Annotated in this window: 56 protein-coding genes, 1 tRNA gene and 1 pseudogene (1 of these 58 only partly in view); 17 read left to right on the top strand and 41 right to left on the bottom strand. The window is 57.7% G+C overall.

The features are described from left to right. Both ABI171_RS18060 and cobA read left to right on the top strand, forming a co-directional pair. Positions 1–882 carry the 3' portion of a GTP-binding protein gene (locus ABI171_RS18060; RefSeq protein ID WP_348093921.1) on the top strand. Its footprint begins 447 nt before the window's first position, so 882 of the gene's 1,329 nt are visible here — the last part of the coding sequence; its start codon lies off the left edge, out of view; it ends in the stop codon at positions 880–882. A gap of 31 nt (positions 883–913) precedes the next feature. Then, on the top strand, positions 914–1,714 hold the full coding sequence (cobA, locus tag ABI171_RS18055) for a uroporphyrinogen-III C-methyltransferase (protein WP_348093920.1): 801 nt from the start codon (positions 914–916) through the stop codon (positions 1,712–1,714). A gap of 27 nt (positions 1,715–1,741) precedes the next feature. On the opposite strand, the gene ABI171_RS18050 is transcribed toward cobA, so the two are convergent. From ABI171_RS18050 to ABI171_RS18035, 4 genes are all read right to left on the bottom strand, one after another. Then, positions 1,742–1,918, bottom strand: coding sequence for a hypothetical protein (locus ABI171_RS18050; RefSeq protein ID WP_348093919.1), 177 nt, complete (start codon positions 1,916–1,918; stop codon positions 1,742–1,744). Positions 1,919–2,089: 171 nt separating this feature from the next. Beyond that, the gene (locus ABI171_RS18045) at positions 2,090–2,308 is read right to left on the bottom strand and encodes a hypothetical protein (protein ID WP_348093918.1); all 219 of its coding nucleotides are present in this window, start codon (positions 2,306–2,308) and stop codon (positions 2,090–2,092) included. Positions 2,309–2,634: 326 nt separating this feature from the next. After that, entirely contained in the window at positions 2,635–3,039 is a 405-nt protein-coding gene (locus tag ABI171_RS18040) for a hypothetical protein (protein WP_348093917.1), read from the bottom strand. Between the two features lie 632 nt (positions 3,040–3,671). After that, entirely contained in the window at positions 3,672–3,893 is a 222-nt protein-coding gene (locus ABI171_RS18035) for a DUF3563 family protein (RefSeq protein ID WP_348093916.1), read from the bottom strand. A 131-nt stretch (positions 3,894–4,024) separates the two neighbouring features. On the opposite strand from ABI171_RS18035, the gene ABI171_RS18030 reads away from it, so the two are divergent. Further along, a complete protein-coding gene (locus tag ABI171_RS18030; protein ID WP_348093915.1) occupies positions 4,025–4,936 on the top strand; it encodes a LysR substrate-binding domain-containing protein in 912 nt (303 codons plus the stop codon). Here ABI171_RS18030 and ABI171_RS18025 read toward each other — a convergent pair. Genes ABI171_RS18025 through lptF form a run of 3 tightly spaced genes read right to left on the bottom strand, consistent with a single transcriptional unit; the run spans position 4,917 to position 7,622 of the window. Beyond that, positions 4,917–5,312, bottom strand: a complete 396-nt coding sequence (locus ABI171_RS18025) for a CbiX/SirB N-terminal domain-containing protein (RefSeq protein ID WP_348093914.1) — start codon at positions 5,310–5,312, stop codon at positions 4,917–4,919. The two genes, ABI171_RS18030 and ABI171_RS18025, sit on opposite strands and share 20 nt — an antisense overlap. 40 nt (positions 5,313–5,352) lie before the next feature. Then, positions 5,353–6,486: an LPS export ABC transporter permease LptG gene (gene lptG / locus ABI171_RS18020; RefSeq protein ID WP_348093913.1), complete on the bottom strand. Its 1,134-nt coding sequence runs from the start codon at positions 6,484–6,486 to the stop codon at positions 5,353–5,355. Beyond that, on the bottom strand, positions 6,483–7,622 hold the full coding sequence (gene lptF, locus ABI171_RS18015) for an LPS export ABC transporter permease LptF (RefSeq protein WP_348093912.1): 1,140 nt from the start codon (positions 7,620–7,622) through the stop codon (positions 6,483–6,485). Before lptF ends, lptG begins: the two co-directional genes overlap by 4 nt. 37 nt (positions 7,623–7,659) lie before the next feature. On the opposite strand from lptF, the gene ABI171_RS18010 reads away from it, so the two are divergent. Continuing rightward, on the top strand, positions 7,660–9,180 hold the full coding sequence (locus ABI171_RS18010) for a leucyl aminopeptidase (RefSeq protein WP_348093911.1): 1,521 nt from the start codon (positions 7,660–7,662) through the stop codon (positions 9,178–9,180). A gap of 82 nt (positions 9,181–9,262) precedes the next feature. On the opposite strand, the gene xth is transcribed toward ABI171_RS18010, so the two are convergent. Then, positions 9,263–10,027: an exodeoxyribonuclease III gene (gene xth / locus ABI171_RS18005; RefSeq protein ID WP_348093910.1), complete on the bottom strand. Its 765-nt coding sequence runs from the start codon at positions 10,025–10,027 to the stop codon at positions 9,263–9,265. A gap of 181 nt (positions 10,028–10,208) precedes the next feature. Between xth and ABI171_RS18000 the strand changes: the two genes are divergently transcribed. Then, entirely contained in the window at positions 10,209–10,658 is a 450-nt protein-coding gene (locus ABI171_RS18000) for a MarR family winged helix-turn-helix transcriptional regulator (RefSeq protein WP_348093909.1), read from the top strand. Beyond that, entirely contained in the window at positions 10,655–11,962 is a 1,308-nt protein-coding gene (locus ABI171_RS17995; RefSeq protein ID WP_348093908.1) for an MFS transporter, read from the top strand. The genes ABI171_RS18000 and ABI171_RS17995 overlap by 4 nt, the downstream gene beginning before the upstream one ends. Positions 11,963–11,968: 6 nt before the next feature. Here the strand turns inward: ABI171_RS17995 and ABI171_RS17990 are convergent, their stop codons facing one another. The 8 genes and pseudogenes from ABI171_RS17990 to ABI171_RS17955 form a co-directional block, all read right to left on the bottom strand. After that, on the bottom strand, positions 11,969–12,604 hold the full coding sequence (locus ABI171_RS17990) for an alpha/beta hydrolase (protein ID WP_348093907.1): 636 nt from the start codon (positions 12,602–12,604) through the stop codon (positions 11,969–11,971). Between the two features lie 8 nt (positions 12,605–12,612). Next, positions 12,613–12,870, bottom strand: a complete 258-nt coding sequence (locus ABI171_RS17985; RefSeq protein WP_348093906.1) for a hypothetical protein — start codon at positions 12,868–12,870, stop codon at positions 12,613–12,615. A 51-nt stretch (positions 12,871–12,921) separates the two neighbouring features. After that, entirely contained in the window at positions 12,922–13,818 is an 897-nt protein-coding gene (locus ABI171_RS17980; protein ID WP_348093976.1) for an RluA family pseudouridine synthase, read from the bottom strand. Then, the gene (locus ABI171_RS17975; protein WP_348093905.1) at positions 13,818–14,309 is read right to left on the bottom strand and encodes an arsinothricin resistance N-acetyltransferase ArsN1 family B; all 492 of its coding nucleotides are present in this window, start codon (positions 14,307–14,309) and stop codon (positions 13,818–13,820) included. Before ABI171_RS17975 ends, ABI171_RS17980 begins: the two co-directional genes overlap by 1 nt. Positions 14,310–14,423: 114 nt before the next feature. Next, on the bottom strand, positions 14,424–16,316 hold the full coding sequence (locus ABI171_RS17970; protein ID WP_348093904.1) for a propionate--CoA ligase: 1,893 nt from the start codon (positions 16,314–16,316) through the stop codon (positions 14,424–14,426). Positions 16,317–16,468: 152 nt separating this feature from the next. Further along, a complete protein-coding gene (locus ABI171_RS17965; RefSeq protein WP_348093903.1) occupies positions 16,469–17,920 on the bottom strand; it encodes a bifunctional 2-methylcitrate dehydratase/aconitate hydratase in 1,452 nt (483 codons plus the stop codon). Between the two features lie 104 nt (positions 17,921–18,024). Then, positions 18,025–18,438 carry a hypothetical protein gene (locus tag ABI171_RS17960; protein ID WP_348093902.1) on the bottom strand — a complete coding sequence of 138 codons (414 nt, stop codon included), beginning with the start codon at positions 18,436–18,438 and terminating at the stop codon, positions 18,025–18,027. A gap of 113 nt (positions 18,439–18,551) precedes the next feature. Beyond that, positions 18,552–18,768 (bottom strand): annotated as a pseudogene (locus tag ABI171_RS17955) (citrate/2-methylcitrate synthase); the annotation flags it as partial. 269 nt (positions 18,769–19,037) lie between these two features. On the opposite strand from ABI171_RS17955, the gene ABI171_RS17950 reads away from it, so the two are divergent. Beyond that, the gene (locus tag ABI171_RS17950; protein WP_348093901.1) at positions 19,038–19,391 is read left to right on the top strand and encodes a type II toxin-antitoxin system RelE/ParE family toxin; all 354 of its coding nucleotides are present in this window, start codon (positions 19,038–19,040) and stop codon (positions 19,389–19,391) included. Next, the gene (locus ABI171_RS17945) at positions 19,388–19,705 is read left to right on the top strand and encodes a helix-turn-helix domain-containing protein (RefSeq protein ID WP_348093900.1); all 318 of its coding nucleotides are present in this window, start codon (positions 19,388–19,390) and stop codon (positions 19,703–19,705) included. Before ABI171_RS17950 ends, ABI171_RS17945 begins: the two co-directional genes overlap by 4 nt. Positions 19,706–19,738: 33 nt before the next feature. Here the strand turns inward: ABI171_RS17945 and ntrC are convergent, their stop codons facing one another. The 4 genes from ntrC to glnA all read right to left on the bottom strand — a co-directional run bounded on the left by ntrC (position 19,739) and on the right by glnA (position 25,053). Beyond that, on the bottom strand, positions 19,739–21,268 hold the full coding sequence (ntrC, locus tag ABI171_RS17940; RefSeq protein WP_348093899.1) for a nitrogen regulation protein NR(I): 1,530 nt from the start codon (positions 21,266–21,268) through the stop codon (positions 19,739–19,741). Positions 21,269–21,384: 116 nt separating this feature from the next. Further along, a complete protein-coding gene (glnL, locus tag ABI171_RS17935; protein ID WP_348093898.1) occupies positions 21,385–22,467 on the bottom strand; it encodes a nitrogen regulation protein NR(II) in 1,083 nt (360 codons plus the stop codon). Positions 22,468–22,914: 447 nt separating this feature from the next. Next, entirely contained in the window at positions 22,915–23,427 is a 513-nt protein-coding gene (locus ABI171_RS17930) for a DUF4124 domain-containing protein (RefSeq protein WP_348093897.1), read from the bottom strand. 210 nt (positions 23,428–23,637) lie between these two features. After that, entirely contained in the window at positions 23,638–25,053 is a 1,416-nt protein-coding gene (glnA, locus tag ABI171_RS17925; protein ID WP_348093896.1) for a type I glutamate--ammonia ligase, read from the bottom strand. A gap of 431 nt (positions 25,054–25,484) precedes the next feature. On the opposite strand from glnA, the gene ABI171_RS17920 reads away from it, so the two are divergent. Then, positions 25,485–25,949 (top strand): rhodanese-like domain-containing protein, encoded by a 465-nt coding sequence (locus ABI171_RS17920; protein ID WP_348093895.1) that lies wholly within the window; start codon positions 25,485–25,487, stop codon positions 25,947–25,949. A gap of 33 nt (positions 25,950–25,982) precedes the next feature. Here the strand turns inward: ABI171_RS17920 and ABI171_RS17915 are convergent, their stop codons facing one another. From ABI171_RS17915 to ABI171_RS17875, 9 genes are all read right to left on the bottom strand, one after another. Then, the gene (locus ABI171_RS17915; RefSeq protein WP_348093894.1) at positions 25,983–26,447 is read right to left on the bottom strand and encodes an N-acetyltransferase; all 465 of its coding nucleotides are present in this window, start codon (positions 26,445–26,447) and stop codon (positions 25,983–25,985) included. A 54-nt stretch (positions 26,448–26,501) separates the two neighbouring features. After that, positions 26,502–27,425 carry a delta(1)-pyrroline-2-carboxylate reductase family protein gene (locus tag ABI171_RS17910; protein ID WP_348093893.1) on the bottom strand — a complete coding sequence of 308 codons (924 nt, stop codon included), beginning with the start codon at positions 27,423–27,425 and terminating at the stop codon, positions 26,502–26,504. A gap of 27 nt (positions 27,426–27,452) precedes the next feature. Continuing rightward, a complete protein-coding gene (gene lhpH / locus ABI171_RS17905) occupies positions 27,453–28,463 on the bottom strand; it encodes a trans-3-hydroxy-L-proline dehydratase (RefSeq protein WP_348093892.1) in 1,011 nt (336 codons plus the stop codon). Positions 28,464–28,574: 111 nt separating this feature from the next. Next, entirely contained in the window at positions 28,575–29,702 is a 1,128-nt protein-coding gene (locus ABI171_RS17900) for a branched-chain amino acid ABC transporter substrate-binding protein (RefSeq protein WP_348093891.1), read from the bottom strand. A gap of 412 nt (positions 29,703–30,114) precedes the next feature. Continuing rightward, a complete protein-coding gene (locus ABI171_RS17895; protein ID WP_348093890.1) occupies positions 30,115–30,939 on the bottom strand; it encodes a transporter substrate-binding domain-containing protein in 825 nt (274 codons plus the stop codon). Between the two features lie 35 nt (positions 30,940–30,974). Continuing rightward, positions 30,975–31,748: an ABC transporter permease subunit gene (locus tag ABI171_RS17890; RefSeq protein ID WP_348093889.1), complete on the bottom strand. Its 774-nt coding sequence runs from the start codon at positions 31,746–31,748 to the stop codon at positions 30,975–30,977. Positions 31,749–31,812: 64 nt separating this feature from the next. Beyond that, positions 31,813–32,838 carry an ABC transporter substrate-binding protein gene (locus tag ABI171_RS17885; protein ID WP_348093888.1) on the bottom strand — a complete coding sequence of 342 codons (1,026 nt, stop codon included), beginning with the start codon at positions 32,836–32,838 and terminating at the stop codon, positions 31,813–31,815. Continuing rightward, entirely contained in the window at positions 32,835–33,608 is a 774-nt protein-coding gene (locus tag ABI171_RS17880; protein ID WP_348093887.1) for an ABC transporter ATP-binding protein, read from the bottom strand. Before ABI171_RS17880 ends, ABI171_RS17885 begins: the two co-directional genes overlap by 4 nt. A 176-nt stretch (positions 33,609–33,784) precedes the next feature. Beyond that, positions 33,785–34,699, bottom strand: a complete 915-nt coding sequence (locus ABI171_RS17875; protein ID WP_348093886.1) for a sugar nucleotide-binding protein — start codon at positions 34,697–34,699, stop codon at positions 33,785–33,787. An 11-nt stretch (positions 34,700–34,710) separates the two neighbouring features. On the opposite strand from ABI171_RS17875, the gene ABI171_RS17870 reads away from it, so the two are divergent. From ABI171_RS17870 to ABI171_RS17860, 3 genes are all read left to right on the top strand, one after another. Continuing rightward, positions 34,711–35,736 (top strand): CDP-6-deoxy-delta-3,4-glucoseen reductase, encoded by a 1,026-nt coding sequence (locus ABI171_RS17870; RefSeq protein ID WP_348093885.1) that lies wholly within the window; start codon positions 34,711–34,713, stop codon positions 35,734–35,736. A 226-nt stretch (positions 35,737–35,962) separates the two neighbouring features. Beyond that, positions 35,963–37,165 carry an acetylornithine transaminase gene (locus ABI171_RS17865; protein WP_348093884.1) on the top strand — a complete coding sequence of 401 codons (1,203 nt, stop codon included), beginning with the start codon at positions 35,963–35,965 and terminating at the stop codon, positions 37,163–37,165. Between the two features lie 23 nt (positions 37,166–37,188). Next, positions 37,189–37,671: a C40 family peptidase gene (locus ABI171_RS17860; RefSeq protein WP_348093883.1), complete on the top strand. Its 483-nt coding sequence runs from the start codon at positions 37,189–37,191 to the stop codon at positions 37,669–37,671. Positions 37,672–37,863: 192 nt separating this feature from the next. On the opposite strand, the gene lpdA is transcribed toward ABI171_RS17860, so the two are convergent. The 11 genes from lpdA to queG form a co-directional block, all read right to left on the bottom strand. Then, positions 37,864–39,960 carry a dihydrolipoyl dehydrogenase gene (lpdA, locus tag ABI171_RS17855; protein ID WP_348093882.1) on the bottom strand — a complete coding sequence of 699 codons (2,097 nt, stop codon included), beginning with the start codon at positions 39,958–39,960 and terminating at the stop codon, positions 37,864–37,866. Positions 39,961–40,022: 62 nt separating this feature from the next. Then, positions 40,023–40,604, bottom strand: coding sequence for an MFS transporter (locus tag ABI171_RS17850; RefSeq protein WP_348093881.1), 582 nt, complete (start codon positions 40,602–40,604; stop codon positions 40,023–40,025). Between the two features lie 82 nt (positions 40,605–40,686). Then, positions 40,687–42,030 (bottom strand): dihydrolipoyllysine-residue acetyltransferase, encoded by a 1,344-nt coding sequence (gene aceF, locus ABI171_RS17845; protein ID WP_348093880.1) that lies wholly within the window; start codon positions 42,028–42,030, stop codon positions 40,687–40,689. Between the two features lie 244 nt (positions 42,031–42,274). Beyond that, positions 42,275–44,971, bottom strand: coding sequence for a pyruvate dehydrogenase (acetyl-transferring), homodimeric type (aceE, locus tag ABI171_RS17840; RefSeq protein WP_348093879.1), 2,697 nt, complete (start codon positions 44,969–44,971; stop codon positions 42,275–42,277). A 485-nt stretch (positions 44,972–45,456) separates the two neighbouring features. Next, positions 45,457–45,903: an excinuclease ATPase subunit gene (locus ABI171_RS17835; RefSeq protein WP_348093878.1), complete on the bottom strand. Its 447-nt coding sequence runs from the start codon at positions 45,901–45,903 to the stop codon at positions 45,457–45,459. A 51-nt stretch (positions 45,904–45,954) separates the two neighbouring features. Then, a complete protein-coding gene (gene plsY, locus ABI171_RS17830; protein WP_348093877.1) occupies positions 45,955–46,575 on the bottom strand; it encodes a glycerol-3-phosphate 1-O-acyltransferase PlsY in 621 nt (206 codons plus the stop codon). A gap of 42 nt (positions 46,576–46,617) precedes the next feature. Further along, the gene (gene ybaK / locus ABI171_RS17825; RefSeq protein WP_348093876.1) at positions 46,618–47,103 is read right to left on the bottom strand and encodes a Cys-tRNA(Pro) deacylase; all 486 of its coding nucleotides are present in this window, start codon (positions 47,101–47,103) and stop codon (positions 46,618–46,620) included. Between the two features lie 144 nt (positions 47,104–47,247). Continuing rightward, entirely contained in the window at positions 47,248–47,433 is a 186-nt protein-coding gene (locus ABI171_RS17820; protein WP_348093875.1) for a hypothetical protein, read from the bottom strand. 138 nt (positions 47,434–47,571) lie between these two features. Further along, positions 47,572–48,510, bottom strand: coding sequence for a site-specific tyrosine recombinase XerD (xerD, locus tag ABI171_RS17815; protein ID WP_348093874.1), 939 nt, complete (start codon positions 48,508–48,510; stop codon positions 47,572–47,574). After that, the gene (locus tag ABI171_RS17810; RefSeq protein WP_348093873.1) at positions 48,507–49,040 is read right to left on the bottom strand and encodes a methylated-DNA--[protein]-cysteine S-methyltransferase; all 534 of its coding nucleotides are present in this window, start codon (positions 49,038–49,040) and stop codon (positions 48,507–48,509) included. The genes xerD and ABI171_RS17810 overlap by 4 nt, the downstream gene beginning before the upstream one ends. A 549-nt stretch (positions 49,041–49,589) precedes the next feature. Continuing rightward, on the bottom strand, positions 49,590–50,735 hold the full coding sequence (queG, locus tag ABI171_RS17805) for a tRNA epoxyqueuosine(34) reductase QueG (protein WP_348093872.1): 1,146 nt from the start codon (positions 50,733–50,735) through the stop codon (positions 49,590–49,592). An 82-nt stretch (positions 50,736–50,817) separates the two neighbouring features. Between queG and tsaE the strand changes: the two genes are divergently transcribed. Further along, positions 50,818–51,312, top strand: coding sequence for a tRNA (adenosine(37)-N6)-threonylcarbamoyltransferase complex ATPase subunit type 1 TsaE (gene tsaE / locus ABI171_RS17800; RefSeq protein ID WP_348093871.1), 495 nt, complete (start codon positions 50,818–50,820; stop codon positions 51,310–51,312). Further along, positions 51,276–52,625, top strand: a complete 1,350-nt coding sequence (locus ABI171_RS17795; protein ID WP_348093870.1) for an N-acetylmuramoyl-L-alanine amidase — start codon at positions 51,276–51,278, stop codon at positions 52,623–52,625. Before tsaE ends, ABI171_RS17795 begins: the two co-directional genes overlap by 37 nt. Before the next feature lie 108 nt (positions 52,626–52,733). On the opposite strand, the gene ABI171_RS17790 is transcribed toward ABI171_RS17795, so the two are convergent. Beyond that, positions 52,734–53,378, bottom strand: coding sequence for a VTT domain-containing protein (locus tag ABI171_RS17790; protein WP_348093869.1), 645 nt, complete (start codon positions 53,376–53,378; stop codon positions 52,734–52,736). Between the two features lie 303 nt (positions 53,379–53,681). On the opposite strand from ABI171_RS17790, the gene mutL reads away from it, so the two are divergent. The 3 genes from mutL (at position 53,682) to ABI171_RS17775 (ending at position 56,733) form a co-directional block, all read left to right on the top strand. Beyond that, on the top strand, positions 53,682–55,559 hold the full coding sequence (gene mutL, locus ABI171_RS17785; protein ID WP_348093868.1) for a DNA mismatch repair endonuclease MutL: 1,878 nt from the start codon (positions 53,682–53,684) through the stop codon (positions 55,557–55,559). Between the two features lie 39 nt (positions 55,560–55,598). Then, entirely contained in the window at positions 55,599–56,570 is a 972-nt protein-coding gene (miaA, locus tag ABI171_RS17780; RefSeq protein WP_348093867.1) for a tRNA (adenosine(37)-N6)-dimethylallyltransferase MiaA, read from the top strand. Positions 56,571–56,656: 86 nt separating this feature from the next. Further along, positions 56,657–56,733: transfer RNA gene (locus ABI171_RS17775), tRNA-Met, on the top strand.

The following is a 56,733-nucleotide window of genomic DNA, read 5'->3' as shown; positions in this document are numbered from 1 at the left end:
ACCAAGCGCCATTCGACCATCGCCCACCTGCTGCAAATCGAGCACGTGGTGGTAGCAATCAACAAGATGGATCTGGTCAATTACGACCAGACCGTGTATGACCGTATTGTCGCTGCCTATCAGGAGTTTGCGCAACAGCTCGGCCTGCGCGATGTACGGCCGATTCCGCTGTCGGCGTTAGCTGGCGACAACGTCGTGGTAGCCGGCGACAAGATGCCATGGAACAAGGGCCCGACATTGATCGAGCTGCTGGAATCGCTGAGCGTCTACGACGAATCGCATGACGAGCCGTTCCGCTTCCCGGTGCAACTGGTCGCGCGCCACAACGGCCATGAAGCCAACGATTTCCGCGGCTACATGGGCCGCATCGAAGCCGGCAAGGTCAGCAAGGGCGACAAGCTGGTGGTACAACCTAGCGGCCAGACCGCAACCGTCAAGGACATCCTGGTGCTCGAAGGGTCGCTGCCATCAGCCGCGGTAGGCCAGTCAGTGACCTTGCTGCTGGACGAGCATCTGGACATTTCGCGCGGCGACATGCTGACTTCGGTCGATCGTGCCCCTGCCCTGCTGAAAACCGTCAGCGCCGATCTGTGCTGGCTGTCGGAAGATGCGCTCGACCTGCGCCGCAAATACTGGCTGAAGCACAGCACCAAGCAAACTGCCGCACGGATTACCAAGATCGACACGCTGCTGGATATCAACACCCAGGAACGGCGTCCGGCAGAATCGCTCAAGCTGAACGATATCGCCCGCGTTTCATTGAATCTGCAGCAGGCGATCGCGGCCGATTCCTACGATGAGATCCGCGCCACCGGCGCCTTCATCCTGATCGATGAAGTCACGCACCAGACCGTCGCCGCAGGCATGATTCGCCTCGACTGACCTGTAACCATTACCGACCGGACCAGTAGCCATGCAAGCCACTCATTCAGCCAGCGATCAAGCACACCCTTCTTACGGCAAGGTCTACCTGATAGGCGCCGGTCCTGGCGCGGCCGACCTGATTACGGTGCGCGGCGCACGCTTGCTGGCGCAGGCCGATGTCGTGCTGCACGACGCCCTGGTGACTGAGGACATGCTGGCGCTCTGCCCGCAAGCCTTGAAAATCGCAGTCGGCAAGCGTTGCGGCAAGCTCTCCACCGCGCAGCAGTTCATCAACAAGCAACTGGTCGACAATGCCCGCAAATATGCATTGGTGGTGCGTTTGAAGGGTGGCGACCCGATGTTGTTCGGCCGCGCCGATGAAGAATTGCGGGCGCTGGAAAAGCATGGCGTTGCAGTGGAAGTCGTGCCTGGCATCAGCGCCGCGCTAGCTGCCGCAGCGACTTCGCAACAACCCCTGACCAAACGCGGCGTAGCGCGCAGCGTCGCCTTCTTTACCTCCAGCACCGCGCCCGGCGAATCGGACCAGGTCAATATTCCAAACTGCGACACGCTGGTGCAATACATGGGCGGACGCGAAGCTGCCGCCACAGCGCAACGGCTGCTGACGCAAGGCCGCTCCGCGGCAACGCCGGTGGTAGTGGTGGAAAACTGCAGCCGCGACAACCAGCGCATCCTGCGCCTGCGGCTCGATCATCTGGAACAAGGTTTGCAGCAATGCGAAGGGCCGGTATTGGTGATGATAGGCGAGGCTTTGGCCAGCCGCGCAGAGCAGCCGTTGGAAATCGCTCAGACAGAACGAAGCGAAGGCAAGGCCAGGAACGTGGCCTGAGCAGCGCCGGCCTTGCTTGAAAGCTGATTAGCGGACGGTCGGCTTGACGTGCGATTCCGACGCCAGTGCTTTTTGCAAGACCTGACCTGGTTGCTCCAGCCGGTCTTCAGGTGACAAGACATTGATCCAGCTGACCAGACCGACGGCTATTCCGGTCAATACCAGGAATACTGCAATTCTTTTATTCAAAAATTCCCATTTCATTTCTTACTCCTTATTTGCGGTCTTTCCTGCAACTCCCGCTATCGCTTGGATCCGCTGGAATTTCCAGCGGATCCAAGCGATAGCGGGAAACTGCCGCATTCAAATAACAGCTGTCTCGCCGCCAAATGACATGACGGCAAAGACCAGCCCTACATCTTTGTTGATTACCTCTTAGCGGCCGTTGATGCTACGGGTCGCCAGGACACCGTACATGCCAACCGCACGATCACTCCGGTTGGCGCCACGCTTCAGATTGTTTGGCTTAGCGTTCGTGGAAAGCGCCAAGGCCTGGCTCGGCGACCAACCGAAAGTCCAGTTGCCGCCGCTACCGCTGTTTACCTTGCTGCGATTGCCGGACGCCATGCCCAGTAGTGTTTTGATGGTCATCATTTCACCTCTTCATGTTTGCTTCGCCGGCGTCAACTATGTGACGGCCAAAGCTGATTCATCATGGAAAGCAATTGCGCAACGCGCCGTTCGGGCACGTACGACAGTGACGGTGAAAGAGAGATTCCGCCAGTCGATTGCAAGCTGGACAGCCTGGCTATCGACACGGGAAAAGTGAGGATGGCTAGGCTGGCTCAGAACAATGCAAGCAGACAATTGCTTTACGTTTCCTACGTATTTTTAATGCTGAATTTTCGGTCCGATAGCGCGGACAACTGGAACAGTCCATTTCAAAAGCTCCTGATTCAAAAATGCCTGATCAAGACAGATCAAGCCGGTTGCGCCGTTGGAGTACTGCCGCGCCCGGAAGGTTCATAAGCAATCTGCGCGACCCTTGCCGAACGCTTGGGGATGCTTTCCCAACGCACGCTGCGCACACTGATTTCCTGCGCCAGACGCGTGACCAGTTGTACCAGCCCGGCACGCTCACGCACCGAACACATCACTTCCACCGTGATGGCGGTCAGGTGCGACTGCACTGCCGGTTCGCTGGCCTGATAGGTAACGTCATAGGTCTCCAGCAAGCGACGCATCAAGCCTTCAAGATGCGCGACTTCCGAACCGCGGCAGGTGGTCACGATGCGATAAGGCAGAGCCGAATCGTGATCCGCCGGCGCGGCGGCGAACGAAGGACGATATTTTTTAAAAAATGCATGCAGTTTATTGAATGGCATGGCGATTTCCTTCCCGCTTCCGTTGTTCGCGGATGCCGGACGACGCCATACGGCCGGGCTCTATGCGACGGCATGCCTGGACGCAGACACACCAAAGCCGAACCCGCGCAATTCCTGCCTGTGCCGTCATCGGACGTGCGCTTCACCTGCTGGATGCACAGGCCAAAAACGACAACGCTGAAAACGATTCAGAACCGGAAATACACAGCCGTACGCGATCCGCCGAATGGCAGTACGAACAATCGGTATGACAAAATTAGGATGGGAGTATCGCTGCGGCGCTTATCTGCTGAAATTCTATGTAGACTCTAACTAGACCCTATGTAGACTCTACTTAATTTCTGCCGAGATATTTACCGGGATATTGGCAATACTACAGCTCGCATAAACGCAAGCTGTAGCTGACGGAGGTCTGCTAAAGGCTATGCGTAAAGTGCCGGGCTGAGGACCCATCCACCGCTACTACTAGAACAACTGTCCAAAATATGGACCTCCATGTGATGCAATACCAAAGATTATATTTCCAACTGGCTATTCTGTCAAGTAAATGACTTTACATATTATAAAAATTGTGCATTAACAACACACGTCAAATCCCGCTACACGCTGCCTTTGCGCGCATCCGGTACGATTTAGTAAGAACTGACTTTCAACACACGCAAGGTGTGCAAAACCGAACCATGCCGACAGTCCAGCACTCGCATACGCCGCTCCAGATCCGAGTGATCCGCCGCGGCGGCGAGAAAGGCCTGCTCTGCATCCAGCATCAAGTTGCCAGGCGCTGAAGCACTCTTTTGCCAACGACCCAACGGCCAGTCCGAAAATAAATTAATATTAGAAAATTTATTGAGCATCGACGACTCCGGATATCAACGTGAGAAACCTGTTCAACCAGGTAAATATTCAACTGCCATGGCTATAGAATAGTCTTGCCAACACCGGGCCGAAAGCCGTATTTTCTATCTTTTATATAAGTTTTTCTAACATGAAAACTCGCCTACCTCCGCTCAAACCCCTGCGTGTCTTCGAAGCGGTAGTACGCACCGGCAGTCTGACGCTGGCCGCCGCCGAACTGCACATCACGCACAGTGCGGTAAGCCAGCAAATCAAGCTGCTGGAAACGCATTTCGGATTGACTTTATTCAAGCGCGGACAGCGCGGAGTGGAACCGAACGAGGCCGCGCGCATGTTTTTTACCGATGTCAAAGCCGGGCTGGACCGTATCACGCTGGGTGCGGAGCAACTGCAGAATACCGGCAAGGCCCACATCATCCGCGTCAGTTGCACGCCGTCGATGGCGATGCGCTGGCTGATTCCGCGGCTGTCTTCATTCCAGATAGAAAATCCGCGCGTGGAAATCCGCGTCACTACCTCGACCGTCGCGGCGGAACAGCTCAAGGAACCGTTCGACGTCTTGATACGCCGCAGTCCGATGCGCCGCGCCGATCATGAATGTATGCGTTTTCTCGACGACATACTGACGCCGGTGGCTTCGCCGCGCTACCTGCAGCAGCATCCGCTCAAGACACCGGGCGACTTGCTGCATGCATCGCTGTTGCACCTGTCCAGCCGCGCGGACACCTGGGCGCGCTGGTTTGGCGTAGCCGGCGTGCAGCTCACGGGCCAGTTGCCTGGTCAGGTCTATGAGCATTTCTTTTTGAGTTTGCAGGCGGCGTTGACCGATCTCGGCGTGGCGATGGGCTCGCTAGCCATGATCGAAGACGATCTTGCCCATGGCAGTTTGCTGCAGCCCTTTCCGGAGGTATGCTTGCAAGACAGGGGATTTCATTTGCTGTTCCGCGCCAGCGCCAATGATCCGGCATTGGCCAGCTTCATCGCCTGGCTGCAGAGCCAGGGTGGACAGACGTCGGGAAGTATCAGGGACCGGATAAAGTAGAAGCGCAGTACCGGGCGATGGCATCCAGCACCAGCGGCTGCTCGCCCACGGCCTGCGCCACCTTGATCGACATCTGCGGATGTTGCTGCTGAACCTGAGCGATCAACCCCGGCAGGTCGCGCCGTACGTGGCCGCCCTGCCCCAGAAACACCGGCACCACGCTAACCTCGCGGATACCCTCGGCAACCAGTTGCTGAAGCAGGTCCGGTAAATTCGGCTGCATCAATTCGAGGAAAGCCAATTCAACGCGTGTCTCCGGCCGCTGCGGCTGAATCAGCTGCTGCAAGGCCTCAAACGGCGCCGCCCACAACGGATCCCGCGCGCCGTGAGCGAACAGGATAAGTGCTTGATGCGGCCGTGCGGCTGGTTGTGACATTTGGATTCACCCGATCTCTAGACGGTGCGCGAGAGCGTCGCTATTGTCGCTCGATTTTCCACAAGGCGCCGATGGCAATCAGCAGGAACAATGTGCTCGGCAAGGCTGCGGTAAAAAACGGCGGCCATGTGTTGAGCAAACCCAGATGCGAAAACAGCGTGTTGACCAGCTGGAAGCTGACGCCGATCATGATGCCGGTAAAGATCTTCAGGCTGACGCCACCGGTACGGAAATGCAGGTAGGCGAACGGCAAGGCCATCGCCATCATCACGAACACTGATAGCGGATACACCAGTTTCTTCCAGAACGCGATGTCGTAACGCTCGCTGTGCTGGTTATTTTCTTCCAGATGCTTGGAGTAAGCCCACAGGTTGTAGGCCGACATATGATCCGGATCGGCAAACAGGACCGACAAGATCTCCGGCGTGATTTCTGACACCAGATCCTTGTTCGGAAATTTTTTGGTGGCGATTGCAGTGGTGATGTCTTCGGTCGAGTTGCCGTTGACGAAATCGGTCTGCACTACATCATCCAGCCGCCAGACATGGCTACCTTTATAATCGGCATGGCTGGCCTGAATCAGCCCGGTCATGTGCAGGTTGCGGTCGAATTCATAAAGTTTGACGCCAACCAGCTGGCCATCCGGACGGATCTCGTTGATATTGATGAAACGCGACCCGACGATGTCGCCGCTGGCGCCGTCGGCACGGATCACATCCTTGCTCCACAGGCCGGTCTTGAATCTCTGTGAAATCGAAGAGCCCTTGGACTGGAGCTTGATCTTCTCGGCAAATTCGGCGCTTTTCGGCGCAACGAATTCGCCGATCAAGACCGTCGCCACCACGAACAGCAAGCCGATCTTGATCAGGATCCTGGCCGTCATCATGGTAGACATGCTGGAGACCCGCATGATGGTGAATTCCGAGCGCGCGGCCATTTGCGACAAGGTATAAATCGTGCCGATCAGCGCCGCAATCGGCATCAGTTCATAAGCGTAGCTGGGCAGACCGAGCAGCACGAACAGGAACGCATGCTGCAATTTGTAGCCGCCGTGCCCAACCGATTTCAATTCGGTGGTCAGGTCGAAGAACGCAAACAGCGCCAGAAACGCCGCCAAGGTAAACAGGACTGAGCGGACAATCTCGGAAGTGAAATAACGTTGCAATACCTTCATGTCGCCGCCGGCTTTCTAGTTTTTATCAGACGCGCATGCTTGACCGCAGACCACATCACCAAGGGGTGATAGCGGCTATTCACGTTGAGCCGCCACAGGAACAGCAAACCGATAATGATCAACACGATCAGATGCATAGGCCACCAGGCGAGTCCGAAAGACAGGCGTTTCTGGACCACTGCGGCCTGGAAAATACTGGTGACATTGCTGTAGGAAACGTACAGCAGCAGCGCGATCAGCAAGCTGGCCGAACGGCCCACCCGCGGATTGACAAAACTGAGCGGTACCGCCAGCAGCATCAGGCACAGCGCCATCAACGGCAGCGACAAGCGCCACAGCAACTCGCCCATGTTGAAGCCGTTGCGCTCCTTCAGCAAATCCAAGGTCGGCAAGGCCTGGGCCGAACGGTCGCCATTTTCGGCTTGCGAACTGCTGGCCACCAGCACGCCGTAACGCTCGAATTCCATGAGGCGGAATTCGTTCTGGGCTGCCAGGACATCATAGCGCCGGCCTTTCGACAACACCAGGAATTTATCGCCATTCTTGTCGATCTCGATATTACCTTCCTTGGCCACCACGATGCTGTTCCTGCCTTCCAGCTGGGTATTCACAAAGACATTCTTGACCTTGGTGCTGTCGCCGTTAATGCCCTCGACGAAGAAGATCCGGTTGGCTGCGGCCGATTCCTGGAACTTGCCGGGCGAAACCCGGGAAATATCTTCACGCTTCTCAAAGCGCTCGCGGTATTGCGCACTCTGGTTATTGGCCCAGGGCGTGGCCACGAAACTGAGTATGGTTGTCAGGATAATGATCGGCAGGCCGAATTCCAGCACCGGCCGGATCCAACGCACCAGGCTTTGGCCGGAGGCAAACCAGACCACCATTTCGGAATCCTGATAGCTGCGCGTCACCACCAGCAGCACGGAAATGTAGCCGGTCAGGATCAGCAGGATCGGCATGTAGTTGAGGGACTGGAAGCCGATCAGTGCGATCACATCTTGGGACGCGATCTGTCCTCCGGCTGCCTGTCCCAGAATCTTGATCAGCATTACCGTGACGATAATTGTGAAGAGCGTAGTAAATACGGCACCTGCGGTGCTAATTAATTCGCGACGGAGTGCGCGCTGGAAGATCATTGGGGAATATAATTGCGGATCAAAAAAGGAGTAAGTGATGGACTTTAGCATAAAAACCAACGACGCAAAAACCTCAATTGCCTCTCTGAAAGCTGGCTGTATCGCAGTCGGGATCTACGAAAACAAGAAACTGTCGCCACAAGCGTTAGCTCTTGACAAAACTGGTGAAATCACTGCTGCATTAAAGTCCGGAGATATTTCCGGTAAGCCCGGCTCCACCTTGTTGTTGCGCAAAGTCGCCGGCGTCACCGCCGAGCGCGTCCTGCTGATCGGCCTCGGCCCTGACGGCGAACTGAGCGACAAGGTCATGTCGATGGCCGCCTTGTGCGTCGCCCGTACGCTGTCCACCCTGGGCGCCAGCGATGCATTGCTGGCCCTGCCGTTCGACGGCATCGCCAAGCAAACCCCGGAACGTGACCTGGCATGGGCCATTCGCGCCACCATCCTGGTGCTGCGCGATGGCAGCTATCGCTCGGATACCCTGAAAAGTAAAAAAGAAACAACATCCGGCGTCAAGAAGATCGCCTTCCTGGTGGCTACAGCCAACGCCGCCGCCGCCAAGGAAGCTGTGGCGCAAGGCCTGGCGCTGGCCAACGGCATCGACCTGACCAAAGAACTGGGCAACCTGCCTGGCAACGTCTGCACCCCGACATACCTGGCCAACACCGCCAAGCGGCTGGCCAAGGAATACAAATTGTCGGTGGAAGTCCTCGACCGCAAACAGCTGGAAGCGCTGAAGATGGGCAGCTTCCTGTCGGTTGCGCGTGGTGGCGGCGAAGCGCCGAAGTTCATCATCATCAAGCACCTCGGCGGCAAAGCCAAGGATGCACCGACCGTACTGGTTGGCAAAGGCATCACCTTTGACACCGGCGGCATCTCGCTCAAGGGCGGCGCCGGCATGGATGAGATGAAGTACGACATGTGCGGCGCCGGTTCGGTGCTGGGCACCATCCGCGCCATCGCTGAACTGAAACTGAAGCTGAACGTCATCGGCGTGATTCCGGCCACGGAAAACATGCCTTCCGGCACCGCCACCAAACCTGGCGACATCGTTACCTCGATGTCCGGCCAAACCATCGAAGTCTTGAATACCGACGCCGAAGGCCGCCTGGTGCTGTGCGACGCGCTGACCTATGTGGAACGCTTCAAACCGGCTGCAGTGGTCGATATCGCAACGCTGACCGGCGCTTGCGTGACATCGCTCGGCCATCACAATTCCGGCTTGTTCACTCGCCACGACAGCGCGCATGATGCGCTGGCCAACGAGTTGCTCAGCGCCGGCAAGGCGACTGGCGATACCGCATGGCGCATGCCGATCGAAGACAGCTATCAGGAACAGCTGAAGTCGAACTTCGCCGACATGGCCAACATCGGCGGCCCGGCCGGCGGCAGCATCACCGCGGCCTGCTTCCTGGAACGCTACACCAAGAAATATACCTGGGCCCACCTGGATATTGCTGGTACGGCATGGAAGAGCGGCGCAGCAAAGGGAGCAACCGGACGCCCGGTGGCTTTGCTGACCACGTTCCTGATCAACCGCGCTGCCGCAGTCAAGTAATCGGTAATCGGACGTAAAACGGGGTGTCGGCTTGATCGCCGACACCCCGTTTTTATTTCTGCATCCGTAATTATTTAGCCAATTAACCCAGCGTGGCGATCACCGGCGCATGGTCGGACGGCTGCTCCCATTTACGCGGCGCCTTGTCGATCACGCAGGCGGTGCATTGCGCCGCCAGCGGCGGCGACAACAGGATATGGTCGATCCGCATGCCGCGGTTCAGGCGGAAACCCATCTGCCGGTAGTCCCACCAGCTGAACAGTTTCTCCGGCTGCTCGAACAGGCGGAAGGCATCGGTCAGTTCCAGCCCCTGCAAACGCACGAACGCCGCCCGTTCCGCCGGCGACACCAGGTTCTGCCCGACCCACGCCGCCGGATCATGGACGTCGCGATCTTCCGGCGCAATGTTGTAATCGCCCAGCAGTACCAGCTTGTCGTGCTGCTGGCGCTCGCTCTGCAGCCAGTCATGCAAGGCGTCCAGCCATTTCAGCTTGTACTGGTATTTTTCCGAATCGGGCGACTGGCCGTTAGGGATATAGGCGCAGACCACCCGTATGCCTTCGATGGTGGCGGCGATGATCCGCTGCTGCAGGTCTTCGTAGAGCGGATTATTCTTGACCACATCGGTGATCGGATGGCGCGACAAGATCGCCACCCCGTTATAGGTTTTCTGGCCGCTGAACACCACGTGATAACCGGCGGCTTCGATTTCAGCCGCAGGAAACTTGTCATCGGTCAGCTTGGTTTCCTGCAGCGCCAATATATCGATCGGGTTGTCGCTCAGCCATTGCAGCACCTGCGGCAGGCGCACCTTGAGGGAGTTGACGTTCCACGTTGCTATTTTCATCAAATTCGAATTCTTCAATAGTGTAAAAAATGCAGCCCCGGGCAAAAAAATCCCGGGATCTGCCACGCCTGCACTTTACACCAAATATACCGCGCTCAAATTACAACAAGCGGGTTGACAAGCCTCTTCCCGAGTTTTAGCATGCATATACATCGATGTATATGCAAATAAAGGACGGGACATGCGAAGCCAATGCAGTTGTTCGACCTTGCGGCAACTTACCCGCAAGATGACCAACATCTACGATCACTACCTGGCGGCCGATGAACTCACCATCGGCCAGTATTCCCTGTTAGCCAAGATAGGCAAATACGGTCCGATCGGCGTTATCACGCTCGCGGCCAACATGGGCATGGACCGTAGCACCATGAGCCGTACTCTCAAGCCCTTGATTGCCTTGGGCTGGATCCAGACTGTCAACCTGCCGCTGAAAATGCTGACCGACAAGCGCTCGTTCGGCGTCAGCCTGACCGCCGACGGCCAGAAAAAATGGAAGGGATCCATATCCAACTGGCGCAAGGCGCAAAACGAAATCGACGCGATACTGGGCGAAGACACCCATCTTGCCCTGACGACCCTGGTCGATAACGCCAACCTGAAATTCGCACAACACGGGCACACCTTCCCATGAACCACACCATACAAGCCATCATGGCGCGCCTGCGTTTCAATTACGTGTGGATCGTCGTCGGCATCGTCTTCCTGGTCCTGCTTTCAGCGGCCGGCATCCGCGCTACGCCATCGGTGATGATATTGCCGCTGGAACACGAATTTGGCTGGACCGTCACCACCATCTCGTTCGTCATTTCGGTCAACATTGCGCTCTACGGATTGATCGGACCGTTTTCAGCGGCGGCCATGCAACGCTACGGCATCCGCCCCATCGTCCTCGGCGCACTGGTATTGCTATCTATCGGTACCTTCGCCAGCACCTTCATGACGCTGCCATGGCATATGGTGCTGGCCTGGGGCATCCTGGTGGGCGCCGGCAGCGGCGTCGCCGCCAACACGCTGGCCGCAACGATTGTCAGCCGCTGGTTCGAGACGCGCCGCGGCCTGGCCATGGGTTTGCTGACCGCCAGTTCGGCTACCGGACAGATGGTATTCCTGCCTCTGATGGCTTACATGGTCGAGCACTTCGGCTGGCGCTCGGTGGCGATCCTGGTGGCTAGCGTGGCTGCGCTGGCGATTCCCCTGGTGGCGATATTCCTGCCGGAGCGGCCGCAAGATATCGGCTTGAAGCGTTATGGCCAGCATGACGAACTGCCGCCGGAAGTGGTGAGCAAGGGCAAAAACCCGCTGTCCATCGCCTTTGGCGCGTTGGGCAAGGCGGTCAAAATCCGTGATTTCTGGCTGCTGTTTTTCAGTTTTTTCATCTGCGGCATGAGCACCAACGGCTACATCGGCTCGCATTTCATCGCCATGTGCGGCGACTACGGGATTACCGCAGTGGGCGGCGCCAGCATCCTGGCGACCATGGGCATGCTGGATCTGGTCGGCACCACAATGTCGGGCTGGCTGTCGGACCGCTTCAATCCGCGCGTGCTGCTGTTCTGGTATTACGGATTGCGCGGGGTCGCGCTGATTTTCCTGCCGCATGCTTTCGGCCTCAGCTATTTCGGCTTGCCGGTGTTCGCCTTGTTTTACGGACTGGACTGGATCGCCACCGTACCGCCAACCGTGCGCCTGGCCAACGATGTGTTCGGCCGGCTGGCGGCGCCCATCGTGTTCGGCTGGATCGTCGCCGGCCATCAGCTGGGCGCTGCCAGCGCCACCCTGCTGGCGGGTTCGCTGCGCAACAGCCTGGGCAGTTACACCTTGTCGTCGATATTGATGGGTGCGGCTTGCCTCATCGCTTCGGTGTTGGTGCTGCGGATCAAAGGCCATCACGCGGGAGGCGATTTGATCCCGGCGCTTCCTGTGCCGGCGCGATAGGCAGACTTACGAAGCCTTGACGGTGGCCACAATATCGCTGGCCACCTGGCGTGAATTCATGATGATGGTGTGGATGGTCGGCAGCAAGTGCAGCGGCAACGATCCCAGTTGCACTTCGCCGACCGACAGGATGCCGTCGTTCGGCTCGTCGCCAAACGGCGTCCAGCTGCCGCGCGGACCTTTGATGCCGGCATAGATGTGCAGCGGGATGTCCGGCAACGGCAAGCTGTCCATGAATTCCTGGCGCGCCAGCAATTGCCCCATCTCGCCAGTGAGCAAACGGAACAGGCGCCATCGCGACAGCTTGATGGCGTAGCTGGATGCGCGGGTCGGCGGCGCCAGCAGGAAAGCCATCTCCGGCTTGTGGCTCAACAGCGGTTGTACCCCGCGGGTCAGCACGCAACCCAGCGAATGGCCGACCATGATGAAGCGCGCATCGCCGGCACGGGCCACGATGAATTTGCGCAGGCGCTCAAGGCAAGGCAGCCAGCGCTCGAATGCCGCCGAATAGCCAAACAGATGGGTGGTGATGCCGGCGGCCTGCAACCGCCTGGCCAATAGCAGCATCGACACCGGCGTACGTCCCATGCCATGCACCAGGATCGCATGTACTTTAGCTTCGGCGGAAGGATGGTCGCTCATGGCACAGCTTAGTATTTTTTCTTCAGCTGCTTTTCGAAAGCGACGTCCAGTTTGCTGATGCGCCTGGGTTTCTGCGGCCCGTAGGCATTGACGAAGCGGACAAAATCATCCAGCTCCAGAGCCTCGCTGAGTTTGAGCGGCGCTTCAAAGCCGGCGTTCTGGGTCAGATAGAACAGCTCTCCAGCAGTCCGCACCATCGAATAGCGTACCTCTGTGCTGCGGGCATTGAGACGTTCGACCGCCGCTGTGGCCCGGGTTGATCTCATTGCGCTCTCCTGATGTTTTTCATTTATTTCCAACAATGCCGTAGTGTGATTTCAAAGTTTGCGCTGACTGGCAAAATGCCGCCGCCGGCCATCCAGGGGATCGATGAAAGCAATCTCCCGCGCCAGCAATTTCAGCGGCGCCGACCAGTCGTCGCCCTTGCAGGGATACACCTCGGGATAAAAGGCATCGTTGATGATCGGTATTCCCAATGCAGCCAAATGTACACGCAGTTGATGCTTCTTGCCGGTCAGCGGATGCAGACGGTACAGGCTAGATGTTTCTCGCTGTTCGATCAGTTCGATCCGGGTCTCCGAATTCGCTTCTCCGGCAACTTCCTGCATCCGGAAAAACGGCGTGCCCTCCACCATGCGGCTGCGATACACCAGCGGCAAGGTCAGTTCCGGCCTGGTCGGCGCCAGCGCTTCATAGGTCTTGTCGACCAGCCGCTGCTGGAACAAGGACTGGTAAGCGCCACGGCTGGCGACGTCATGCGAGAAAATCACCACGCCTGCGGTTTCGCGATCGAGCCGGTGAATCGGCGTCAGATGCGCCAGGCCGGTTTCCTTTTTCAGCCGCACCAATAGCGTTTCGTGCAAAAAGCGGCCGGCCGGGATCACCGGCAGGAAATGCGGCTTGTCGACCACCAGTATGCGCTCGTCTTGATACAGGATGGAAGCTTCAAATGGAATCGGCGTCTCGGCTTCCAGCTCGCGATAGTAAAAAATGCAGGCGCCGCGCCGATACGGACTGTCCGGCGTCAGCCGGACGCCATCGCCGTCGGCTACTTCGCCACGCGCCATGCGTGCGATCCAGGTGGCGCTATCGATCGCAGGAAAACGCTGCTCCAGGAATGCCAGCAGATTCGGCCAGCTGCCAATCGGTAACCACAGATAGCTGGGCGCAACGCCGTCTACAATCGGTAGCGGCGGTGGCTGCAACTGCACCATCACAATACCCGTTGCCAATAGCCGACGTCGATCCAGCGATCAAACTTCTTGCCTACCTGGGCAAAATGCGCGACTTTGACATAGCCCATTTTTTCATGCAGACCGACACTGGCGGCGTTGGGCAAGGCGATGCCGCCGATGACGGTATGCACCGGCAATTTCTCCAGCTCTGCAATCAGGGCGTTATATAAGGCTGTTCCCAGGCCCTTGCCTGCAGCCAGCGGCGACAGATACACCGAGCTTTCCACCGCATGCTGGTAAGCGGCGCGCGCGCGCCATTTGGTGGCGTAGGCGTAGCCCAGGATCTGTTCGTTCTCGACGCACACCAGCCACGGCAGGTTTGCCGTGATATCAAGGATGCGCTGCCTCATCTGCTCGGGCGTCACCGGCTCGGTTTCAAAGCTGATGACGGTGTCGAGTATGTAGGGATTGTAGATATGGCAAATGGCTGCTGCATCGGCAATGCTGGCCGGGCGGATGGCGTGGGTCATGGCGGAAATGGATCAAGGAAGCAGGTTGCACAAACGAATACACAATCATACCCCCATGACCGCAAGATTGGTCAAATCGGCCAATCTTGCCGCCATGACCCTGACGGACTGAATTCAGCCGCGCAACGCATCCTTGATCTGTTGCAGTGAAGCAGGATCTTCAATCGTGGTCAGATCACCGGGATCGCGCCCCTCGCAAATCGCCTGTATGGAACGGCGCAACAGCTTGCCGGAGCGGGTTTTGGGCAACAGGTTGACGACATATACGCGCGCCGGCCGGCCGATGCTGCCGATCTGCTTATCCACTACGCGCATGATTTCCGCTTCCAGTGTTGCTCGTCCTTCCGCCGTGCTTCCTGCGACCTTGGGAATGACGAAAGCCACCGCCACCTGCCCTTTCAGCTTGTCTTCGACGCCGACCACGGCCACCTCGGACACATTCGGGTGGCTGGAAATGCTCTCTTCGATTTCGCGCGTACCGAGCCGGTGGCCGGCGACATTGATCACATCATCGGTGCGGCCCAGTATGAAATAGTAGCCATCCTCATCCCGGATGCCCCAGTCGAAGGTGGAATATGCCTGCCGTCCGCTGTCCGGGATACGTGTGGCCCAATAGGTATCGACGCAGCGCTGGTCGTCGCCATAGATGGTTTGCATGCAGCCCGGCGGCAGCGGCCATTCGATCACCAGCACGCCCTTTTCATTGGCGCTGCACAGCTCGCCGGTGGCTTCATTCAACAACTGCACCTTGTAGCCGTACATCGGCACGCCGGGACTGCCCAGCTTGCTCGGTTTGTTCTCGATATTCTTGGCGATCGTCATGATCGGCCAGCCGGATTCGGTCTGCCAGTAGTTATCGATGATAGGTACGCCGAGCGCAGCCGAAATCCAGCTGGAGGTGGTTTCATCCAACGGTTCGCCGGCCAGGTAGAGCGCCTGCAGGGAAGACAGGTCGTATTTCTGCATCAGCTCGGGCGGCTGTTTTTTCAGCACACGGATTGCGGTCGGTGCGGAAAACATGCGCGTGACCTTGTATTTCTCGACGATGCTCCACCAGATGCCGCCGTCAGGCCTGATCGGCAAACCCTCATACAGCACGGTCGCCATGCCGGCGATCAGCGGACCGTAGACGATGTAGGAATGACCGACCACCCAGCCGATATCCGAGGTACAGAAAAACGTGCCACCGGGCTTGCTGCAAAAAATGGTATCCATCGATGTCGCCAGCGCCACCGCATAGCCGCCGACATCGCGCTGTACACCCTTGGGCTTGCCGGTGGTTCCGGAGGTGTACAGGATATAAGACGCTTCGTTCGATTCGAGCCAGACTACCGGCACCTTGGCATCGATATGTAACTGGCGCTGCTCGGCGTAATCAACATCACGGCCGGCCACCGTTGCCATCGCCGCCAGGCCGCGGTCGACCATCAAGACGTGCGCCGGCTTGTGCTGCGCCAGCTTGATTGCATCGTCCAGCAAACCCTTGTATGGCACCACTTTGCCGCCGCGCGAACCGGCATCGGCGGAAACGATCAATTTCGGTGTCGCGTCGTCGATCCGGTTGGCCAGGCTGTTCGAGGCAAAGCCGCCGAACACCACCGAATGAATGGCGCCGATGCGAGCGCAGGCCAGCATGGCGAAGGTCGCCTCGGCGATCATCGGCATGTAGATCAGCACGCGATCGCCGCGGCCAACGCCAAGCGACTGCATGATGGCCGCAGTGCGATTGACCTCCGCATGCAACTCGCGGAAAGAATAGGTTTTTTCGGTATCGGTTTCGGTAGAAATTGCAATCAGCGCCGGCTGCTCGCCGCGCGTCGCCACCCAGCGGTCTACCGCGTTATGACAAAGGTTGGTGGCGCCATCGACAAACCAGCGGGCAAACGGCGGCCGGCTGTCATCGAGTACTTTTGAAAACGGATGGTGCCAGTCGATCCTGCGTGCCTGCTCGGTCCAGAATGTGGACGGATCATCGATCGACCGTTGATAAAAGGTGGCGAAACTCATGCAGTCTCCTCGTTTCTTGAAAAGAATCGCAGGGCTGGAAGGCTGCCCGTCCGGGCCAATGCTTCCACCACACATGCTTCTGCGGCATGTTCTTCTGCGACTACGTCGACACCAATAACGATTGCTTCCCGTCAAAGCAGGGCGCAGGTCATTTAGATCACATATAGGTCAACATACTCGTTGACTGCCATGTCTTCCAGCTTTTTCTGATCCAGCGAGACTTCCAGGATCTTCTGTTGCTGTTTGACCGACAGCTGGCGCGCCAGGTTGATCTTGAACTTGACTTCCAGCAGCGGGATGCCATCCTTGCGGCGGCGCGCATGGCCGATCGGATACTCGACCACGATTTCCCTGAGTTTCTTGCCGTCCTTGAACTCCACCGTGATGGCGTTGGCGATCGAACGCTTCTTGGGATCGTGATAGTCCTTGGTAAAGGCCAGGTCTTCGATGCAGACGATCTTGTCGCGCAGGACGTCGATACGTTTGTCTGAAGCGATCTTGTCTTCATAGTCGCCGGCAGTCAGGCGGCCGAAAATCAGCGGCACCGCCACCATGTACTGGATGCAATGGTCGCGGTCGGCCGGATTGTTCAGCGGGCCCTTCTTGTCGATGATACGGATGCACGCTTCATGGGTACGGATGGTGATCTTCTTGATGTCCTCGACCGACTTGCCGGCCTTGGCCAGCTGATCGTGCAAGATCATGGCGGCTTCCACCGCGGTTTGCGCGTGGAATTCGGCCGGGAAGGAAATCTTGAACAGCACGTTTTCCATCACATACGATCCGTATTTACGCTGGAACTTGAACGGCTGGCCTTTGAACAGCACATCGTAGAAACCCCAGGTCTTGGCGGTCAGCACCGATGGATAGCCCATTTCGCCGCTCCTGGCGATCAGCGCCAGACGCACTGCGCGCGAGGTCGCGTCACCGGCCGCCCAGGATTTGCGCGAACCGGTATTCGGTGTATGGCGATAGGTGCGCAGCGACTGGCCGTCAACCCATGCCAGCGATACCGCATTGAGGATTTCTTCACGCGTCAGGCCCATCATTTCCGCCACCACGGCAGTCGAGGCCACCTTGACCAGCACCACGTGGTCCAGCCCCACCTTGTTGAAGGAGTTTTCCAGCGCGATGCATCCCTGGATTTCGTGCGCCTTGATCATGGCAGTCAGCACGTCTTTCATCTTCAGCGGCTTCTTGCCGGCGGCGATGGCATTGCGCGAGAGCCAGTCGGCCGTCGCCAGGATGCCGCCCAGATTGTCGGATGGATGGCCCCATTCCGCCGCCAGCCAGGTGTCGTTGAAATCGAGCCAGCGAATCATGGCGCCGAGATTGAAGGCCGCCTGGATCGGATCGAGCTGGAATTGCGTGCCTGGCACTTTGGCGCCGTTAGGCACGACAGTACCCGGGACGATCGGTCCCATCAGTTTTTTACAGGCAGGATACTCCAGCGCTTCCAGGCCACAGCCCAAGGTATCGATCAGGCAGTTGCGTGCAGTGTCGTAGGCGAGTTTGGAGGTGATCTTGTACTTGGTCACATAGTCGACGATATCGACCAGCACTTTGTCGTATTTCGGGCGGGCGTTGGAGATGTGAGCGGACATTATTTTCCTTGAAGGCGAAAAATGAAGCGAAAAATAAAGCAAATAAGCAAAGCAAAATTCAAACTGCCATCACGAACATCTACAACGCCGTCCCAGTCAAGACATCAGCGCAACTTGCATTCGTTGGCCAGCTGTTGCCCCAGCTTCGAATTGAGCAGCATCGACTTGGCCGGGATCTGGATCCATACCAGGCCGCTGGCTTTATCTTCCAGCCGCACCGCACCGGTGGTGGTGCTGACCGTCGTCATCGGGTAGCTGCGGCCTTTCCAGTTCAGCTTGACGGCGCCATCCGTACCGCTGGCGAGATCGACCTTGTTACCCAGCTCGCAGAAAAAATTACCGGTCAACAGAGTCGCTGCCGGCGTCGGTTCGAGTTTCAGCAGGTTCGGCAAGGTTGGCTCCGGCTTGGTTTCAACCAATGGCACGCTGGAACCGCAAGCGGCCAGCAAGGCGGTGAGCGTCAAAGCGGAAGCGATACGGTACTTAACAGCGTAGTTAAGGTAGTTACGAGCGATCATGTGGTCCCGGCCCTAAGGCAATAAGTAAGCATTCGGATAGGCCGCATCGCAAAACCGATGCGGCCATCTATCGGCTCGCGAATGTGTCTGCATTAGAAATTTACATAAAGACACTATTTGCATTTGCCAATCGAGGCAAATTTTAAGTCTTCTGGGCCCGCATGGTTCATCGAAGGACGAATAATCTTGTTATCGATGCGTTGTTCGATGATATGCGCCGCCCAGCCGGAAGTGCGGGCAATCACGAACAAGGGGTGTAGACATGACAGTTGGCTCGCCAATCATGTCGTATGACACGGTCGACAAAGCGTCCACGCTGGCGAATATTTTCAGCGAATCGGCGTCCCTGGACAGATTTGGCAGCAACAGGGGATTAACCGCACGACGCTGTGGCACAAGCTGAAATAAAAAGCCGCCCCTGCCTCACCGCTTTCCATTCGGATTTGCGACTTTCCTTAAGCCAGCTCCCCTCGCACTCATTAACATACAGCGGCTACAGGCGATAGCGCCTATGAAAACCTCGAACACGATAAAGATCTCGCCAAGCGTCAGATATCAAGCTTGATATTGATAGCGATCTATATCATAACTGATAAAGAATGGACTTGCTGATGGCCTATCTACCGAACTACGAGAAACCTTTTTCTGCGTTTGTGAAGAAGCAACACAAGCCTTTTCAAGCCGTGATGGAAGATGAAACGCTAAGGGTGTGCGGCAAGCCGGATATCGGCGAAGCCAAAACCAGTGACCTGGCCGGGATTCTTGTGCATAAATTCAAGCACAAGAAACAGGAATATCTGATCGCCTATCACGTGCCTGTCCGGCAAACAGGAAGCAAGATTGAACAGCGCTCTCCTGATTTCCTGTTCATTGATTTTTACCGGCTAGGTGCGCACGAAAACTTCTACGATGATTTGAAAATTTATCTAAAAGCAAATGGATGGTACAAATGACACTGACAGCTGAAACACTCTTTACCAGCCTGCAGCAAATGCCTTCGAATGAACGGGAAAAATTTTTCTCGCTGATCGCCAAAAGAGCCTTCTCCAATGGCGACAACCTCAGCCATGGCGAGCTGTTCGGGCACTTGCAGGATAGCGAATTTACTGCGGATGAAGCGGCGGAATATCTGGGCGTATCGATAGCCACATTCCGCCGCTATTGCAAACAAGGCAAAGTCAGCGCTTCGTCTATCGTCGGCACCTCGCACCTTTATCCTCTCGCTACTCTGCGAGAGCTGAAGCAGGCGCTGCGCATCGTGAAATAACCGCGTCACTACACGCTGGCAACGCCTATCGGATCAATCATCCTTGGCGCCGTCGATCCCCAGTTCCTGGATCTTGCGCGTGATGGTGTTGCGGCCGATGCCGAGACGTACCGCGGCATCATTCTTGCGGCCATGCGTATGCCGCAATGCCATCTTGATCAGCGCCGATTCAAATTGGCGGCCCAGCACGTCCATCACGTCCGCATCGCCATTGCTGAGCATGGCCGCTGCTTCGGCTTCCAATAAGGTAACCCAGCTTTGCCTGTCGGCGCTAATTGCGGCAGGCGCGGCAGCGACGGCAGGCTCTGCATATTGCGCAGCCATGCCGCTACCGGAAGACGCTACGGAAAGATGCGGATCAAAGACTACCGGCCGGTGCGCAGGACTTTCCAGCTGCGTACTTTGCTCGCGGCCGCTGACCAGATCCTGCGGCAAATCCTTGATCTCGACAGTCTGGCCGGGCGCCATCACGGTAATCCAGTTGCACAGGTTTTCCAGCTGACGTACGTTACCCGGCAACTCAAGCCCGCTCATGAAGCGCATGGCGTTATCCGATACGCGCTTGCTTTCCACGCCCAACTGCTTGGCGCTCTGGCTGAGGAAGTAACGGGTCAGGATCGGGATATCTTCACGCCGCTCGCGCAGGCTCGGCAAGCGCAGCCGGATCACGTTCAAGCGGTGATACAAGTCTTCGCGGAACAGGCCTTCGCGCACCCGGGTTTCCAGATTCTGGTGGGTGGCGGCGATGACCCGGACATTGGCTTTCAGGGACTGGTGTCCGCCAACCCGGTAAAAGTGGCCGTCGGATAAAACCCGCAGCAAACGCGTCTGCAAATCGAAAGGCATGTCGCCGATTTCATCGAGGAACAAGGTGCCGCCTTCGGCCTGCTCAAAGCGTCCGCGGCGCGAGGCCTGGGCGCCGGTGAACGCACCGCGCTCGTGGCCGAACAATTCGGACTCCAGCAAATCTTTCGGAATCGCCGCGGTGTTGAGCGCAATGAACGGTTGCGCCGCACGCGGACTATGCTTGTGCAGCGCGCGCGCCACCAGTTCCTTGCCGGTGCCGGACTCGCCGGTAATCAGCACCGTCACATTCGATTGCGACAAGCGGCCGATGGCGCGAAATACGTCTTGCATCGCCGGCGCCTGCCCGAGGATTTCAGGCGTCTCGGCCGAGGCTTGTTCAACGTTCGCTTCACGCAGGCTTTCTTCCAGCGCGCGGCGGATCAGTTCGACCGCCTTGTCGACATCGAATGGCTTGGCCAGATATTCAAAAGCGCCGCCCTGGAACGCCGCAACCGCGGAATCCAGATCGGAAAATGCGGTGATGATAATCACCGGTACGCCGGGAAACTTGGCTTTGATGGTTTGCAGCAACTCCAAGCCAGATGCCCCAGGCATGCGGATATCGGATACCAGTACTTGCGGCGTACTGGTTTGCAGCGCCTCGATGGCATCGCGTGCATTGGAAAAACTTTTGGTGCTCAGATTCTCGCGGGCAAGGGCCTTTTCAAGCACCCATCGTATCGATTCGTCGTCGTCAACAATCCAGATTGGTTTCATATGCTTTCGTCCCGGGTCGTCATTCCCGCGCACGCGGGAATCCATGTTAGTCAGCACCTTGGATTCTCCGCCTTGGCGCCCGCGTGCGCGGGGATGACGATATCTTTGAGAATACGTTAAGGCAGTGGTATAAGAATTCTGAAATCCGTGCATCCCGGCCGACTTTCACATTCGATGACGCCCATGTGCTGTTGCACAAAAGTTTGCGCCAGCGTCAATCCCAAGCCGCTGCCGCCGTCGCGCCCCGATACCAGCGGATAGAAAATGCGCTCCTGAATCTCGGCCGGAATGCCGGGTCCATTGTCGATGATATGCAAGTCTAGTGCCAGCCGGTAACGCACCTTGGCCAGCGTCACCTGGCGCACTACCCGGGTCTGGAAAACCAGCTCGGCGTCGCCGGTCTTGATGCGCTCGCTCAAGGCTTGCGCGGCGTTGTGGGCAATGTTGAGTATCGCCTGTATCAGTTGTTCCTTGTCGCCACGAAACTCCGGTATCGACAGGTCGTAGTCACGCTTGATCGACAAGCCGCTAGGGAACTCGGCGACGATCAGGCTGCGCACCCGTTCGCAGACTTCATGGATATCGACATCGCCAACGATCTGCGCCAGCCGGTGCGGCGCCAGCAAGCGATCCACGAGCGTCTGCAGGCGGTCGGCCTCCTTGATGATGACCTGGGTATATTCGCGCAATTCCTTGACATGGCGCTCCGGCAACTCAAGCTCCAGCAACTGCGCCGCGCCGCGAATCCCGCCCAGGGGATTCTTGATTTCATGCGCCAGGTTGCGCACCAGTTCCTTGTTGACCTGGCTCTGGTCGGCCAGGCGCTCTTCGCGCTCCAGCTTGAGCTGCTGCACGTTCTCGCGCAATTCGATCAGCACCGGCATCTCAGGATTGTCGAGCGCAGTGACGATGGTGTCGACCCACAAAGGCTCGCGCCCCATGCGCTCCAGGATCAGGTCCTGGCGCGAGTCATCGAACTGGTGCTCTAGCGCCTGCTGGAAAATTGCCAGCAGCTGCTCGGGGTTGAGGAACAGATCGGACAATGTCTGCTGTTTCAGCAAGCGGCATGAACTCTCCAGCATGTTTTCCGCAGCAGCGTTGGCAAATACCAGACATGCATGCTGATCCAGCACCAGCACGGCGGACGCCAGCAGATCAAGGCTGGAAAATGCATTGCGTTCGGCAGTTTTTATTGGCATCCGGATATCCTCATGAAAAGACCTGGTTCCGACTGGCGCCGCCCGCAACGGATGAGGCTGCGCGCAGCAAGGCGCGATGCGCCACTGTCATGGGAAGTATCTTGGTGATTGAAATGGTGCATTTTCCGAGCATAACAAGCTTTGTAAGCGATGTCGGTGTGTAAAACGCCGGATTGCCACAAGTTGGTGCATCCGGCACTTCTTTATCCGGGAGTCAGTCGGACTTTGGGGATCGAAACGAAAAAATAACTGAGCGAGGACAGATTTTGCCGGATTCGCAGTGTCAATGGCAAGCTATTGACCAAGAAGCTGGTGAAATATGGACCGCTCAGATATTTTTGTAGCCGATCATCCTAAGTCCGACTGACTCCCAATACCGGATAGGCAAAAATAAAGGCCGCGATGGCGGCCTTATGCATTAAGCAAAGTTGATACCATGCTGCGAAATTACTTCAGATTCGACAATTCCCGGTTGAGCGCATCGATATTTTTCTCGCTGCGCGAGATGTCTTCTTTCATCGACGCTACGCGGTCCTGATACTTGGCGTAGTTTTTTTCGTTGCCTTGCCGTTCCGGTGTGCCGTCGTTGTAGTCTTTCTTGAGATCCGCCAGGCGCTGCTGTTCCTTGCTCAGCTCATCCTGCAGGATCTGGCGACGATCGTTGTCGCGGGTTTTTTGCGTGCCGTTATCGACTTTCGGGAAATCGCTAGGAGTCGAAGAGGCTTGCTTGCTGACTGCGCCACCTTCTCGTACCGGCTTGCTACCGCCCGAAGTCACTGTCAAAGGCGGCAAGCTGACGCGCTTGCAGCCCTTGGTGTCGCCGGTATTCTTGTATTCCTTGACGCCGTTCTGGTCAACGCAAAGAAAAACATCGCTTTCGGCATGGGCCACGCCACCAAGCATGCTGACAGCTGCCAACAGCAGAAATCCCGGGGAAAAACGCAACATGAGACGCTTCATAGATTTTCTTCGCAATTCAATGGAGTCGCTAGTTTATGTCAAGAAACTTCCAATGACAAACCATCCTGCACAATATAATTTATGACAGCCGCGCAGAGAAAACAAGCGTATTAAAAAAACAAAAGGACAGGAAAAATTCCTGTCCTTTTTATCATCTTGACGGTCAATCTTGCGATATGCAAGATTGACCGTCAAAACCTGCACAATAACTTACACCGAATAGTACATATCGAATTCGATCGGATGAGTAGTCATGCGGTAGCGTTGAACTTCTTGCATCTTCAGGTCCAGGTAAGCATCGATCATGCTATCGCTGAATACGCCGCCGCGAGTCAGGAATTCGCGATCCTTGTCCAGCGCTTCCAGTGCTTCTTCCAGCGAAGCGCAAACGGTAGGAATCAGTTTGTCTTCTTCTGGCGGCAGATGGTACAGATCCTTCGATGCAGCTTCGCCCGGATGGATTTTGTTTTGCACGCCGTCCAGACCTGCCATCAGCAATGCCGAGAAACACAGGTACGGGTTAGCCAGTGGATCCGGGAAACGGGTTTCGATACGGCGGCCCTTTGGATTTGCAACGTGCGGAATACGGATCGAAGCCGAACGGTTACGTGCCGAGTAAGCCAGCTTGACCGGTGCTTCGTAACCTGGAACCAGACGCTTGTACGAGTTGGTGCCTGGATTGGTGATGGCGTTCAGCGCCTTGGCGTGCTTGATGATGCCGCCGATGTAGAACAGCGCGAATTCCGACAGGCCTGCATAACCGTCGCCGGCGAACAGATTTTGGCCGTCTTTCCAGACCGATTGGTGCACGTGCATGCCGGAACCGTTGTCGCCAACGATAGGCTTAGGCATGAAAGTCGCTGTCTTGCCGTAGGTGTGGGCAACGTTCCAGACTACGTACTTCAGGTTCTGGGTCCAGTCGGCGCGCTCGACCAAGGTCGAGAACTTGGTGCCGATTTCATTCTGGCCGGCTCCGGCCACTTCGTGGTGATGCACTTCAACCGGGATGCCCAGCGATTCCAGGATCAGGCACATTTCCGAACGCATGTCTTGGAAGCTGTCGACTGGCGGTACTGGGAAATAGCCGCCCTTGACGGTAGGACGATGGCCGGTGTTGCCGCCTTCGAGCTTGGCGCCGGTGCTCCATGATGCTTCTTCCGAACCGATCTTGACGAAACAGCCGGACATGTCGGCGCCCCAACGGACGTCGTCGAAAATGAAGAATTCTGGTTCTGGACCGAAATAGGCGGTGTCGCCCAGGCCGGATGATTTCAGGTAGGCTTCAGCGCGCTTGGCAATCGAACGCGGATCGCGGTCGTAACCCTTGCCGTCGGATGGCTCGATCACATCACATTGCATGAACAATGTGGTTTCTTCCATGAACGGATCGATGTTCGCAGTGTTCGGATCCGGCATCAGCAACATGTCGGAAGCTTCAATACCCTTCCAGCCAGCAATAGAAGAGCCGTCGAATGCGTGACCCGATTCGAATTTATCGATATCGAAATGAGAGACAGGGACAGTTACGTGCTGTTCCTTGCCTTTGGTGTCAGCGAAGCGAAAATCAACGAATTTGACTTCGTTGTCTTTTGCCATTTTCAAGACTTCTGCGGCCGTCATTGCCATGTGAATCTCCTAAGGAATATGAAAATATTGCTAGTGAATTGTGCGCACCAATCCAGGATCTGTTGCGCGCAAATTCCGCATCGCAGTAACATCGTGGAAAGGTAATGAGAAAATATGACCGGACAGCAACTATCAGTACGACCAGAACTCAGGCAGGATGATAGCAGAATCCATGCCACCATCCTTTCGTGAAACTGTTCATAGTCGGTATTGTAATTAGCTTGTTTAAAAGGAGGAATTCACGCTTTTTCGCATGATCCGCCCTATTATTACAATGATTGCAAGTCACCATATCGGTGCGGTCGCTATCGATGGCACCGTTTTCGTGCAAACGGCTGAATAAAATACTATTTTGCGCTATTTTGGTGCGCTTAAAAATAGAAATTAAGACGCTACATTGATAATTTAGCAATTTCACGAGGAGAAATAGCATGGCAACCAGCAGCGAACTCATCACCACAGCCAAACAACGTGGTCAAAACGATCAGCTTCCGTATGCCGGGGCGGTCACCCCAGACGAGGCCTTCGCCCTGCTGGAAGCGGACGCCGCCGCCATTCTCGTCGATGTCCGCACCAATGCCGAGCGCGACTGGGTTGGTCGGGTGTCGATTCCGGGAGCACAGCATGCAGCGGTGCAGTGGTCGCAGTATCCGGGCGGCGTACAAAATCCTGACTTTCTGGCGCAACTGGCGCAGGTCGCCGAAAAAGGCACGCCATTGGTATTCCTCTGTCGTTCCGGCGTCCGTTCGCAGCATGCGGCCAAGCTGGCCACCGAGCATGGCTACATCAACTGCTTCAATATCCTGGAAGGTTTCGAGGGCGACAAGGACAACAACGGCCATCGCAAGAATATTAACGGCTGGTGCAAGGCTGGCTTGCCTTGGCTGGGTGCCTGATGTCGTAGTTCTGTTCCGACGGCTTTGGAATTTTCAAGGTCTTTGATAAGCCAGGATACGGTTCTCGTATTTCTGGTCTTCAAACTCGTGCCAGGTAATGCCGATGTCTACAAAGCCATAGGCTTTGTAGAAACCGAGCGCCTGCGCGTTGCCGGCCCATGCCGTGAGCCAAAGTCGTTGGCCGGCTTGCGCCATGGCGTGATCCAGCAGCGCGCGGCCAATGCCGCGGCCATGGAAATGTTCTTGCACGTATAGCGTGTCGACCTCGACGCCGCCGTAGTTCTGTTCTTCACAAGACGAATCGAGATCCAGCAGAATATAGCCAAGCAGGTTTACCCCATCCACTTTCACGAACAAGCGGTAATCGGGATCAACGATGAGATCGTGGAAATACGTCGGCGTAAACGTGGACAGCACCTCGCGGGCAAGGTCATCGCTAACGCCTTCCGTAGCATAAGTATGTAACCAGACCTGTATCGACAACGCAGTCAGGTTCATGCAATCGGCTGCTACCGCGTCACGGATCAAATTCCACTCCTCGTGTAATGAATGTCAGCCGGCAAGCGAGGCAATCGCCACCCGTGCGGCGGCCAGGTCCCAGGCCGCCTGGCCAACCGTTTTATAGACGGGCAGCACGGCTTGCTGCACAAAACCATGCGCCAGCACATCCGGCAATTCGCGCACCTTGCTCCAGTCGATCTGCGCTTGCATCAAATCCCCTGCTTCATGTTTGGCGCCCGCCAGACAATCGACCACCACGGTGCGACTATGCAAAAGCTCGGCCGGGAATTCCACCATGTCGGGTTTGAATGCGCCGACGCCGATCGCCAGCGTATCCGCCGCGATATTAGCCGGAATCACCGCAGTGCGCGAGGTGGTAAGGGCAATTACCAAGTCGGTATGCGGCAGTTCACTCGTCAATTTGTCTGCGGCCAGTGGCTTGATCTTAATGTGCGGATGGCGCAACAGCAATGCATCGCAAAAGGCTTCCGTCTTTGGCAGATCGCGAGCGGATATCCAGAATTCGCCAACGCCGAAATAGTCGACCAGACCATCTGCGTGGACGATAGCCTGGACCCCGGTACCGATCAGCAGGGCAGATTTCGGCTTGAACGGCAACAAGGCTTCAATCCCAAGCAGGCTTACCGCAGCGGTGCGGCGCGCGGTAACGGTCGGCCCATGCAACAGCGCCAGGCGACGGCCGCTCGCGGCGTCGAACACCACCACTTCGCCCTGGATCGCCGGCAAATGATGTTGGGCATTGTTGGCGTGCACGGTGATCAGCTTGGTCATGCCGATATCCGCGGCGACCGCCGGCATGCACAGCAGCACGCTGGCCTTGTCGATCTCCACCACCATGCGTTCAGGCGCGTTGATCTTGCCTTCGCGCAGTTGCTGCGCAACCTTTACCAGCGCCGGCACCAGCGCAGAATACGGCAGCGCGGCGGCGGTCTGTTTAGCGTCGAGAATGTGCATTTATTTGCGAATTATCTTTAAATGAAATCAGCGCAAGAAGAAACCTTGCGGGAACGGGTCGCTGTCTTCCAGCACCCATTGATTAAAGCCCATGATATGCGCGCTGCCGGTCACTTCAGTGATGGCGGCGTCGAACTCCCCGACCTTGGCGGTCTCGGTGACACGCACCCGGAAACAGCTGCCGACAATGCTTTCATTTACCAGGGTCTGGTTCAACGCCAGCTTCTGGCGCAAGAATAACTGCGCGGCGCGGCCCGAGGTGCCGGTGCCGGTAGGCGAACGGTCCACTTCACGGTCGGCAAAGATACAAACGTTGGCCTGGTCCGCGCTCGGATCGTTCGGCGCGCCGTCGATGATGGTGCCGTACAAACTGTCCAGCCCGGGTTCCAACGGATGCTGGATCTTTACCTGATCCTTGACTGCCTGCTTGGTTTCCGCGCCCAGTTGGATCAGCTGGCGCACTTGCTCCGGCTTGATCCGGACACCAGCCTGGTCGCCATTCATGTAGTAATAAAACGCGCCGCCGAACACGATATCGCCAATGACTTTGCCGAAGCTAGGCGTCTCGACTTCGACATCGCGCCGGTAGATGAATGCCGGCACGTTGCGGAACGTCACCGCACCGGCGCGCTGGCCATCCCATTCAACCTGGGCTTCGATAAAGCCGGCCGGGGTGTCAAACCCGATGCGCGTCAGCGGCACGGTGCGCTCGACGTGGTTCAACTCGACCAGCACCTTGCCCAGCGCGATGATGCCGTGGCCGCACATGTCGCTGTAACCTTCGTTATGGATGAAGATCACGCCGAAATCCGCGGCTGGCGTGACCGGCGGCAGCAGATAGGCGCCATACATGTCGGCGTGGCCGCGCGGCTCGTTCATCAGGAACTGGCGCAGGTCGTCGCGCTGCGCCTTGAGCCAGCTGCGACGCGCGAGAATGGTCTTGCCCGGCACCGGCGGCAAGCCGGAAATCACGATGCGCAGCGGTTCACCGCCGGTGTGTGCATCGACCGTGTGGATGGTGCGTGTGTAACTTAGCATGGGAATTTTTTTGAAAAACGGGAAAGAACTGCATGAACAACATCATCGTAGAACGATGGCAGCAAAAAAAACAGGCCGGGTACGCGTAGCGCAGCCCGGCCTCGGTCATGCTTAGTAGCTGGTCAGCGGTACCGGCAAACCACCCTTGAAGTTGTACACCGTCACTGGCGACTGTTTCAGGTCGTGGTTGGCGTCGAACTCATACTCGCCGGCGACACCCTTGTATTTGATCTTCTCGAGTGCCGACACATATTGCTTGGGATCGACCGAATTGGCTTCTTTCATCGCCTGGGCGATCACCATCATGCCGTCATAGAACGACGCTGCGTAGGTTTCCGCAGGACGGCTGTAACGTTTCTGGTAATCAGCGGCGAAGGTTTTACCCGAAGCCAGCTTGTCCAGCAAGGCGCCGCCCTGGGTGCAATACACCTGGTCGGTAATCGCATCGCCGCCCAGACGGCCCATTTCCGGCGCGCAGATACCATCGCCGCCCATGAACTTGGCGCTGACGCCCAGCTGCTTCATCTGGCGCATCATAGGACCACCCTGTGGCGAGTAGCCGCCGTAGAAAATCGCATCCGGTTTCTTGGACTTGATGGAGGTCAGGATAGCGGTGAAATCGGTTGCCTTGTCGTTGGTGAAGTCATTGCCGAGCACCTTGATGCCGTTGGCTTTGGCGACTTTGGAAAACTCTTCCGCCAGGCCTTGGCCGTAGGCGGTACGGTCATCGATGATCGATACGGTCTTGACCTTCAGTTCCTTGGCTGCATACAGCGCCATCTTGCCGCCCAGCTGGCTGTCGCTGGCCGCTACCCGGAATACCGAGTGGAAACCTTGCAGCGTCACCTTTGGATTGGAAGCCACGGTGCCCATGACAATGCCGGCATCGTTATACACGCGCGACGCTGGAATCGTGACCCCCGAGTTGTAAGGACCGACCACTGCCTTGACGCCCGAATCGACCAGCTTTTGCGCAACGCTGACGCCGGCGCGCGGATCGGCCTGGTCATCTTCCATCATCGCTTCAAACTTGATTTTCTTGCCGCCGATAACCAATCCCTGGCTATTCAGCTTGTCGATCGCCATGGCCAGACCGCCTTGGTTGTCGCGGCCTGCCGATGCCTGAGGGCCGGTCAGCGGGCTGCTAAAGCCGATCTTTACTACTTGTGTCTCCTGCGCCATTGCTAGCGCTGGGAATGCTGCCAACATAACCATCATCAATTTGGTCCGTGCGTACATGGCATTTCCTTTCGTCTGTCTTTAATATAATGTTTTTTTTAATAACGGCTTCCGTCGTTAGTGTAGTGTTTCGCACTTGGTGGCACAAATAAAAGTGACGGATTTTTGTTTCAGACTAGGCGCGCACCGGAGCGATAGTGGGCTATCGCGAGGATGCGCAACGACGTATGGGACAAAAAGACGCGCTTTTATGTGCCGCCAAGTGCGAAATACTGCACTCAGCGCGGAAGTCCGGGGGACGCTCTTGCAGATCGAATCCTAGCAGGGACGCCGCCACATTAAATTCTTTTATGCGATGGCTTCTCCGTAGATTCGATGGAAAAAAGACGTGATTTAACCCGGATTTTAGTTGCCATCCGTCGGATTGGGAAACAAATCGCCTCGGCGCAGAGGCAGGCGAGGCGAATGCTATTCAGTGGCAGTCAGGCACGTTCTGGTCGAGATAGACTTCGAACGCTACGTCATTGATCCATTTTTTCCGGTTGCCGGCCCAGTAGCCGCTACGGCTCCAGTCCCGGTTCAATTGCCGCAGATAGGCGGCCAGCCCGCCATCCTTTGGCCGCAGCACGAAAGTCAGCCGGGCCGGACCGGCATCGAGCGGCAAGCTGGCCGAGAATTTTTTCCACTCGGGCAAAGCGAGCATGCCATTCAACACGGCATCGTCATGCACGGCGGCGTCGCAGCCGCCGGTCCTGAGCGCCAGCAAAGCATCGGCCGGCGCCTTGTATATCTTTTCTACGGCGGCATAATTCGACGCCATGGCGCCGACATAAACGCTGCCTTGCGCCAGGCAGATGCTGCGGCCCCTGAGCTGCGCCAGCCGCTTGATGTCGGTGTCGTTGCGCATGATCAGCTTGGGGCTTGCCTGATAGGCGGTGGGCAACAGGCGGGCGTTTGAACCGAAAGCCTCCGCATCAGCGGTCTTCAGATCCAGCAGGAGCAGGTCTACTTTCCCTTGCGCCAGTATTTGCAGACGATTCTGCCCTGTCACTTTCACCGTGACCAGACGCACGCCCAACTGTTTGGCCAGATCCCCGGCGACAGTATGATCGAAACTCTCCCGCGTCCGGTACTTGGCTCCTGCAACGTACTGCGGGAGGACATAGCCGACGCCGACCAGCAGTTTTCCGCGCTGCCTGATCTGCTGCACGGTCGCCGCCGAGGTGCTGACCTGCAAGGCGCAGGCCAACAGCAAGAACGTGGCTGCATGGCGGAAGAAAGGCGATGGCAGGCGCATAGGGAGTTACCCGGACTCGTTACTTGGATGTATTCTCAAACGTATTGATAGCGCAATACTCGGTGCTTCAGGTTTTCCAGGATGAACTGGTCAATCAGCCCCGCCAGGATCGCGATTGCCAGGATGTTGGTCATCACGCCCGTCATATCGGCCGTTTCACCGGCGTAAGCCAGGGTCCGCCCCAGCCCCTTGCCGAAACCGATCAGCATCTCTGCAGAAATCAGCGCGCGCCAGGCATTGCCGAACGCCAGCTGGGCGCCGGTGATCAGCTCCGGCATCACCGCCGGCAGATACACGCGCTTCAGCATGTCCCAGCGCGTGGCGCCCATCACTCGCGCTGCGGAGACATGCACTTGCTGCACGCTTTCAGTGGCGTTCATGACGCTCAGTGCGGCCGGGAAAAACGCCGCCAGCGCCACCACTACGATGATCGGCAGATTGCCGAAGCCCATCAGTATCAAGAACAGCGGCACCCAGGCAATCGAAGGTATCGACTGCAAGATGATGATCGCGGATTTGAGCACTTCACGGAAGAAAAACAACACCGCGCCGATCAGGCCGAAACCGACGCCGAACAGCATCGCCGCTGCATAGCCACCGGCGAGGCGGGTCAGGCTGCCCCACAGCGCGGTGCGGAATTCCGGCGTCAACGCTTCCTGCCACAAACGCGCCAGCACCGGCAGCACGCCCGGCATCAGGAAGTCCGGCAATGACCAGGCGGCGATCTGCCACAGCAGGAAGATGAACAGGATGGCCAGCAGCATGGCGAGTTTCTTGCGGTAACCGACCAGCCGGCGTTGAGTACTCATAGATGAACCAGAACAATACGTCGTTGTTGAAAAATGATGGGCTGCAAATGTGCTGCAATACGGATCAGAGCTTGCGGTCTTTTTGCCAGTCGAGATCGATGATGGCATTCACATTGAACGGCTTGCCGTCGCGCGTTTTCAAAGAGCCCTGCTCTTGCAGGATATTCGCCAGCTCCTGCATGCGCGCCAGTTCCTTGGCGGTCAGCACGGCGCTGAAAGTCTGGCTCTTGATGGCGTCGCTGATCACCGTTTCGCGCGGCAGGTCGCCGTGCTTCAGGGTTTTCAGGGTAGCATCGGCAATGAAATAACTGGCGATCAGTTTCGATGCCGCCGCTGGATTTTTTTGCAGCAGATCGATGGCTTCGCGCTGCGCGTCCAGCGATTTCCAGACTGCATCGCGCCGTTTCGCCAGCGTCTCGCCGGAGGTGATGACAACCATGCACGGGAAAGGCCAGACTTCGCCGACTTCATAAATTTGCTTGACCGGCGCTACCAGCTTCGCAATGCTGGCTTGCGGTTCAAACAAGAAAGCTGCATCGACGCGCTTGCCGACCAGCGATTGCACCGCCACTTGCGGGCTGACGCCAAGGATATTCACATCGTCGGCTTTCAGGCCGGCATTCTTCAAGGTCACGCCTTTGAGCACCGTGTCGGCGGTGCTGCCCTCGGCTTGCGAGGCCAGTGTATGGCCCTTGAGTCCGGCGACATCCTTGATCCCGCTATCCTCGCGCACCACGATGGCGTGATAGCCATGCTGGGCGCCCGCCACCACTTTCAGGTCGGCGCCTTTGGAGGCCCACGCCGCCGCATTGGTAAAGCCCAAGACGCCGCTATCCAGCTGGCCGCCGACGATAGCCTTGATCAGGTCGGTGCCGGATTTGAATTCGATCAGTTCGACATCCAGGCCGTGCTTCTTGTAAAAGCCGCCCTCAAAGGCGGCAATCGCCTGCGCATCGTCCATCACGCGCAGGTAACCGATCTTGAATTTTTCAGCAGCCGAAACCTGGCCTGCCAGCGAGAGCAGCAGCACGGGAAGCAGCAATAGCGGTTTTAGTTTGATGTTGACGAGGTTGACGAGGTTAAATTTCATGCTGCAATATCCTCAAGTTTTTTAGCGAATGCGTCCTGCTCTGCGTGTATCCCGAGCAGGCAAAGAATTTCCCGCCGGGTGGCGGCAAATTCGGAAAGATCGTGGGTTTTCTCATGGCGGTTGAGCTGGAATTCGCGCAATACCTTGGCCGGGCGCGGACTGAACACCAGGATACGGTCGGCCAGGAACAAGGCTTCGTCGACGTCGTGCGTCACCAACAGCACGGTCGGGCGCTCTTCCCGGATCAGCTCCCGCAAAGAGTCCTGCAAAGTCATGCGCGTCAAGGCATCCAGCGCGCCGAACGGCTCATCCAGCAACAGCACTTTCGGCTTGGTGATGAACGCCCGCGCCAGCGCTGCCCGTTGCCGCATGCCGCCGGAAACCTGATGCGGATAATAGGCTTCAAAACCCTGCAGACTGACCTTGGCGAGCCAGTCGCGCGCCTGCCGGCGAGCGCTGGTCTTGTTGACTTTTTGCAGCTCCAGCGCCAAGGCTACATTTGCTTCCAGCGTCAGCCACGGATACAGCGCATTTTCTTGAAACATCAGCATGCGCTCGGGATGCGGGCCTTTGATATCCTTGCCGTCGGCCAGCACCGCACCGCTGCTTGGCGCGCCAAGACCCGCCGCCAAGTGCAACAGCGTCGATTTGCCGCAGCCGGACGGGCCGACCAGCGCGACCAGTTCGCCTTCTTCGATTTCACGGCTGAAATCGGCGATCACCGGCAAGCCGGAAAATTGCTTGTTGACATGCTTGAAAGATAACTTCATGGGGAAATGGCGGCTTTCGCGAGTATTGCAGCGCCGCTTCTTAGTCGGCAGGCGCATATAAAGTGGATTTTTTATTTACTTTTCACTTTATCGGTCAATTTTCTGCCTTACAACAACTTATAACTTCTATGCTTATACGAAAAACAGATATAGAAGCTATCCCATAGAAGCGAATCTCACCCCTTGCCCACCGCGGCCGCTGCCATGCTCGACAACGCGCTTTGCACGTCCGGATAGATCAGGCGGACACCCAGCTCGTGCTTGATGCGCTGGTTTTGCAAACGGCGCGATTCCGACATGAACGACAGCAGCATGGGCGACACCTCTTTTTCCAGTTCGGCCCGTGGCAACCGGGGCGGTGGCGGCAAATCGAAAGCCTTGGCCACCAGGTCGAAATATTCCGCCATCTTCAACTGGGAATCATCGCTGGCATGGTAAAGCCGCAAGGGCGCGGCCTTGAATATGGCAGCGGCGATAATCCGCGCCAGATCGTCGGCATGGATGTGGTTGGTATACACGTCGTCCTCGGCATTCAGGGCAGGCGTCGCCTTGCGCAAACGCTCCAGCGGCAAGCGGTTTGCCGCATAAATGCCTGGTACTCGCAAAATCGCCAGGCGTCCGGAGCGGCGTCGCGCCCAGGCCCGCAATACCTGTTCCGCATCGACCCGGCGCCTGGCGCGGCCATTGTGCGGCCGCAAGGCTTGGGTTTCTGTAATCTGCGCGCCGCCGCAGTCGCCATAGACGCCGGTGGTGCTGATGTAAACAAGAGTGGCGCGCTCAGGTAGAATGGCGGCCAGATTGCGGGTGCGCTGGTCTTTTTCTCCCTCTGAATGCGGCGGTGCCAAATGCACAACGATCTGCGCCAACCGAGCCAGGCGCGCCAGTGTCGCAGGCTGATCAAGGTCAGCCACCAGCGGAATCGCCCCGGCGGCGCGTAATGCGGCGCAACGGGCGGACTGGCTGGTTACCGCGAATATACGAAACCGGTGTTGCAATAGTTCCAACAAACGCAGCCCCACGTCGCCGCAACCCAGGATCAGAAGGCGCGGCTTGCCAAGCTTGTCGCCATATTGTTGTTTTAGTGTTTTCATTACAGGATTGTATGAGTTTTCAGATAACCGTTCAGCCTAGCGGCCGACAATTTATTTGCGACGAAGACGAGACCATTCTCAGCGCCGCGATACGCGCCGGCGTCGGCCTGCCTTACGGTTGCAAAAACGGCGCTTGCAGTTCTTGCAAGGGCAAGCTGCTGGAGGGCGAGATCACACATGGCCCGCATCAGGAAAAGGCCCTGCCGGCCAAGGAAGAACAACTGGGCTTCGCCCTGTTCTGCTGCGCCACGCCGCATTCCGACGTGACCATCGAGGCACGCGAAGTGGCTGGCATCGGTGAATTCCCGGTACGTAAAATGCCGACCCGCATCGCCAAGATCGACAAAGTGGCGGATGACGTGGTGATACTGTCGCTGCAGCTGCCGGCCAACGAACGCCTGCAGTATCTGGCCGGCCAGTACATCGAGTTCATTTTACGCGACGGTAAACGCCGCAGCTACAGCATGGCCAACGCGCCTTACAAGGATGAACACCTGACGCTGCACATCCGCCATATGCCGGGCGGTGTGTTCACCGACCAGGTATTCACCACAATGAAAGAGCGCGACATCCTGCGCCTGGAAGGTCCGCTCGGCACCTTCTTCCTGCGCGAAGATTCTGACAAGCCGATGGTGCTGCTGGCTTCCGGCACCGGTTTTGCGCCGATCAAGGCGCTGGTGGAACAATGCGCCCATACCGGCTCGCAACGCCCGATCACCCTGTATTGGGGCGGCCGCCGCCCGCAAGACTTGTACATGATGGCGCTGTGCGAGGAATGGGCGGCGACCCTGCCCGACTTCAAGTTCGTACCGGTGATCTCGAATGCGCAGCCGGAAGACCAATGGCATGGCCGCAGCGGTTTCGTGCACCAGGCTGTGATCGACGATTTGCCTGATTTGTCGGCCTACCAGGTGTATGCCTGCGGCGCGCCAATCGTGGTGGAATCGGCGCAGCGCGACTTTGTCGCCTTGTGCAAATTGCCGGCGGAAGAGTTTTATGCGGATTCGTTTACGTCGGAAGCGGATCTGGCGCACTGATCGTGCGCTGAGGACTGTCGACAACAGCGACGCAAATATTTTTTGACGCACCACACAAAACGTCCTAATATTTGCGTCATGAACATGATCAAGACCTTGTTGCGACGCCATAACTCATTACCTTTGCCAGGTAAGCCGTGCGCGTGACCGTTGTCTGATCACGAAGCCACAGGCGATGCCTGTGGTTTTTTTTTGCCCTTTTTTTGCCCTTTTATAGGAGCCTGCAATGGAATTCAACCAGTACCCCGTCAACGACCTGATGTATATCACCAACCGCCCGCCCTTGGTATTTACCGAGGGTGACGGCATGTGGATGACGGACCATACCGGCAAGCGCTATCTGGATTATTTGCAGGGCTGGGCGGTCAATGCGCTGGGCCACTCGCCACAATGCATCCAGGATGCCTTGGTGGCGCAATCGAAGAAGATCCTGAATCCTTCGCCGGCCTTCTATAACGCACCGTCGATAGAGCTGGCCAACCTGCTGACCGCCAACTCCTGCTTTGACCGCGTGTTTTTCACCAATAGCGGCGCGGAAGCCAACGAAGGCGCGATCAAGCTGGCGCGCAAATGGGGCAAGAAGAACCCGAACCAGGCCGGCCAGAACCGCTTTGAAATCATCACGTTCAACCACAGTTTCCACGGCCGTACCCTGGCGACCATGTCGGCCAGCGGCAAGCCGGGCTGGGATACCATTTTCGCACCGCAAGTGTCCGGTTTCCCGAAAGCGGAACTGAATGACCTGGCCAGCGTCGAACAGCAGATCAACGACAAGACCGTGGCAGTAATGCTGGAGCCGGTACAAGGCGAAAGCGGCGTGATTCCGGCGACCCGCGAATTCATGCAAGGCTTGCGCGAGCTGACCAAGAAGCGCGGCATCCTGCTGATCGTCGACGAAGTGCAATCCGGCATGGGCCGTACCGGCGAATTGTTTGCCTATCAGTTGTCCGGGATTGAACCGGATATCATGACGCTGGGTAAGGGCATCGGCGGCGGCGTGCCGCTGGCAGCCTTGCTGGCGCGTGAAGAGATCGCCTGCTTTGAAGCCGGCGACCAAGGCGGCACTTACAACGGCAATCCGCTGATGACCGCGGTCGGCGTGGCGGTGATCAATACCTTGCTGGCGCCAGGCTTCCTGCAATCGGTCAAAGACAAGGGCGCTTACCTGCGCGGAGAATTGTTGAAACTGACAGAGAAACACGGACTCGAAGGCGAACGCGGCGAAGGCTTGTTGCGGGCACTGAAACTAGGCAGCGACATCGGCCCGCAAATCGTCGATATCGCGCGCGACCTGAATCCGGTCGGCCTGCTGTTAAACTCGCCGCGGCCGAACTTGCTACGTTTCATGCCCGCGCTGAATGTGACGACGGCAGAAATCGACCAGATGATTGCCATGCTGTCGGATGTGATCAGCCAGATCAAGAAGTAATACTCTCCAAGGATGGGTTGTAGATGACGATAAAAAATCTCCTTATTTGTTGCCTGGCATTGCTACTGGCGGCTTGCGGCGGCACCGGCTCGGTCCGCCCCGGCTCGGAAGACAACACGCCGATCAGCGATAAGGGCAACGATATCGTCATCTACTCGCTGGGCCTGATCGACACCAACTACCGCTTCGGCGGCAAGAATCCGGAAGCCGGACTCGATTGCAGCGGCATGGTCAGCTATGTGTACCGGCAGGCGGCAGGCCTCAAGGTGACCGGCAGCGCCGCCGATATTGCGCGCCAGGGCCGGTCCATTACCAGAGCGGAACTGCGGCCGGGCGACCTGGTGTTCTTCAATACCATGCACCGCGCGTTTTCCCATGTCGGCATCTATATCGGCGATGGCCGCTTTATCAATGCGCCATCGACCAACGGCAAGGTGCGCATAGACCGTCTCGACAACAGTTATTACGCCGCCCGCTTTGAAGCCGTGCGCAGATACTTTGATTGATTTCGAGCAGTTGATTTGAAATGAAAAACGCCGTTCCGGCTTGTACTGGAACGGCGTTTTTTGTAGGGTGGGCACAACGTGCCCACACCGAGATCGCGACATCCGGATCCGCGTGAGCATTGCATCCCCCATCCTATGCACTACAGCACAAAATGGATTCCCGCGTGCGCGGGAATGACGCTGAATATATCGTTATTTCTTCTTTGGAATGAACAGGTCGGTAATCGTACCCAAGCCCATTTCAGCCGCAAACATCGGCGTTTCCGACAAGGTCGGATGGGCATGGATAGTCAGCGCCAGGTCTTCCAGGTCGGCGCCCATTTCCATCGCTAGCACGGTTTCCGCCAGCAGCTCGCCGGCATTCACGCCGACGATGCCCGCACCGATAATGCGCTTGGTGCTTGGGTCCCACAGCAGCTTGGTCATGCCGTCGTCGCGGCCCATCGCCAATGCACGGCCGCTTGCCGCCCACGGGAAATTGGCTTTTTCGAATGGAATGCCCTTGGCCTTGGCTTCGGTTTCGGTCAAGCCCATCCATGCGATTTCCGGATCGGTGTAGGCCACCGACGGAATCGTCATGGCGTCGAACTCCACCTTGTGGCCGGCGATGACTTCCGCCGCCACCTTCGCTTCGTTGGTGGCCTTGTGCGCCAGCATCGGGTCGCCGCAGATATCGCCGATGGCGAAGATGTGCGCGACGTTGGTGCGTTGCTGCTTGTTGGCCGGGATGAAGCCGCGCTCGTTGACGATGACGCCGGCTTTCTCGGCGGCGATTTCCTTGCCGTTAGGCCGACGGCCGACGGCCACCAGCACCATGTCGTACAGTTGTGGCTCCGGTGCTGCCGGTGAGCTGCTATCGGCCCCTTCAAAGGTCGCGCGCAAGCCTTCTTTCAAGGCTTCCAGCTTGGTGACCTTGGTTTTCAGGTAAATCGCTTCGTAGCGTTTTTCGATACGTTTTTGCAGCGGCTTGACGACATCGCGGTCAGCCGCCGGGATCAAGCCGTCGGCGAATTCGACCACGGTCACCTTGGAGCCCAGCGCGTCATACACGCAAGCCATTTCGAGGCCGATGATGCCGCCGCCGATGACCAGCAGTTTCTTTGGAATCTGGCGCAGTTCGAGCGCGCCGGTGGAATCGATCAGACGTGGATCGTCATAAGGAAAGCCGGGAATCTTGGCGACCGAAGAACCCGCCGCGATAATCGCATTCTTGAAGCCGACCACCTTCGGACCATCCGCGGTTTCCACAGTGATCGTGTTAGCCGAGCTGAATGCGCCCTTGCCTGTCACGACTTGCACCTTGCGCGCCTTGGACAGGCCGGACAAGCCGCCGGTCAGTTTCTTGATGACGCTTTCTTTCCAGCCGCGCAGCGCATCGATATCGATTTCCGGTGCCGACATCTTGACGCCGAAATGCGCCATTTCTTCCGCTTCGGTAATGACCTTGGCGGCGTGCAGCAACGCTTTGGATGGAATACAGCCAACGTTCAGGCAAACCCCGCCGAGGCTGGGATAACGCTCGATCATGACCACGCTCTGACCCAGATCGGCGGCGCGGAAGGCCGCGGTATAGCCGCCAGGGCCTGCGCCCAGCACTACGGTGTCGCATTCGATATCGACCTTGCCGGCGAAGCTGGAAGCAGCAGGAGCGGCAACTGTCGGCGCGGCAGGCGCAGCGGCGGTGGCCGTCGCGGCAGCAGGCGCTGCGCCGCCGGTGGTTTCAAGCAGCACGACCACGGAACCTTCGCTGACCTTGTCGCCAACCTTGACTTTGACTTCTTTGATGATGCCGGCCTGGCTCGATGGAATTTCCATGCTGGCCTTGTCGGATTCGACGGTGATCAGCGACTGCTCGACCTTGACCGTATCGCCCACCTTGACCATCACCTCGATGACATCGACTTCCTTGACGTCGCCGATATCCGGCACCTTGATTTCGATAGTGCTGGCAACGCCGGCGATAACAGGTGCGGCAGGCGCTGCCGGAGCCGCTGCCGGTGTTGCCGCGGCAGGCGCAGAGGCAGCCGCAGGAGCCGGCGCTGCGGCAGCGCTTGCTGCTTCCAGCACCAGGACCAGCGAGCCTTCGCTGACTTTATCCCCGACCTTGACTTTGATTTCCTTGATTACGCCGGCCTGGTTCGATGGAATCTCCATGCTGGCCTTGTCCGATTCGACCGTGATCAGCGACTGGTCGACCTTGACGGTATCGCCTACCTTGACCATCAGTTCAATGACTTCCACTTCTTTGACGTCGCCGATATCCGGGACCTTGACTTCAACCATGCTCATAGCGTTTGCTCCATGCTTGCTCTTCCTGCTGGAAGAAGAAATTATTGATGATGTGACGTTGCTTAAAGCTCCGCCTGGGATTTCATTTCAAAACTGTGAATGCGCAACGGTGTGGCAGAGCTTTTGTCGAATTCGACCCCGGCGTGAATGCCGATCTCGGCAATCCGCTGGGCGCTGACATCCTGGTCGTAGACCGCATACATCGCACCCAGGGCAAAATTGCGGCCGCTGCCTATGCCCCAGAAACGATCGAAGCTGAACACTTCGCGATACGAATACACGCCGAAAATACCGTAAGGATTGGCGATCAGCGCGGTGATCTGCGATGACTCGTAAGGGTCGTCCTCATCCTCTTTGGTGTTGAGGAAATACTGATCCTTGAGGATGCCGTGCACCTTGGAAAAAGTCTCGAACACGTCGTCGCGGTTATTCAGCTTGCAGTCTTCGCCCATGCCGGTCAGCAGCTTGCGCATCACCGGAAAATGGGCGGCGGTGCCGGCCAGCGTAATGTACGACTCGCCAACCTGGAAGATCTTGTTGTTGACCTCGTAGGCATGCGACAAACGGGTATCGCCGAAAGTCACCAGCGAATCCGATGCAATCGCGATCTGCCCATTTTTTTTGACGACAACGCAGGTAGTCATAGTTGCTCTCCATCGGTATGCCAAATGACCGCAAGCGGCGGAAAAGATCGGCTAGCGACGCTTTCCCGCCGGTCAACCGGCATTACAACAATGTCTTGCGCATGTCGGCCAGCACGTCGGCCAGATAGACGCTGAAACGCGCACCCATGGCGCCGTCGACCACGCGGTGGTCGTAGGACAGCGAGGTCGGCATCATCAGGCGCGGCACGAACTGCTTGCCATCCCAAACCGGTTTCATCGATGCTTTCGACAAGCCCAGGATCGCCACTTCAGGCGCGTTGATGATTGGCGTGAAGGCGGTGCCGCCGATGCCGCCCAGGGACGAGATCGTGAAGGTCGCGCCTTGCATGTCGGCCGGTTTCAGTTTGCCGTCGCGGGCTTGGGCAGACAATTCGCCCATTTCCTGGGCGATCTGGCTGATGCCCTTTTTGTCGGCATCCTTGATCACCGGCACCACCAAGCCATTCGGTGTGTCGGCGGCGAAGCCGATGTTGTAGTACTGCTTGAGGATCAGGTTTTCACCCTTGCCGTCGAGCGAGGCATTGAATGCCGGGAATTTCTTCAGCGCCGCGACGCTGGCCTTGATCACGAACGCCAGCATGGTCAGCTTGACCGGCGACTTGGCCTTGGCGAAGGCGTCGTTGGCTTGCTTGCGGAATTCCTCCAGTTCGGTAATATCGGCTTCGTCGAATTGCGTGACGTGCGGGATCATGACCCAGTTGCGGTGCAGGTTCGGACCACTGAGCTTTTTGATACGCGACAATGGCAGCAGCTCGGTCGGACCTTGCTTGCTGAAATCCAGCGATGGCCATGCCAGCAGATCGAGGCCGACGCCGCTGCCGCCCTTGCTGGCTGTTGCGGCACCGCTGCCGCCTGCCGTACCGGCAATCACGCCCTTGACGTAGTTCTGTACATCTTCGTGGGTGATGCGAGCCTTGATGCCGGTGCCGGCAACGCGGCTCAGGTCGACGCCCAGTTCGCGCGCAAATTTTCGTACCGATGGCGATGCGTGCGGAATGCTGCCGGTTGCGGCTGGCGCTGCTGCTGCGGGAGCCGGCGCTGGCGCTGGGGCTGCTACAGGGGTCGGCTTGCTTTCCGCCACTGGCGCCGGGGCCGCAGCGGCTGCTGCCGGAGCCGGAGCCGGAGCCGGAGCCGCGGCTGCAGGCGCACTGGCTGGCGCCGCTGCTGCATCGGCTTCCAGCACCAGCACCAGCGTGCCTTCCTTGACCTTGTCGCCCAGCTTGATTTTCAATTCCTTGATCACGCCCGCGTGGCTGGACGGGATTTCCATGCTGGCCTTGTCTGATTCGACGGTGATCAGCGACTGATCGACTTTAACCGTGTCACCGACTTTCACCATCACTTCAATGACTTCAACTTCACTGACGTCGCCGATATCCGGGACTTTGACTTCCACCATACTCATCGCTTAGCTCCATTCATTCTGCCCGCTGTGAAGCGCTGGCTTGAGTTTCTTTTTTAGAAACATCAAGCCAGCGCTTCACTGCTGTGGAAATTTAAGTACTGCTCGTTGGAAGCCCGACAAACCTGCTGCGCGGCGCAATCTCGGCACTGCGATGCTCACCGTACCTCCGTACGGCTGCGCTTCTCCTACCGAGATTACACCGCTCGCGACGGTTTTTCGACCCTCCCTATCAAGTTACTACGACTTATTGCGTGACCGGGTTCGGCTTGTCCGGATTGATACCATACTTGGTAATCGCGGCGACGACAACCGAGGCTTCGATCTTGCCTTCATCGGCCAACGCTTTCAATGCTGCTACGGCAACATAATGGCGGTCGACTTCGAAGAATTCACGCAGCTTGGCGCGGGAATCGGAGCGGCCGAAGCCGTCGGTGCCCAAGACCTTGAAGGTGCGGCCGGCCGGGATGAATGCACGGGTCTGCTCGGCAAACGTGCGCATGTAATCGGTCGAGACGATGATCGGGCCCTTGGTGTCTTTCAAGCACTGGGTGATATGCGCCAGCCGCGGTGCGTCCGTCGGGTGCAGCATGTTCCAGCGCTCCACGTCCTGGCCGTCGCGGGCCAGCAAGGTGAACGACGGCGCCGACCAGACATCGGCATCCACGCCCCAGTCGCTGGCGAGCAAAGCTGCGCCTTCGATGACTTCGCGCAGGATCGTGCCGGAACCCATCAGCTGTACGCGCTGCTTGTTCTTCTTGCCGCCTTCTTGCAGCAGGTACAGGCCCTTGATGATGCCCTCTTCCTGGCCTTCCTTCAGACCAGGATGGCTGTAGTTCTCGTTCATCAGCGTCAGGTAGTAGAACACGTCTTCCTGGTTGGTGACCATGCGGCGCAAACCGTCGTGCATGATGACCGCGACTTCGTGCGAGAAGGTCGGATCGTAAGGCACGCAGTTAGGAATGGTCGACGCCAGCACATGGCTGTGGCCGTCTTCATGCTGCAAGCCTTCGCCATTCAATGTGGTACGGCCAGCGGTGCCGCCCAGCAGGAAACCGCGGGCGCGCATGTCGCCGGCAGCCCAGGCCAGGTCGCCGATACGCTGCAGGCCGAACATCGAGTAGTAGGTGTAGAACGGAATCATGACCCGGTTGTTGGTCGAGTACGACGTCGCCGCGGCAATCCAGGAACTCATGCCGCCCGCTTCATTGATACCCTCTTGCAGAATCTGGCCGGCCTTGTCTTCACGGTAGTACATCACCTGGTCTTTATCGACCGGCTCGTACAGCTGACCGACCTGGCTGAAAATACCGATCTGGCGGAACAAGCCTTCCATACCGAAGGTACGTGATTCATCGACCATGATCGGCACCACGCGCTGGCCCAGGCTCGGATCGCGCAGCAGGGTGTTGAGGACACGCACGTAAGCCTGGGTGGTGGAGATCTCACGGCCTTCGGCAGTCGGTTCCAAGGCGCCCTTGAATGCCGACAGTTCCGGCACGATCAGCACTTCGTCGGCTTTCTGACGGCGTTGCGGCAGGTAGCCGCCCAGTTCTTTGCGGCGGGCGTGCAGGTATTGCATTTCCGGGGTGTCGTCGGACGGCTTGAAGAACGGGATTTCCGCCAGCTTGTCGTCCGGGATCGGCAACTGGAAACGGTCGCGCATAGCCTTGATCGCCTCGTCGTCCAGCTTCTTGGTGTTGTGCGCCGTGTTGCGCGCTTCGCCTGATTTACCGAAGCCGTAGCCCTTGATACTCTTGACCAGCAATACGGTCGGCTGGCCCTTGTGTTCTTGCGCCACTTTGAAAGCAGCGTAAATCTTGTGCGGATCGTGGCCGCCGCGCGTCAGGTGCCAGATATCGTCGTCCGACATCTTGCTGACCAGTTCCAGCAATTTCGGATGCTTGCCGAAGAAATGCTTGCGCACGAAAGCGCCATCCTTGGCCTTGTAGTTCTGGTATTCGCCGTCGACGGTTTCCATCATCACGCGCTGCAGGATGCCTTCCTTGTCGCGCGCCAGCAGATCGTCCCAGCCAGCGCCCCAGATGACCTTGACGACGTTCCAGCCGGCGCCGCGGAAATCGCTTTCCAGTTCCTGGATGATCTTGCCGTTGCCGCGCACCGGACCGTCCAGGCGTTGCAGGTTACAGTTGACCACGATGACCAGGTTGTCGAGTTTCTCGCGACCGGCCATGCCGATGGCGCCCATCGATTCCGGCTCGTCCATTTCACCATCGCCGCAGAAGGCCCAGACCTTGCGGTTGGCGGTATCGGCGATGCTGCGTGCGTGCAGGTATTTGAGGAAACGCGCCTGGTAGATCGCCATCAACGGGCCGAGGCCCATCGAGACGGTCGGGAATTGCCAGAAATCCGGCATCAGCTTCGGATGCGGGTAGGAAGACAGGCCTTTGCCGTCGACTTCGCGACGGAAATGCAGCAGTTGGTCTTCAGTCAGGCGGCCTTCGAGGAAAGCGCGGGCGTAGATGCCGGGCGAAGAATGGCCTTGGATATACAGCAAATCGCCGCCGTGGTTTTCAGACGGGGCATGCCAGAAATGGTTGAAGCCGATGCCCAGCATGTTGGCCAGCGAAGCAAAGCTGGACAGATGGCCACCGAGGTCGCCGTCGAGGCGGTTGGCCTTGACCACCATCGCCATCGCATTCCAGCGCATCCACGAGCGCAGGCGCTCTTCGATTTCCAGGTTGCCGGGGCAAGGCTCGCCCATATGGGCAGGGATGGTGTTAACGTAAGCGGTGTTGCTGGAAAACGGAATCTGGGCGCCGCGACGACGGGCCAGGTCAACCATTCTTTCCATCAGATAATGGGCGCGTTCAGGACCTTCGGTTTCAATAACAGCTTCGAGCGCATCAAGCCACTCTTGGGTTTCTATGACATCTGGATCGTTGGCGGCTTGGGCCAAAACCTGGTCGAGCTGGGCTGACATGCTGAGTCTCCTGAATTTGTGCGCCTGTCCGATTTTGTGTATCGGATTAGCGGGTTGGGTCGCAAGCATCTACGTCACTTTGTAGACGGACGCCAAATTCTAACAGGAGTTTTTTCCATTTCCAAATAGCGATATGACGTTTCATATTATGAAAATATGCTGCATAGCAAGGCAAATTATCGTAAAAATCTCAATCTCAAAAGCAATGTCATTGACTCAAAAGCAAAATATAGACCGTTATTTGTATGGCGCGGCGCAACAATAATTACATATAAACATCATAAAATTGCGACTTATAGCTGATTCGATATAACAACAGCCGTAAATCCAAATAAAAAAGCGCTGGACCAGAGGTGGCCAGCGCATTTTTATTTCCCCAAAAACAGCTTCTGTTTGATGCGATGCCGGATTCCATGGCTTGCAGCAACTTTCTTGAGACAGATGGGCAGGTCCGTCATGTGCTCATCTGCACTCCTGTATTTACATTACCTGGCAACTTTGACAAAGTCGCCCTTCAAGGCAACGCCAGCCATGATTGCTCCTGCGTGGCATTCGAATTCCGTCGCACTTGCATGCTCGACATTATTGTAATTACTCGCAATATTAGTGACAGCGTTCGCGCCTATGCTCTGTGCATGCTTTTGCAAACTCAGCATTGCGGACAGGAACGCCCAGTTGCAGGCTTTTTCATCGGACTTGCCAAAGGCATTGGTCTTCTGGCTGGTTTTGTTGCTACCGAGTTTCTCCAGCACCGCCGGCGCCGGTTGATTGCCGAAATAAAAATGCACGCTGTCGCCTAGTCGGCTTTGCGCATCGTTGTCCGCCATCGCCGCGCCCACCGGCAGCATCACGATCCTGTCTACGGCTTGCGCCGGCAGGGCGGTTAACAGTATTCCTGCGGCAGCCGCCATCATCAACATCAGATTTTTCATTTTTTCCCTTGGTTTTAATGATTAAAAATACCCGGCTGCATGACGGCCAGGCTATGCCGCCTTGCCGCCATTCTTTTTGGAACCGATACGGCTTTCTTTCCCGGCCAGCAGATTGCCGATGTTCTTGGCATGGCGATATATCAGCAAGGCGCTCATCACTACAATCGCCAGCAGGATCATGTCAGGCCCTTCCATCAAGGTGTAGAAGAAAGGCGCAAACACACTCGCTATCAATGCCGCCAGCGAGGAATAACGGAAGGCGTAGGCAATGATCAGCCAGGTGCCGATGGTAGCCAGGCCCAGCCACGGATTGAGGCCTATCAAAATGCCCAGCAAGGTAGCGACGCCCTTGCCGCCGGCGAAGCGGAAAAATACCGGCCACAGGTGCCCCAGGAAAACCGCTACCGCCGCCAGCGCAACGGTGCCGTCGCCAAGGCCGAATTGCGGCCCGTATCTTTGCGTCAGCCACACCGCCAGCCAGCCCTTGAACCCGTCGCCCAGCAGGGTCAGCGCCGCCGCCGGCTTGTTGCCGCTGCGCAGGACGTTGGTGGCGCCGGGATTATTGGAGCCATAGGTGCGCGGATCGCCCAGCCCGAACAGTTTGCTGGTGATGATGCCGAATGAAACCGAACCCATCAGGTAGGCGGCAATCACGAATAACGATGTGTACATGCGTGTCTCTTTCTTTTTATCTTAATCAATGTAGGTTGACGCTCATTCTTCCAGCGCACACCGGACCGCTTGCGCTTGCAGCAGATCGACCACGATCTGCGGCGCCACGCCGATCAGATAGCCGCGCCGGCCACCGTTAATATATATCTTCTGCAAACCCAGGATGCTTTCTTCTATATAGACCGGCAGCTGTTTGCGCGTGGCGAACGGCGAAGTGCCGCCGATCAGGTAGCCGGAATGGCGGTTGGCCACCTCCGGCTTGCACGGCTCGACGGATTTATGGCCGGTTTGCCGCGCCAGGTTCTTGGTCGACACCTTGCGGTCGCCGTGCATCAGGATGATCAGGGGTTTGGCCGCCTCATCCTGCATGACCAGCGTCTTCACCACATGATGTTCATCCACGCCCAGCGCGCGCGCCGATACCGTGGTGCCGCCATGTTCCTCATAGGGATAGGGATGTTCGGAAAAGAGCGCACCGTGCTTGCGCAGGAATTGCGTGGCCGGGGTCTCTGAAATGTGTTTTGTCATACCGGGAATTTGAATGCAGCGCCCGTGTGGAGGCGTCTGCTTGCAAATGATCTTTTCGTAAAACCGATGCAGCGACATCACAGATCGCGGAAGTGACTTGGCCCCTGATCCGCCATCCATTGGGTCAGACTGCCATCATCGTGCTTAAGGCTGCTTCGGCTCTTCGCTCGTAGGTTCGCCCGCCGCAGGCTCGACGCCTTCGTCCGCACCCTCTTCGGCTTCAGTTTCGGAAGAACCTTTCTCCAGCTTGCGCTTCAGCTTTTCTTCCTTCTTTTTTTTCTTTTCCAATTCTTTTTGCCGTTTTTCGTACTGAAAATTCGTTTTTGCCAATTGCGCCCCCTAAATAGACTCTTGAATGATGTACTACAGGATACAGGAGAATAATTGGGAAGATGCAGAATTCAATGGCTCGGGATATTAACAAATCACCTATTTATTATTTCAATATAGCAACTCTTTAAAACCACTTCAACCGCGCGGATGGTGCGCTGCGTGCAAGGCTTTCAGACGCTCCCGCGCCACATGCGTATAAATCTGCGTAGTCGATATGTCGGCATGCCCCAGCAACAGCTGCACCACGCGCAAGTCCGCGCCATGGTTAAGCAGATGGGTGGCGAACGCATGGCGCAAGGTATGCGGCGACAAGGGAGCGTTGATCACCGCCTTGGCGGCGTATTTCTTGATCAGGGTCCAGAACATCTGGCGCGTCATGGCGCCGCCGCGTGCCGTCACGAACAGGGCGTCGTCCATCTGGCCGTTCAGGATCTGGCCGCGCGCGTCTTTCAGATAACGCACGATCCAGCTGCGCGCCTCTTCGCCAAACGGCAGCAAGCGGGTTTTATTGCCCTTGCCGGTGATGCGCAAGACGCCTTCGTTCATGCCGACTTCCAGCGATTTCAGCAACACCAGCTCGGATACCCGCAAGCCGCTGGCATACATCAGCTCCAGCATGGTGCGATCGCGCAAGCCGAGCGGCGTATTGACGTCGGGCGCCGCCAGCAGTGCTTCCACTTGCACTTCCGACAATACCTTGGGAAAGCGCGGCGGCTGCTTGGCCGAGCGCAAATGCAGGCAGGGATCGGTGCTGATACGGTTTTGCCGCAGCGCAAGCAGATAGAAACGCTTCAGCACCGCCAGACGGCGGTTCGACGAGGTGGCCTTGCTGCTGTCGTGTTTAGCCAGGAAATAAGCATTCAGGTCGCCGGCCTGGACTGCAAACAGCGGTTTGCCGTCCGGCTGCTCCTGCAGCCACAGCGCAAACAGCGTCATGTCGCGCCGATAGGCTTCCAGCGAATTCTTGGCAAGGCCGTCTTCCAGCCACAAGCTATCGCAAAACTCGTCGATCGCGGTTTGGTGGTCGGGGTTCAGTGCTGGTCTGGCCTGCAACTCGGCCTTGGATCTTCTCACAGACCGGTCACGCCTTCGTGTTGCAGCAGCCAGCGTTTGACTCGCAGATGAAAGCCGTCTGCGTCATCGTGATGAGAAAAGCCGCCGATGCCGCCGGAAGCGGTCACCCGGTGGCAAGGGATCACCAGCGGAAACCAGTTGGCGCCACAGGCCTGCCCTACCGCGCGCGGCGCGGATTCGATCAGTTTGGCGACCTGGCCGTAGGTGAGGATTTCCCCGCGCGGTATCGCGGCAATCACTTTCCACACCCGGTGCTGGAAAGCGGTGCCCAGCGGCGCCAATGGCAAGTCGAAGCGGAAATCAGGTTGTGCTAAATAACGACACATCTGGTCCGCCACGCGCGCCGACAAGGCATCGCTGGCGTCTTTTTCGTGGAATGAGGGAGGCAGATAAACCAGCTCGCGCAGCAAACCGGCGTCGGTGCGTATACCGATGGCGCCGAATGGCGCGGCGACCACGGCGGTGAAATGCTGGGCGGGAAGCTGGCCGCCGGCTACGCGCTTCAATGGACTATAAGAAATAATATTCATAGCCACAGCATAAAATAAAAAAGGCGCATCTGTCGATGCGCCTCAAATTACTCCGTGTGCAATCCCGGCTGTTTATACAGCTTCATTTGGACTGCACGGTCTCCTCAGTATCCCCGGTATCAATACCGTTCTTATGCACCACCACCTGTAACTCTGTGATTCAAGCGCGTTGCCGCTTTCTTCTGCTGCTTAAAAATCTGAATCCTGTGCTGCATCAACTGTGCCGCATACAACTACTGCAAAGCGAAAATCTGGAATCCGGTCCGATCACTGCAAGCGTTTATTTTTGTCTTGCAATGTCAAATTGTGGTCGCACTGTAACAGGTGTTACCCGGATTTAACAAATAATTTATATGAATCATTTTGGCTAAACAACATAGGCTTAGACTAAACCCTTATCAAACCGGTCAGGTTAATTTCCACACGGAAATTAATGACAGCGCAACCATTGGACATTCAGCCATAACATCAAGTCTACCCCGTCGCCAGACTGCTTTCTTACAATATCCGCCACTCCATGCATATCGTCAACCTGTTGCCGCTACCGTATTAAACGGCCGACGTCACGCCATGTTGCTGCAAGGCCCAAGCCACATGTTCCCGCACCAGTTCTGACGGATCCTCGCCGCGCGCCTGCAGAGCTGCAATAATTTCAGGCGTGCTGACGCCAGCCGCGGCAGCATTGCCGAGCCCGACCGCCATATTGCGCAACCAGCGCTGATGGCCGATGCGGCGGATCGGGCTGCCCTCCATGCGGCTGTTGAACTGTTCCTCGGTCCAGCCGAACAATTCCACCAGCGTGGCCTGGTCAAGACCGTTGCGCACATCGAAATCGCCCAGTGTCGACGGCTGCGCAAATTTATTCCAGGGACAAAACAGCTGGCAATCGTCGCAGCCGTAAACCCGGTTGCCGATCAGCGGTCGCAGTTCAAGCGGAATGCTGCCTTTCAGCTCGATCGTCAGGTAGGAGATGCAACGGCGCGCGTCCAGCTTGTAGGGGCCGATAATCGCCTGGGTCGGACAGACATCGATGCAGGCGCTGCATTGGCCGCAATGGGAACTCGTGGCCTCATCGACCGGTAGCGGCAAGTCGGTCAGGATTTCGCCAAGAAAAAAGAATGAACCGGCTTCGCGATTCAGCAGCAAGGTATGTTTGCCGCGCCAGCCGAGACCGGCTTTCTGCGCCAGCGCCACTTCCATCACCGGCGCCGAATCGGTAAACACCCGATAGCCGAACTCGCCGATTTCGTCCTTGATGCGGTCCGCCAGCTGTTGCAACCGCGAACGGATGACCTTGTGATAGTCGCGGCCGCGGGCATACAACGATATGGTCGCCGTGCCGGCAGCGGCGGGCGCCAGCCGGGCCTGCTCAAGCGGCCGCCATAGGTCCGGCGCATCCTGGAATGCGCGCGGCAGGTAATCCATGCGTACCGCAATCGCCCGGATCGTCCCCGGCACCAATTCGGCAGGCCGGGCGCGCTTCATTCCGTGCGCTGCCATATAATCCATCTCACCGTGATAGCCGAGCGCCAGCCACGCCTGGAATCCGGCCTCTTGCTGGGCCAGGTCGACGTCGCTGATACGGATATCGGCAAAACCGAGTTCGCGCCCCCACGCCTTGATGGCAGTGGCGAGCGCCGCCAGATCGGGATCCGGCGGGGTTTTGTGCGCATTTTGCTGCGTATTTTTCTGCATAAGATGCTGCTGTGTTGCTGCCATGGCTGGTGCGATTCAAAAAAGACACGAATGAATTTACTATAGAGGACTATGTTACGCGATGCCGCATTTTACAACCCGCCTGCACGATGAAGCCGGCACCAATGCCCTGGGCGCTGCCTTGGCCCGCGCTTTGTTGCCCGGATTGGCGATCCATTTGCATGGCGATCTCGGCGCCGGCAAGACCGCGCTGACGCGTGCCTTGCTGCACGCCGCCGGTTACCAGGGCCATGTAAAAAGTCCGACTTACACGTTAGTGGAACCTTATTCCATCCTGATAGACAAACAGAGCGTCGAAGTGATGCACTTCGACCTCTATCGGATGGCCAGTCCGGATGAATTCCTGGAAGCCGGTTTTCGCGAATACTTCAACCAAAGCACCATCTGCATCGTCGAATGGCCGGAAAAAGCTGCCGCAGCGTTGCCGCCACCCGACATCAGTATATTACTCAGCGTTTCCAGTGTTTCCGGCAAGGGACGTGATGTAGAATTGCAGGCGTTATCTGATAAGGGTAGTCAATGTCTCGCTCGACTGAAATTTGCACCAAACCTCTAAAATCGAAGACCCGCCGCACCGTGCTGAAGGCGGGCGGAACCCTGCTCTTTTCAGTACTGGTGCCGACATTGGCGCACGCCGCGCAAATTGTCGCGGTACGGGTCTGGCCCGCAGATGACTACACCCGCGTCACGCTGGAAAACGATTCCGACCTGAAAACCAGCCATTTCGTGGTGCAGAACCCGGATCGCATGGTGGTCGACATCGAAGGCATCGAACTCAATTCGACCCTGAAGGAACTGGTCGCCAAGATCCAGCCTAACGATCCCTATATCAAGCAAGTCCGCGTCGGCCAGAACCGCCCGGGCGTGGTGCGGCTGGTGTTCGACCTCAAGGAAGAAGTCAAACCTCAGGTGTTCACCCTGCCGCCGGTGGCCGGCTACCAGCACCGGCTGGTGTTCGACCTGTACCCGGTCAACCCGCCTGACCCGATCGCGATGATGATCGAAAAAGGCGAATGGCCATCCTCCAATCCGGGCGAAGTCGCACCGCCGGTAGCGCAAACCAAGCCGGATCCGAAGCCGACGCCGCCATTGCAGCCGCAACCGGACCAGCCGCAAATTGCCCGCATCGACCCCAAGCCGGACCGCACTTCCAACCTGACGCGCATGATCACCATCGCGCTCGACCCAGGCCATGGCGGCGAAGACCCGGGCGCCACCGGCAGCGGCGGCAATCACGAAAAACACGTGGTGCTGTCGATCGCCAAGCGCCTCAAGGCCAGGATCGAACAACAGCCAAACATGCGCGTGATGCTGACGCGCGATGCCGATTTCTTCGTGCCGCTCGGCGTGCGCGTGCAAAAAGCCCGCAAGGTACAAGCCGACCTGTTCGTCTCGATCCATGCCGATGCTTTCGTGACGCCATCCGCGCGCGGCTCGTCAGTGTTCGCCCTGTCGGAAAAAGGCGCCAGCTCGACCGCTGCGCGCTGGCTCGCCAACAAGGAAAACTCGGCCGACATGATCGGCGGCATCAACATCAAGAGTCATGACCGCCAGCTGGCCAGTGTGCTGCTGGATTTGTCGACCACGGCGCAAATCAACGACAGCATGAAACTGGGCGGCGCGGTACTGGGCGAAATCGGCGGCATCAACAAACTGCACAAGGGCTCGGTCGAACAAGCCGGCTTTGCGGTGCTGAAGGCGCCGGACATTCCGAGCATCCTGATCGAAACCGCCTTCATTTCCAATCCGGAAGAAGAAGCCAAGCTGACCGACAATGCGTACCAGGACCAGATGGCGGATGCGATCCTGAAAGGCATCAAGAAATACTTTGCCCACAATCCGCCGCTGGCAAGGAATGTTCTGACCTGAGGTACTGGCCTCAAGGCTGAAACAGGCATGGCATTAAAACAATAAGGGCCGGCTGCAAGATACGCAGCCGGCCCTTATTTCATTCGGCGGTACAGCCAGTCGTCCGACTCAAGCGCCGCGCATTTTCTTGTAGAACTTCCACAGGCCGCCCAGCGCCACCGGCACGATCGCTGCGCCGACCCCGATCAGGACGATCGTGTTCAGGTGATCGCGGATGACAGGGATATTGCCGAAGAAATAGCCGGCCGACACCAGGCCGATCACCCAGATGAGTGCGCCGGTAATATTAAAGAATTGGAACTTGGAAAAAGTCATTTCCGAGACACCCGCCACAAACGGCGCGAAAGTGCGCACGATCGGTACGAAACGCGACAGGATAATCGTCTTGCCGCCGTGGTGCTCGTAAAACGCATGGGTCTTTTGCAGGGCCGTCTTGTCCAGCCAGCGATAATCGTGGGTGTAGACTTTATGCCCGATCAGGCTGCCGATCCAGTAATTCAGTGTATTGCCGGTAGTCGCCGCAATGATCAGCAACCCCATCAGCAGCCAGATATTCATTTCGCCGGTCGCGCAAAACGCGCCGCCGATGAACAGCAAGGTATCGCCGGGCAAAAACGGCAATACCACCAGGCCGGTCTCGCAAAAGACGATCAGGAACAGCACCATGTACACCAAAGTGCCATATTCCCGAATCAGGAACCCCAGGGATTTATCGACATGCAGGATGATGTCGACGAATTGCATAAAGTCCATAAACCTAGATTCCTCAGTTGACCGCTAATTTATATATAGAAAGTCTTATGCACACTGACTTTCTTTTGTTGAATAAAGTTCACTACATCGGGTGAAAGTGCTACCGGCTCGCGCCTGTCTCAGCGAGGAACCGCGGCTGATTATTCCTAGGGTAGCGCCGGAATAATACACTACCGCGGACGGCAAAATGCCGGATTCGGCAATTGTTTACCCCGCAACCGCCATGGTGATGGCTGATGCTGGCTAGGCAAGCAGCTAGCGAGTACGGGGGCTCGACCGGTCCGGCTTCGGTATAATCGCTGCATGAATGCACCGCTCTCCCCCATCCGCTCCATCCAGCAGCTACCCGACAACCTGATTTCGCAAATTGCGGCAGGCGAGGTGGTCGAACGGCCATCCGCCGTGGTCAAGGAATTGCTGGAAAACGCCCTTGACGCCGGCGCCAGCCAGATCACGGTCCGGCTCGAACAAGGCGGCGTCAAGCGCATCGCCATCACCGACAACGGCCGCGGCATCACGCCGGAACAATTGCCGCTGGCGCTGGCGCGTCACGCCACATCCAAGATCGCCTCGCTGCACGATCTGGAAAACGTCGCCACGCTGGGCTTTCGCGGCGAAGCGCTGGCCTCGATCGCCTCGGTGTCGCAACTGACCCTGACTTCGCGCACCGCGGATGCCGCGCACGCGTCGGAAATCGATGGCGGCACGCTGGCAGTCACACCATCTTCCGGCGCGCAAGGCACCACCGTCGATGTCCAGGATTTATATTTCAATACGCCGGCCAGGCGCAAGTTTCTCAAATCCGACCAGACCGAGTTCGGCCATTGCGCCGAAGTGGTCAGGCGCATTGCGCTGGCGCGGCCGGATGTATCCTTTTCGCTGACCCACAACGGCAAGACCGTCGACCACTGGATCGTCACCGAAATGGCCAAGCGCAGCGCCGGCATCCTCGGCCACGAATTCGCCAACGCCCGCCTGGCGCTGGACGAAGCCGCCGGCCCGCTGCGCCTGCACGGCTTCGTCGGCTTGCCGACCGCCTCCAAGGCGCGCGCCGATGCACAATACTTCTACGTCAACGGCCGCTTCGTGCGCGACAAGCTGCTGGTGCACGCCGTGCGCGCCGCCTACCAGGACGTGCTGCACGGCGACCGCTACCCCTCCTATGTATTAGGCCTGGACCTCGATCCGGCGCTGGTCGACGTCAATGTGCACCCGTCGAAAATCGAAGTGCGCTTCCGCGACAGCCGCGCGGTTCACCAATTCGTGTTCCACGCCGTCAGCCGCGCACTGGCGCAAACTTCCGCCACCTCGTTTGGCGCGACGCCTGCGCCGCTGGCATCGCCCAGCAGCGCCATGCCGTGGATCCGCGGCTCGCAAGAGCATCTGCAAGCGATCCTGCAACCCGGCGCGCAGCTACCGCCTCAAGTGCCGCAGCAACAAACCTCGTTCGGCCCGCAATTCGCCCCGAGCGCACACGGCATCGCGCAAACCACCGCCAATTACGGCGCCTTGTTTACGGATAATCCCCGCCCTGCCCGCGGCGCGCCGAGCTACCAGGCGATCCCGCAAGCCGACAACCAGACCTTGCCCAGCGATGATTTCCCGCTCGGCTTCGCCCTGGCCCAGCTACACGGCATCTACATCCTGGCACAAAACACCAAGGGCCTGGTGCTGGTCGACATGCACGCCGCCCACGAGCGCATCCTGTACGAACAGCTCAAAGGCGCGCTAGATGAAGACGCGATGCAAGTGCAGCCGCTGCTGATCCCGGTGACCTTCTTTGCCGATGCAGTGGAAGTCGGCACCGCCGAAGAAAACCAGGAAACCTTGCACGCGCTAGGCTTCGACATCGCCGCCATCTCGCCCACCACGCTGGCGGTGCGCTCGGTGCCGGCCTTGCTGAAGAACGCCGATGCGCAAACGCTGGCGCGCGATGTCTTGCGCGACGTGCGCGAATTCGGCGGCTCACGGGTGCTGGTGGAACGCCGCAATGAACTGCTCGGCACGCTGGCCTGCCACACCGCGGTGCGCGCCAACCGCAGCCTGACCGCACCGGAAATGAATGCCCTGCTGCGCCAGATGGAAGCCACCGAACGCGCCGACCAGTGCAATCACGGCCGCCCGACCTGGAGCCAGCTGGCGCTGTCCGACCTGGATAAACTCTTCTTGCGCGGCCAATAGCCGTCCGGAAAACGCGGAACATTCGCAGAAAAAAGCAGCATGCCATCACCTTCAGCAAGACCCGGAAATAAACCGCTGGTAGTCGCCATCATGGGCCCCACCGCGTCCGGAAAAACCGCATCCGCACTGGAAATCGCCCGCCACATTCCGTCCGAAATCATCTCGGTCGATTCAGCGCTGGTATACCGCGGCATGGACATCGGCACCGCCAAGCCCAGCCGCGTAGAACTGGACGCCGTGCCGCACCACCTGATCGACATCATGGAGCCGACGCAATCCTATTCGGCCATGCAATTCCGCGACGACGCCTTGCGCCTGTTCGCAGAAATCCATGCGCGCGGCAAGCAAGTGCTGATGGTCGGCGGCACCATGCTGTATTTCAAAGCCCTGCGCGACGGCCTCGACGCCCTGCCGCAAGCCGACCCGGCGCTGCGCGCCCGACTGGACGCCGAAGCCGCCGTGATCGGCGTACCCGGCATGCACACCAAACTGGCGCTGCTTGACCCGGTTACCGCAGAACGCCTCAAACCCAACGACAGCCAACGCATCCAGCGCGCCCTGGAAATCATCGAACTGAGCGGCCAGACCATGTCCTCGCTACTGACCAACCAGCCGGCGCCGGAACTGCCGTTCGATACACTGCCGATCGCCCTCGAACCATCCGACCGCAGCGTATTGCACGGCCGGATCGCCCAGCGCTTCGACCTCATGCTGGATCCAGAGAGCGGCGGCTTAATCAAGGAAGTCGAAACCCTGCGCGCCCGTGGCGACCTGCACCTCGGCCTGCCATCGATGCGCTGCGTCGGCTACCGGCAAACCTGGGAATATCTGGACGGCCAGTACGGCTACCAGGAATTACGCGAAAAAAGCATCGCCGCCACCCGCCAGCTCGCCAAACGCCAGCTGACCTGGCTGCGCGCCATGCCCGACCGGATCGTGATTGACTGCATCGGCGATCATGTTGTGGATACCGTACTGGCAACAGTCACAAATGCCTTGAAACGCCCATAACACGCCTTAATTGCCGTTTCACAGCACCAGAAGCCTGTTTTTCTTGACAGCATTTGAAGAAATGCGTCATAATTTAGGGCTTCATTGGTGATATAGCTCAGTTGGTTAGAGCACAGCACTCATAATGCTGGGGTCGGTGGTTCAAGTCCACCTATCACCACCA

Origin of the sequence: Collimonas sp. (genome assembly GCF_039923675.1) — a bacterium.
Taxonomy (GTDB): domain Bacteria; phylum Pseudomonadota; class Gammaproteobacteria; order Burkholderiales; family Burkholderiaceae_D; genus Collimonas.
Note: the sequence above shows the minus strand (reverse complement) of the source record. Positions and strands in the feature narration are given on the sequence as shown.

Coding starts and splice junctions, on each gene's coding strand:
- cobA (WP_348093920.1), top strand. CDS start 914: ATGCAAGCCACTCATTCAGCCAGCGATCAAGCACACCCTTCTTACGGC.
- aceE (WP_348093879.1), bottom strand. CDS start 44,971: ATGTCAGCCCAGCTCGACCAGGTTTTGGCCCAAGCCGCCAACGATCCA.
- ABI171_RS17950 (WP_348093901.1), top strand. CDS start 19,038: ATGGACTTGCTGATGGCCTATCTACCGAACTACGAGAAACCTTTTTCT.
- lhpH (WP_348093892.1), bottom strand. CDS start 28,463: ATGCTAAGTTACACACGCACCATCCACACGGTCGATGCACACACCGGC.
- ABI171_RS17980 (WP_348093976.1), bottom strand. CDS start 13,818: ATGGTGCAGTTGCAGCCACCGCCGCTACCGATTGTAGACGGCGTTGCG.
- lptF (WP_348093912.1), bottom strand. CDS start 7,622: ATGATCTTCCAGCGCGCACTCCGTCGCGAATTAATTAGCACCGCAGGT.
- ABI171_RS17945 (WP_348093900.1), top strand. CDS start 19,388: ATGACACTGACAGCTGAAACACTCTTTACCAGCCTGCAGCAAATGCCT.
- ABI171_RS17810 (WP_348093873.1), bottom strand. CDS start 49,040: ATGAATATTATTTCTTATAGTCCATTGAAGCGCGTAGCCGGCGGCCAG.
- ABI171_RS17970 (WP_348093904.1), bottom strand. CDS start 16,316: ATGAGTTTCGCCACCTTTTATCAACGGTCGATCGATGATCCGTCCACA.
- ABI171_RS17850 (WP_348093881.1), bottom strand. CDS start 40,604: ATGACTACCTGCGTTGTCGTCAAAAAAAATGGGCAGATCGCGATTGCA.
- ABI171_RS17915 (WP_348093894.1), bottom strand. CDS start 26,447: ATGAACCTGACTGCGTTGTCGATACAGGTCTGGTTACATACTTATGCT.
- ABI171_RS17985 (WP_348093906.1), bottom strand. CDS start 12,870: ATGAGATCAACCCGGGCCACAGCGGCGGTCGAACGTCTCAATGCCCGC.
- queG (WP_348093872.1), bottom strand. CDS start 50,735: ATGCAGAAAAATACGCAGCAAAATGCGCACAAAACCCCGCCGGATCCC.
- ABI171_RS17920 (WP_348093895.1), top strand. CDS start 25,485: ATGGCAACCAGCAGCGAACTCATCACCACAGCCAAACAACGTGGTCAA.
- ABI171_RS17930 (WP_348093897.1), bottom strand. CDS start 23,427: ATGAAGCGTCTCATGTTGCGTTTTTCCCCGGGATTTCTGCTGTTGGCA.
- ABI171_RS17975 (WP_348093905.1), bottom strand. CDS start 14,309: ATGACCCACGCCATCCGCCCGGCCAGCATTGCCGATGCAGCAGCCATT.
- aceF (WP_348093880.1), bottom strand. CDS start 42,030: ATGAGTATGGTGGAAGTCAAAGTCCCGGATATCGGCGACGTCAGTGAA.
- ABI171_RS17870 (WP_348093885.1), top strand. CDS start 34,711: ATGAGTTTTCAGATAACCGTTCAGCCTAGCGGCCGACAATTTATTTGC.
- miaA (WP_348093867.1), top strand. CDS start 55,599: ATGCCATCACCTTCAGCAAGACCCGGAAATAAACCGCTGGTAGTCGCC.
- ABI171_RS18030 (WP_348093915.1), top strand. CDS start 4,025: ATGAAAACTCGCCTACCTCCGCTCAAACCCCTGCGTGTCTTCGAAGCG.
- mutL (WP_348093868.1), top strand. CDS start 53,682: ATGAATGCACCGCTCTCCCCCATCCGCTCCATCCAGCAGCTACCCGAC.
- ABI171_RS17790 (WP_348093869.1), bottom strand. CDS start 53,378: ATGGACTTTATGCAATTCGTCGACATCATCCTGCATGTCGATAAATCC.
- ABI171_RS17895 (WP_348093890.1), bottom strand. CDS start 30,939: ATGCGCCTGCCATCGCCTTTCTTCCGCCATGCAGCCACGTTCTTGCTG.
- ABI171_RS18035 (WP_348093916.1), bottom strand. CDS start 3,893: ATGCTCAATAAATTTTCTAATATTAATTTATTTTCGGACTGGCCGTTG.
- ABI171_RS18040 (WP_348093917.1), bottom strand. CDS start 3,039: ATGCCATTCAATAAACTGCATGCATTTTTTAAAAAATATCGTCCTTCG.
- ABI171_RS17865 (WP_348093884.1), top strand. CDS start 35,963: ATGGAATTCAACCAGTACCCCGTCAACGACCTGATGTATATCACCAAC.
- ABI171_RS17995 (WP_348093908.1), top strand. CDS start 10,655: ATGAACCACACCATACAAGCCATCATGGCGCGCCTGCGTTTCAATTAC.
- ABI171_RS17990 (WP_348093907.1), bottom strand. CDS start 12,604: ATGAGCGACCATCCTTCCGCCGAAGCTAAAGTACATGCGATCCTGGTG.
- ABI171_RS17910 (WP_348093893.1), bottom strand. CDS start 27,425: ATGCACATTCTCGACGCTAAACAGACCGCCGCCGCGCTGCCGTATTCT.
- glnL (WP_348093898.1), bottom strand. CDS start 22,467: ATGCCAATAAAAACTGCCGAACGCAATGCATTTTCCAGCCTTGATCTG.
- ABI171_RS17795 (WP_348093870.1), top strand. CDS start 51,276: ATGTCTCGCTCGACTGAAATTTGCACCAAACCTCTAAAATCGAAGACC.
- ABI171_RS17860 (WP_348093883.1), top strand. CDS start 37,189: ATGACGATAAAAAATCTCCTTATTTGTTGCCTGGCATTGCTACTGGCG.
- glnA (WP_348093896.1), bottom strand. CDS start 25,053: ATGGCAATGACGGCCGCAGAAGTCTTGAAAATGGCAAAAGACAACGAA.
- ABI171_RS17835 (WP_348093878.1), bottom strand. CDS start 45,903: ATGAAAAATCTGATGTTGATGATGGCGGCTGCCGCAGGAATACTGTTA.
- ABI171_RS18025 (WP_348093914.1), bottom strand. CDS start 5,312: ATGTCACAACCAGCCGCACGGCCGCATCAAGCACTTATCCTGTTCGCT.
- xth (WP_348093910.1), bottom strand. CDS start 10,027: ATGAAAATAGCAACGTGGAACGTCAACTCCCTCAAGGTGCGCCTGCCG.
- ABI171_RS17890 (WP_348093889.1), bottom strand. CDS start 31,748: ATGAGTACTCAACGCCGGCTGGTCGGTTACCGCAAGAAACTCGCCATG.
- ABI171_RS17965 (WP_348093903.1), bottom strand. CDS start 17,920: ATGTCCGCTCACATCTCCAACGCCCGCCCGAAATACGACAAAGTGCTG.
- ABI171_RS17885 (WP_348093888.1), bottom strand. CDS start 32,838: ATGAAATTTAACCTCGTCAACCTCGTCAACATCAAACTAAAACCGCTA.
- ybaK (WP_348093876.1), bottom strand. CDS start 47,103: ATGACAAAACACATTTCAGAGACCCCGGCCACGCAATTCCTGCGCAAG.
- ABI171_RS18045 (WP_348093918.1), bottom strand. CDS start 2,308: ATGATGACCATCAAAACACTACTGGGCATGGCGTCCGGCAATCGCAGC.
- ABI171_RS17875 (WP_348093886.1), bottom strand. CDS start 34,699: ATGAAAACACTAAAACAACAATATGGCGACAAGCTTGGCAAGCCGCGC.
- ntrC (WP_348093899.1), bottom strand. CDS start 21,268: ATGAAACCAATCTGGATTGTTGACGACGACGAATCGATACGATGGGTG.
- ABI171_RS17960 (WP_348093902.1), bottom strand. CDS start 18,438: ATGATCGCTCGTAACTACCTTAACTACGCTGTTAAGTACCGTATCGCT.
- ABI171_RS18000 (WP_348093909.1), top strand. CDS start 10,209: ATGCGAAGCCAATGCAGTTGTTCGACCTTGCGGCAACTTACCCGCAAG.
- lptG (WP_348093913.1), bottom strand. CDS start 6,486: ATGAAGGTATTGCAACGTTATTTCACTTCCGAGATTGTCCGCTCAGTC.
- lpdA (WP_348093882.1), bottom strand. CDS start 39,960: ATGAGCATGGTTGAAGTCAAGGTCCCGGATATCGGCGACGTCAAAGAA.
- plsY (WP_348093877.1), bottom strand. CDS start 46,575: ATGTACACATCGTTATTCGTGATTGCCGCCTACCTGATGGGTTCGGTT.
- ABI171_RS18050 (WP_348093919.1), bottom strand. CDS start 1,918: ATGAAATGGGAATTTTTGAATAAAAGAATTGCAGTATTCCTGGTATTG.
- ABI171_RS17900 (WP_348093891.1), bottom strand. CDS start 29,702: ATGTACGCACGGACCAAATTGATGATGGTTATGTTGGCAGCATTCCCA.
- tsaE (WP_348093871.1), top strand. CDS start 50,818: ATGCCGCATTTTACAACCCGCCTGCACGATGAAGCCGGCACCAATGCC.
- ABI171_RS18010 (WP_348093911.1), top strand. CDS start 7,660: ATGGACTTTAGCATAAAAACCAACGACGCAAAAACCTCAATTGCCTCT.
- ABI171_RS17880 (WP_348093887.1), bottom strand. CDS start 33,608: ATGAAGTTATCTTTCAAGCATGTCAACAAGCAATTTTCCGGCTTGCCG.